This is a genomic window from Streptomyces sp. NPDC001903 (assembly GCF_042891345.1).
Lineage (GTDB): Bacteria > Actinomycetota > Actinomycetes > Streptomycetales > Streptomycetaceae > Streptomyces.
Window position 1 is genome coordinate 230687 of record NZ_JBIASZ010000012.1, and the last position, 53688, is coordinate 284374.

A 53688-nucleotide genomic window follows, 5' to 3' on the forward strand; every position below is an offset into this window, starting at 1 on the left:
CGAGATAGGCGGCTGGTTCCAGTTCGCAGTCGATGCGGCGCAGCAGGGAGGTGAGGGTCAGGCCCCGCAGCCGGGGATCGCCCATGGTCCTGGCGAGCTCCACGGCCTGGCGTGCCACGGTCACGGCGCGGGGGTCGGTGTCGTCGAGTGCGTCGGCGAGCTGGTCGAGGAGCAGGCACCGCTGCCGGTCGTCCGGGTGGTGCTTCTCCAGCAGGTTCGTGAGCTCCTCGACGGCCTCGGGATCACTGGCCGCGTACGGGCGGACGCGCCAGGGCGTCGGTTCGGTCCATGTCGTGTAGGCGGCGGTCAGCAGGTCTGCCCGGCCCTCGGCACGGGCCACCCGCACGGCCTGCTGCTGGGCGTCGCGGGCCGGTACGACGGCCCCCATCCGGATCCGGCAGTCGACGAGCTGGCCCAGCAGCATCACGCGCAGCAGGGCCGCGTCCTGGTCCGCGAAGGCCGCCGGATGGTCGGCCAGGAGGCCGAGGGCCGTGTTCAGGAGGGCTTCGGCGTTCTGCGGGGCGTAGCGGCGCACGGCCTGCTCGCAGGCAAGCCGGGCGTGGTGGACCGCGGGGCCGGCGTCGGCGGTCACGACCGCGGCCGCCCGCAGGAGGTGGTGGGCGGTGGCGGCGACGTCGTCCGAGCCGAGGGCGATCAGGCTCCTGCCCAGTCGGGAATGCATCCGGGCCAACCGCAGGCGCGTGAGGTCCGCCTCCAGGGCGTCGCGTACGAGGGCGTGGCTGAAGCGGACCGTACCCGCCCGCGGCTCGGTGAGCAGCCCGGCGGTCACGCCAGCGTCCAGGGCGTCGAGGAGTTGCTCGGGATCTCCGTCCGCGGCCTCCACAAGGAGGGCGATCGGGGCCTCGCGTCCGGCGACGGCCGCGAGTCGCAGTCCGGCCGTGACGGTCGGTGCGAGCAGGGCGAGCCTGCGCCGCAGTACGTCCTGGACCCCTTGCGGGATCCGGGCCAGGGCCTGCTGCTCGCCCTCACCGGCGAGCAGGAGGGAACTCTCGCGGAGGTAGAAGGGGTTGCCCCCGGCACGTTCGGCCAGGGCCGCCGCGGCCTGCTCGCTGATGTGGGTCGCCGACCGCCGCAGCAGTTCCTTCGACTGGGCGTCCGTCAGGCCCGCGAGATTGATTCGTACGGGCGAGCAGGCGGCCAGGCGTGACAGTGCTCCGGTCAGGTCTCCCTCGCCGGTGCGGTACGAGCCGACCAGGAGCAGGGGGACGTCGCGCAGCTGCTCGGCGCAGAGCAGGAACAGCTCGACGCTCTCCTGGTCGCCCCGGTGCAGGTCGTCCAGCGCGATCGCCAGCGGCTGCCGCGCGGCCGTGTCGCGAAGCCAGCCGAGCAGCGCCCGGTGCAGCCGAAAGCGCCGGGCCGGGCTGCCGTCCGGCTGCGCGGAACCGCTCGACGTGCCCGGGGCCAGCAGAGGGGCCAGCTCGTCGCCGTACGGTCCTGGTGGCGCGTCTTCGGCGAGACCGGGGAGGAGGTCGAACCAGGCCCGGCCGGGCGGGGCGCCGTCGGTCTCCGGGCACTGTCCGGATCCGGCCAGCCAGCCCTGTGCGGGCAGTTGACGTAGTGCGGCCTGCAACAGGCTCGACTTGCCGATGCCTGCCTCGCCGGAGACCAGGACCACCTGCGCGCGGCCGCCGCGTGCCCGCTCCGCCGCATCGGCGATTGCTGCCAGCTCTTCGTCACGGCCCAGGAGGCTGTTCGCCGTGAGGACCGTCGGCACAGTCAGTGCAGTCGGTGCAGTCGGCGTTCTCTGTCCGGCCGCCGCGCCGGGGCTGCGGAGCGCCGTGGCGGCGGTGGGCGCCCCGGTTCGCGCGGTGGGCGCGGTGGGCGTTCCGGTGTCTCGGTGGAGGACGTCCAGACGCTGGTGCAGCAGGGCCTGCTCCAGCTCCAGCAGGGCCGGACCGGGTTCGACGCCGAGTTCTTCTGCGAGGACGTGCCTGGCCTGCCTCAGTGCCGCCAGGGCGTCCCCCTGGCGGTCGCGGGCCCACAGCGCCAGCGCCAGCAACCGCCATCCCTCCTCGTGCAACGGCTGCTCCCGGGTGAGCGCGCCCGCGTCGGTGAGGGCCTGCGCAGCCTGCCCGTGGCTCAGCCGCGTGGCGACGAGCCGTTCGCGGGCAGCCCGGTGCAGTTCCTCCAGGCGGGTGCGTTCACCGGCCGTCCACGGCTCGTCCGCGAACTCCGCGTACGGCTGCCCGCCCCACGAGCCGAGCGCTTCGGCCAAGCCCTCGGCCGCGGCGTGGGCGGGCAGACCGGCAACCGAGCAGGCCGCGACCCGGTCCTCGAACACCCAGGCGTCCACCGCGTCCCGCTCCAGTGCGAGGGCGTAGCCATAGGGCGCACTGAGCAGGAGCCGGGCGGCGGTCCTCGGCGCTCGTTCCGGTTCGAGAAGGCGCCGCAGGCGCGCGATGTAGGCGTGCAGCGAGGCCTGCGCGCTCGACGGGACCCGTGTGGGCCACAACCTCTCGATGATCCGCTCCGTGGAGACGACCTCTCCGCGGGCGAGCAGGAGTTGGACCAGAACCATCCGGGCGAGCCGACCCGGTGCGGCAACCGGGCGGCCGTCGACCTCGACCCGGAACGCGCCGAGCACCTTCATTGTGACCATGACAACCACATCGTAAACGGCGCGGCACCGTGGACGATCTCCGGCGACCGTGCCGAGAACCCGGAGAACCTCGCCCGCTCCCCCTTCCTCGCCGCGTCATCAGTGCGCGTGGCCCGAACGAGCCGGAGCGGTGATCAGTGGTGCGGGGACTTCATCACGGCCGGATACTCCTCACGCACGGAGCAGCAGTTCAGCACGGGTCGGCTCCGCCCCTGGTGCGACGGCGCCGCCAGGGAACTGAACTGGTCCCACTGCACTTTCGGGCGGGGCAGACCGCGCCGCGCGAGATAGCGGTCGGTCGACCGCTTGGTCTGGCGCAGGACCCGCACGGCATCGCCGACTCGGCCCGAGCCCATGGGTTCGATCACGCTGGACGGCACCAGGAGCCAGCCCGAATCGGTCCGCCTCAGGTCTCCGCGTACGAGCGCGTTGTACATGTGGTTCAGCAGTTCGTCGTGCCGGTGCACCAGCAGGCTGGCAGGCCCTGGCTCGACACGGAAGTCCGGTGGCACCTCGACCAGGTAGCCCGCCGGTGTCGGCTGCGGGCGGGTACGGGCGAGCAGCGGTGCCCCCGAGGCGTCCCGGCCGGCCAGCACCGCCGTGGGCGTACGAGCGAGTTGGACGGCCCCGGGCAGCGCCTGCGCCCCGGCCGCGGGAGCAGGCCCCTCGAGCCGCGGCAGCTCCTCCAGGCTCGGCCGCATGCTCACCCGTTCGGGTTCGACGGTGATGAGGAGGCGCAGGTAGTACCAGGACATCAGCGGCCTCATGGGGCGTTTGAGGTAGGCGCGACTGTGCGGCTGGCGTTCGAAGAGCCTGCGCCAGTACTCCTCGGCTCCTTCCGGGCCCGTCATGATCGTGTCGGGGCAGTGGGCGCGGCCGCTGACGAACACTTGCGGAGCCCGGTCCAGCCCGCTGCCCGTGGGGTCGGAGAAGAGCAGGGCGACCCGGCCGTCGCGGCGTACGTTCAGCGCCTTCTGTGCGAAGGCGAGGGACGTGGTCAGCAGGAGGGTTCCGTCTTCGCGCCGAGCCACGGCCGTCGGCCAGGCCGACGGGGTTCCGTTCTTGCCGAGGGTGACGAACTCGCAGGTGCGGTAGGCGTCCAGGACTTCATGGGGAGCGCAGTCGAGTACCGTCATCGCGCCACTCCGCGGACGAGTACGGCCGGCATCCGCTGCGCGGTGCGGCCGCGGAGCGATGGCCGGATGGACTCGTCCTCGACGAGGCGGTGGCGGTGCAGCCCGTATTCGGTGAGGCGGTGGGCGACCGCGGCGGCCAGGCCCGTTGCACCGTGCGGGACTGCGGGGAGCAGCGGGGACAGTGGTGTCCGCTCGCGGCGGAAGACGCGGTGGGCCACGATCGTCTCGCAGGGGCGGGGCTGTTCGTAGGTACTGCTGGGCGACACGCTCGGATACTCCAGGATCGAATGCCGACGGCGGACAACACCACGGTGCCCACCGGGCCTTGGCGTGGACTTGGTGCCGACTTGCCGTTCTCCTGGATATCGCCGGCATACGAGGTCCCGACGGGCTCCGGCCTGCGCAATGCACCGGTTCTGCCTGGCCGTTGACGCGTCCTCCGGCATGTGCACCAGTACGCACGCGACGGCGGCGTCGGGCGCGGGATCAGCCCTGCCTCTTGGCGTCGATCTCTGCGATCAGGCCCTCGACGAGGCCCTTGATCTCGTCGCGGATGGGGCGTACGGCCTCGACTCCCTGGCCTGCCGGGTCCTCCAGCTGCCAGTCGAGGTAGGTCTTGCCGGGGAAGTACGGGCAGGCGTCGCCGCAGCCCATGGTGATGATGTAGTCGGACGCCTCGGCGGCCTCGGGAGTGAGGACCTTCGGCTTCTGGTCGGAGATGTCGATGCCCAGCTCGGCCATGGCCGCGACGGCGGACGGGTTGATCTTGTCACCGGGCACGGAGCCGGCGGAGCGGACCTCGACGCGGTCTCCGGCGAGGTGACGGAGGAACCCGGCTGCCATCTGGGAGCGGCCCGCGTTGTGGATGCAGACGAACAGGACGGAGGCGGCAGGAGCGGAGGACATCTGTTCTTCCTTGGGGTGGGATCGACTGCGGTGGAGGCGGGGCGAGGAAGGCGGCGGCAGGGCGATCCCACCCAAAGGACCAGTGAGGTCAGCACGGGCTGGTGTCAGCTCTGGCTGATGTGACAGTATCAGCCCATGATGACGTCAGTCGACACTGATCTGATGCGGGTCCTGGCCGACCCTCTCAGGCTCCGGATCGTGACCCTGCTCGCCCGCGAGACGCTCTGCACCACCCACCTCGTGGAGGAGACGGGTGCCAGGCAGACGAACCTGTCCAACCACATGAAGGTGCTGCGGGAGGCCGGAGTCGTGGACACGGAGCCGTGCGGGAGGTTCATCTACTACCGCCTGCGCCCGGAAGTCATCGAAGCCCTCGCCGGCCAGTTCGCCGACCTCGCCCGGACCGCGCGGGCCACCACGGAAGCGAACCTCAAGCGGTCCTGTCCATAGCCACTCGACTACTCGGGTATTCGGCTATTCGGCTATTCGACTACTCGGTTGTTCAGCTATTCGCGTTGTGCCTCACTCCCCGAGGAGAACCAGCCTTGACCGCCACCCAGCCCGTCGGCATCCCGACCCCGATACCTGCCGGCGGGCCCCGGCCCGCACCCGGCGCGACCCCGCCCCGCACCCCGCTGATCGCCCGCGCCGCCGCCGAGCTGGTCGGCACCGCAGCCCTCGTCGCGGTCGTCGTAGGTTCCGGCATCCAGGCCGCGACGCTCACCCAGGACGTGGCCCTGCAGCTGCTGGCCAACTCCACCGCCACGGTGTTCGGGCTCGGCGTCCTCATCGCACTCCTCGGCCCGGTGTCCGGCGCGCACTTCAACCCGGCCGTGACGCTGGCCGAATGGTGGACGGCCCGCCGCGGCGGCGCCGGCGTCACCGCCCGCGAGCTCGCCGTCTACGTGCCTTCGCAGATCGCCGGTGCGATCGCCGGCGCGGTCCTGGCGGACGCGATGTTCGGCGAACCGCTGGTCAAGTGGTCCACGCACGACCGCTCCGCCGGGAACCTCCTCCTCGGCGAGCTCGTGGCCACCGCCGGCCTGATCCTGCTGATCTTCGGCCTCGCCCGCACCGACCGCCTCCGCTTCGCCCCCGTCGCGGTCGCCTCGTACATCGGCGCCGCGTACTGGTTCACCTCCTCCACCTCCTTCGCCAACCCGGCGGTCACGATCGGCCGCGCCTTCACGGACACCTTCGCGGGCATCGCCCCGGCCTCGGTCCCGGCGTTCGTCGGTGTGCAGTTGGTGGGCGCGGTGGTGGGCCTGGCGCTGGTGGCGGTCATCTTCATGCGCGGCAAGACGGAGGACAGCGGGACGCCTTCGGCATGACGAAGCGCACGGACGCCGGCTTCCGCCCCGCTCGGGCCTCACGCGTGTCGGCGATCCCGGGGTCCGGCTGACCGTGCGGCGTCGCTAGCATCACGCGCATGCCCATCCGTTCGGACCGGCGCCCTCAGCCGGCACTCACCGCCTTCTTGGCCGGTGTGCTGCTGCTGTGCGCGTACCTGATGGCAGGGCCCGGCCATGCGGACACGATGCGCATGCCCTCCTCGATGGCAATGGCCGCCTCGATGCGCAGGCCCTCCTCGATGCAGAGGCCCGCCTCGACGGGCATGGCGGTCACCGATTCGAGCATGCCCGCGGTGGCGAACGACTCGGACCCTTCGCACGGGCCCGTCACCGCGAGACCGGGTGGGGACAGCTGCCCGGCGACGGCCATGGAGTGCCCGCTGGCCTCCGCCCAGACCCCGGCCCCGGTGATCTTCGCCGCCCCGGGCCCCGCGGTCGTATCGGAGGAGGCCCCTGTCGCCGCCACGCGGTCGGCGCGGCCCCCGGGAGCCTCCTGCGCCTGGCCACGGGCTCCGGATCCCGTCTCCCTCCTCTGCGTAAGCCGGACCTGAGCAGCCCCGGCACCCCGCCCCCATGCCCGCGTCACGGGTCCTTGGGCCGGCGGTGTCCTGCCATGTCCTCACTCCGGCTTCCGCTTCCCTTCCTCAGAGGAGAGCTCTTCCTCCATGGCCTCCACCAGCACCCTCTTTCTCACCGGTGTCACCACCGGCCTCTTCGCGGGCGGCGCCTCCTGCGCAGCCGTCCAGGGCGGCCTGCTCGCCGGCGCCGTCGGCCGCCGCGCCACCGCGTGGCCGGCCGAAGCATGGGAGCGTAGCGGGCTGTTCGCGCCCGTGGCCGCGTTCCTCGGCGCCAAGCTCGCCTCCCACGCCCTGCTCGGTGCCGTACTCGGACTCCTCGGCGCCGCCGTCCAGCCCGGTCCGCGGGCCCGCGCGATCCTTCTCGTCGCCGGCGCCGTCCTGATGGTCGTGTTCGCACTCGACATGCTCGGCGTCCGGGCCGTACGGCGCCTGGTGCCTCGGCTGCCCGCCTCGTGGGGCCGACGGGTGCGCCGCTCGGCGAAGTCCACGGCCGTCACCACCCCGGCGGTCCTCGGCTTCCTGACGGTCCTGATCCCCTGCGGGGTGACCTTGAGCGTGGAGCTGATCGCCATCACCTCCGGCTCCCCGTACTCGGGGGCGGCGGTCATGGCCGGCTTCGTCCTGGGCACCGGACCGCTCTTCGCCGTCCTCGGCTTCTTCCTGCGCTCGGCCGCCAAGCTGTGGCAGGGCCGCCTCACCCGGGTGACCGGCGTCGTCGTCCTGCTCGTCGCGGTGTGGGCCTTCGGATCCGGACTGCGCCTGGGCGGCTGGTGGCCCACCGCCACCCCCCGGGCGGTCGCCGCGAGCGTTCCCGCGGAGACCGTACGGACGGCTGCCGACGGCACGCAGACGATCACCGTCCAGGCCCGCACCAACTCCTACGCGCCCACGGCCGTCACCGCTCGCGCCGGGGCGCCCACCAGGCTCGTCGTCGCCACCCACGGCACGAACGGCTGCGTACGGTCCTTCGTCGTCCCCGACCGCGGCATCCAGGAAGTGCTGCCCGTCACCGGCGAGAGGGTCATCGACCTCGGCACCCCCAAGGCCGGGACCCTGTCCTTCACCTGCGGCATGGGCATGTACGGCGGCCAGATCACCTTCCACGACCCGAACCCCGACCAGGCCCCGGAGGCCGCCAAGTGAGCAGCACCCGCATGACCTTGACCTTCGCCGTCGCCGGAATGCACTGCACCAGCTGCGGCCTGCTCATCGACGACGAAGTCGAAGAACTCCCCGGCGTCACCACCAGCACCACCGACGTACAGACCGAACGCACCGTGGTGGAGTGCGCGGCGCCCGTGGACGCGGAGCGGATCATCGCCGCCATCGCCGGAGCCGGGTACCGGGGCCGCCACCTCGGCTGAACCTTCCACGACCTCGTCCGGGCGCAGCGGCGCCCGGACGAGGCCACGCCGACGCCGTCGAGAACGGCGGCGTGGTCGACCACGACCCGGCCGGACGGCCCCTGTCACCGACCGCAGGGTGAGGCCGGCACCCTCCGACCGCTCTCACCTCACGTTGGGGCTGCGGCGCTCCAGCAGTACGACGTCGCGCCAGACGCCGCGATGGCGGCCGATGCGCTCGCGGGTGCCGATGATCCGGAATCCGGCCCTCTGGTGGAGGGCCAGGCTCGCGCGGTTCTCCGGGAAGATGCCGGACTGGATCGTCCAGATGCCCGCGGCCTCCGTCGAGCCGATCAGTGCGGTGAGGAGCCGCATGGCGACCCCTTGCCCGCGGGCGGCGGGGTGGACGTAGACGGAGTGCTCGATCACGCCCGCGTACGCGCACCGGTCCGAGACCGCGCTCGCCGCGACCCAGCCCAGTACCTTGCCGTCCTCGCCGACGGCGGCGAACCGGTGCTCGGGCAGCTTGGCCGCCTCGAACGCCTCCCACGTCGGGGCGGTGGTCTCGAAGGTGGCGTTGCCCTCGTCGATCCCCGCCCGGTAGATCGCCAGGACCTCATCCGCGTGCGCTTCGGTCAGCGGCACGATGGAGATGCTCATGCCGAGGCCGCGCGGGTCAGGAGTCGTCCCATGGCGGCGAGCACCGCGGGCTCGACCCGGTAGTACACCCAGGTGCCGCGCCGCTCGGAGGACAGCAGGCCCACCTCCCGCAGCTTCTTCAGGTGATGGGAGACCGTCGGCTGGGAGACCCCCACGTCGGAGATGTCGCACACGCACGCCTCGCCGCCCTCGTGCGAGGCGACCAGCGAGAACAGGCGCAGGCGGACGGGGTCGCCCAGGGCCTTGAACATGACGGCGGTCCGCTCGGCCTCCTCGGCGGTCAGCGGCCGCTCCGACAGGGGCGGGCAGCAGGCCGCCGCGGCTTCCGGCTCCAGCAGCGGCAAGGGCAGCGGCAACGCCTTCGAAGTCATGCCTCCATCATCCGAGATATTTCGATGAATGTCTATGTTGACGAACGTCGAACCAGGGGCCACCCTGAAGACGACAAGGCATCGATAGATGTCGAATCAACTGGGGAGCCCGCCATGCACGCATCCACCGAAGCCCTGCCCGTCGTCGTGATCGGCGCCGGCCCGATCGGACTCGCGGCGGCTGCCCGCCTCATCGAGCGGGACATCGAGCCCCTGGTCCTGGAAGCCGGCCCGGGCGCCGCGTCCGCCGTGCGCGACTGGTCGCACGTACGCCTCTTCTCCACCTGGTCCGAGGTCATCGACCCGGCCGCCGAGAAGCTCCTCGCCCCCACCGGATGGGTCAGGCCCGACGGCGCCACGTACCCGTCCGGCGGCGACTGGGCCGCCCGCTACCTCCAGCCGCTGGCCGACGTCCTCGGCAACCGCGTCCGCTACGACGCGACCGTCACCGGCGTCTCACGGGCCGGTCGCGACCGCATCGTCGACGCCGACCGCGAGAGCCGGCCCTTCGCCATCCACCTCACCGGCCCCGGCGGCGAAGAGCGGATCCTCGCCCGCGCCGTCATCGACGCCTCCGGGACCTGGTCCACCCCCGGCCCGGCCGGCGGCAGCGGACTCGCCGCCCTCGGCGAGAAGGCCGCCGCCGACCGGATCACGTACCGGGTCCCGGACTTCAAGGACCCCTCCGTCCGCAGCCGGTTCGCGGGCAAGCGGATCGCGGTCATCGGCTCCGGCGCCTCCGCGTTCACCGCCCTCGCCCATCTCGCCGATCTCGCCAAGTCCGGGGACGGCAAGGGCACGCACGCCACGTGGATCCTGCGTCGCGGGATCTCCGGCTCCACCTTCGGCGGCGGGGAGGCCGATCAGCTCCCCGCCCGCGGCGCCCTCGGCCTCGCCGCCAAGGCAGCCGTCGACGGCGGGTTCGCGGACGCGGTCACGGGCTTCCGCACCGAGGCCGTCGAACGCGACGTCGACGGCCGCGGCCGCGGCCACGGCCACGGCCGCGTCACCCTCGTGGGTGAGGACGGCCGCCGCCTGGAGCCGGTCGACGAGGTCATCGTCCTCACCGGGCTCCGCCCCGACCTGACCTTCCTCGGCGAGCTCCGCCTCGCCCTCGACGAGCGCCTGCAGGCCCCCATCGCGCTCGCCCCGCTGATCGACCCCAACCAGCACTCCTGCGGCACCGTCCACCCGCACGGGGTGAAGGAGCTCTCCCACCCGGAGAAGGACGTCTACCTCGTCGGCATGAAGTCCTACGGCCGCGCCCCGACCTTCCTCGCCATGACCGGCTACGAACAGGTCCGCTCCATCGCCGCCGCCCTCGCCGGTGACCGCGAGGCCGCCGAGCGCGTCGAACTCACCCTCCCGGAAACAGGCGTGTGCGGCGGCGCGGGCCTCTTCGACGAACCGGAAGCCGCCGAGCAGGGCGGTGGCGGCTGCTGCGCCCCGACCATCGTCACCATCGGCGCCGGGCCCGCCTCCTCCGGAGGCTGCTGAAAGGGTCGCCCAGCGGGCGCGGGCACCGCGTTGCGGGCCCGGCGCGTCGGTGGGAGGCGTCCGCTCGGCGGATCCGACGCACCCATACGGGTCGGCACCCGTGTCCACGCAGCCCGCCGACCCGTTGGGGAGGAAAAGCACGCCTCGTCGTGGGCCCGTCTCTCGGGTCCAGGGCCGACGGCCGCTTTCGCTCACCGCTCAGACTCGAATTCTTGCAGGAGATCCAGTGAAGAAGACCACGGCCGTCATCACCGCCACCGGCGCCATCCTCCTCGCCGGCGCGGGCATCGCCTCCGCCGACGCCGGCGCCAACGGCGCGGCCATCGGCTCCCCCGGCGTCGCCTCCGGCAACGCCGTCCAGGTGCCGGTCCACATCCCCGTCAACGTCTGCGGCAACAGCGTCAACATCGTCGGACTGCTCAACCCGGCCTTCGGCAACACCTGCGTCAACGCCTGACCCGCATCCCGGGAACACCGCACGGGAGCCCTTCCGGCTCCCGTGCGGCACGTGGGCGCGGCCCCGGATTCCTCCCCGGCGCCGCGCCCACTGCCGTGCCCACGCCGTCGGCATTCGTAAGACCCGCGAGCCTGAACGGGATGCCCCGTGGTCCCCGGCCCTGAAGATGGGGCGAAGATCATCGACAGCCGGTGGCGCGGCCGCAGGCCGCCGCGGGACCAGCGGGCTTCGGAGCGCCATCGCTGAGAAATGGGCCGGACCCCGGTTGGGGATACTGCGCGTGGGTAGAGCCCACGGGCCGCAGCGACCACACGAATTGCGGTGGCGGAGGCCTGTGAGGACGTGTGACGGTTCGGCCCATGGGCAACTCCACGGCGTATCCCGTCTTCCGGACCACCGACGCAACCCTGGCATACACGCAGGCCAAGCACCTGAGTACGTTGATGGCCGAGTGCGAGGGCACAGTGGGGCTCTACTCCGAGCTGCGAACGGTCGAAGACGCACGGCGGATGGTCGTGGTCCTGCCGGGAGCGAACTTCGACTACTTGGACATGCGTACCGGTCCTGCGGGTGAGGACCTCTGGTTCGACCTCGACGTGACGACTGCGGGCGACGCCGCCCTGGAGGCGCACCTGCCGCTGGATGTCACGGCAGACGTTCCGATGGGGACTGTCGAGGAGCGCTTCGTGGCGGCTCTTGGCCAGGGCACCGCCGCCATCTGCTGGCGTGGCTTGTGGCCGGATCGCCCGGAGGCGGACCAACGCGCGAGCGCGAACTTCGACGGAGTCCAGATCGTGTTTCACGGCGCGGAAGCCCAGCTGAACGGGTGGACCGAGCATCACACCGTCTTCGTCCACGGCGGCAGCGGCCGCGGGGCCCTGACGAGAGCCGAAGAGCTCGCCGCGCTCATCGATGGCGGGCGCCTGGGCGTGCCGCAGCTCGGATGGTGACATGACGGCACGGCGAGACCACCGGTGACGTCGATTCCGCGGCAGGCAGCAGGCCGGTCCTGCCGGGACTGCCCACGCCTGGGGGTCGGACCCGTATCGCCGCATCGAGCTTCGTCGCGCCGTCGCAGAGGCTTGCAGCGCCCATTCCCACTCCGAGATGTCGGTGGCGGCCGAGGCGCCTACCGTGACCTACTCGAAGCGACTGCGCGAAGCCCTACCGGACTCGGGAGACCGGCAAGCCGAATCTCAGGCGGGGCATGGAAGCAGCGATGAGTTTTCCCGGCCCGGCAAGTCTCACCACCGTTGTCGACAACACAGGAGGAACACGTGGCTCAGTTGCTGAGAGTCCAGAACTTCAACGTATCGAGTGACGGAATCGGCGCCGGTGAGGACCAGACCCTCGAGAGGCCGTTCGGTCACGTCGACCCTGCGAGGCTGTTCGCCTGGGCCGGCGCCACGGCCAGCTGGCCCATGCGCACCGCCCCCGGGGGAAGCCGGGGCCTGGACGACTACTTCACACGGGACTATGCCCGCAACATCGGCGCCGAGATCATGGGCCGCAACAAGTTCGGGCCCCAGCGCGGGCCCTGGCAGGACCACGAGTGGCAGGGCTGGTGGGGTGACGAACCCCCTTTCCACACGCCGGTGTTCGTCATGACCCATCACGGACGTCCTTCGTTCACACTCTCCGACACCACGTTCCACTTCGTCGACGGTGCCCCTGCCGCAGTCCTTGAGCAGGCCCGGGAGGCGGCGCAGGGCAAGGACGTCCGCCTCGGCGGCGGGGCCACCACCATCCGGCAGTTTCTCGACGCCGACCTCGTCGACACCCTGCACGTGGTGGTCTCGCCAGTGAAGCTCGGATCCGGAGTGCGACTCTGGGAGTCCCCTGATGAGCTGCTCGACCGATTCAACCTGGAGGTCGTTCCCAGCCCGAGCGGGGTGGCTCACCACCTGTTCTGGAGAAAGTGACCGTCCTCAGGGCAGCCCCGGAAGGCCGAATGGCCGACCGCCGTTCGGCCGTCCGGGGCCGCCCTGGGACGGGCCGTCGAACGAAGCCCCGGGCTTGTCAGCCGGCCTTGGCGATCCCCCGCCGCAGTCGGTCTACCAGCGGCTTCACCCTGGGCAAGCCAACCTGCGGGACGGCTTGCCCGGCTCGCCGCCCCGAGACGCCACGGCCTTGGGGCCACCCCTCCACAGCGGCACGAAGATGTCCGATCCCGGGCGTGGCCTCAGAATGGACGTTATGCCCTGCCTATTCCGGATCGGAAATGAGCATGACGGACCTCAAGTTTGAACAGAAGCGCTCACTGTCGCGTTTTGAAGCGGCCGACCAGCTGACGGCACTCGCAGCCATGTTGAGGGAAGGCGGGGATGCCGAACTGGAAGTCGGCCCCGGGACGCTGAGCCTGCGGATCCCCGACGACCTTCGCAGCGAGATCGAGGTCGAGGTCGGCGACGGGCAGATCGAACTGGAGATCGAGTTCAAGTGGCCGACCACGCCGAGCCGGGTAGCTCCGTCGCGCACGGTCGCAGGTAGAGAAAAGACCCCGAGGCGGAATACCGCGACCACCGCCAAGGCCGACCGGACCAGCACGAGCACGAGCAGAAGCACCGGCAGAAGCAAGCCCACCAAGCGATCCGCCACGAAAACGCCGTAGCGCGTCGGAACCTGGTCGTGCGGGGCGGGCACGCGGGGGGGGTGGCGGAGACCGCGGCCTCCGCCGCCGAAGTCAGCCTGCCAGCCGGGCGAGGGCCAGTTCGTGTGCGCGGGTGAGGGCGTCAGCCGCAGCGCACGGAATGTCCGGCTGCACGCCGATGCCCTCCCAGTTCGTACCGGAGACGGGGTTGACGGCGCGGCCGACGGGGACCGTGACTTCCAGGTGGGGGTGCACCGTCCAGCCCTTGCACGGGTGTGCGCCGCCGAGGGTGCGCTCGCCGACGACTACGGCGCGGCCGAGCTGCTGGAGGTCGTACGCCAGCTCTTCGGCGGCAGAGAAGGTGCTGTCGCTGGACAGCACGTACAACGGCTTGCTGCCGCCGAAGCGTGCGCCGGGGACGTGCGGCAGGCTCCAGGACTGCTCGATGCGCGCGCCGCCTCGCCAGTGCATGGTGTTGAGGTGGGTGCGCTCGTCGAGCAGGTAGCTGCAGACGAAGGCGACCGTGTCCGGGTCGCCGCCCCGGTTGGCGCGAAGGTCGATGATCAGCGCCTGGGCTCGGGAGGCCAGGGTGAGCGCGGCGCCCAGCGGCTCGGCGGCCCACTCCAGCGGAAACAGCATCGGCGACAGCTCCAGCACGGCGACTCCCCCGTCGAGCAACTGCACCCGGGGCGCACCGCCCAGCGAGGTCTCGAAGTCCCGGCGCATGGCGTCCAGGGTGGCCGACCCCTGTTCCGGGGACACCGGGTCGGCGTGGTGTTTCAGCCTCAGGTGTCGGTCGCCGTTGACGGACTGCAGGTCCGCGGTGACCAGCCGGGCGAGCTCCTCGGCTCCGTCGACGTCGTAGGCGCCCTCGGCGAGCCGTCGTTGCAGCAGGCCGGCGAGCTGCTCGGCTATCTCGGGGAAGACGTAGTGATCACTCAGGAGCCGGGCCGTCTCGTCGACAACAGGGGGCGGCGAAAGCTTCGTTGAAGTCGTCATGACAGGGATTAGAGCACTGCCCTTGCCAAAGCGTCAAAGAGTTTAGACACTTTCGGTATGCGTGATCAGCCTCCCCATCTGCCGCCCCCTGAGGATGTTCTGGAGATCCGTGCGCCTGAGCAGTTCGCGGCGCTCGCCCACCCGTTGCGTCAGCGGTTGCTCTTCGCCCTGGGCCACCGGCCTGCCACGACCAGCCAGCTTGCGGCGCAGCTCGACGCGAAGAAGGGCAACGTGGCCCACCACCTCAAAGTGCTCCGCGAGGCCGGGCTGATCCACGTCGCCGAGACCCGCCAGGTCCGCGGCGGCACAGAGCAGTACTACCAGCGCACGGCCCGCCACATGCTCGTCGCCGAACCCCAAGCGGCGGGCACCGCGGCGATGCTCGCCGCGTTCGCCCAGGAGCTGGACCTCTCCCCCGCCGAGACCCACCTGACACTGCGCCACCTGCGTCTCAGCCCCGCGAAGGCAAGAGAACTCGGCGAGACCCTCGCCAACTTGGTCGACGAGGCCGAGGAAGGTGCAGAAGACCAGCCCCTTCACGGTGTCTTGGTTGCCCTCTATCAGCAGGCCCCGCCGGCCGGCACCACCGGTTCCTCTTCATGAGCTCCTGCATGGTTGGCAGGGGAACGGGTTTCGTGCAGAGATTGCAGCCCCACGATCACCCGGCCGATCGGTGAGGCACAGCTCCTGCTCGCAACGCACGAGGCAACAACCGTGCGGGTCAATACGTCTGGGTCCGCCGCATACGCCGGGCCTGGCGGGTCAGGCGCGTTCGGCGCCTCATCCTCGGCGGCCGGGGCTCGATGGAGCGACGCACGCCCTCCGCTGGCCGGCGGTGCCAGGGGCCGTCGGGCGACAGCGCCGGCGCCTGCCGTTCGGTCTGCGCCCGGACCTCCTGGTAAGCCTCGTGAGAGGTCACGCGGTACGCCTCCTCCCAGGAGGCCAACGCCGCTCCGATGGCGGCGCCGGCACTCCCGCGGGCCCGCACGCGCCGCGCCAGCGCGGCCAAGCCGAGCACGACCGCGCCCAGCCCACCGAAGACCGCCAGGAGCGGCAGCAGGTCGTCCATGCCACGACCCTACGCAACCCCCTGCCCGTCGACGATCGTGGCGGTCAGTGCCCGCGCCCGGTTCCGCCTCGCGGGCGGCGTGGCGCCGGATTCTCTCAGGGCCGCACAAGCGCCCCGGCAAGACCCGCGCCCCCATCCCCTTCGACCCCCGTGCGTGACGCCCGGTGACCCTACGCTTGCGGACGGCCGGAGGTGGGCGGGCGCGGGCTTGCCGGGGTGGGCGGGTGCCGACGCGCGGGTGGCGGGTGGGGGGGACCATGGACGGGTGCGAGACCTTGCAGGCCGCGACCAAGGCCAGGGGGCCGAGCCGCCCGAGCCCGCCGAGGCCGTCGACCCCGCCGCGGCGGCCGATCAGCGGGCACTCGGCGAGGCCCTGGTCCGGGCCTGCGCGGCCGCGGGGGCGTCCATCGGCATGCTCTACCTGCCCGACCCCGCCCGGCGGGTCCTGCACCTGGCGATGACCCTCGGCCTGTCCCGTGAGTTCGCGCTGCCCTGGTCCCGGGTCGTCGTGGACGATTCCATCCCGGTGGCCGACGCGGTGCGCGACGGGCGGTTCGTCTGGCTGGGCGGCCAGGAGGAGACGGCCCGGCGCTACCCGCGCCTCGGCCTCGTCCTGCCGTACGACTTCGCCCTCGCCGCCGCCCCGCTCGTCCCCGACCCGGCGCCCGAGGCGGCGGAGCCCACCGGAGCCGGTCTCGTCCTCCTGTGGCCCGGCTCCCACGCGCCCCACCTGACCGACCGGGAACGCGACGCCGTGGACTCGGCCTGCGGCCGTCTCGCGAACCACCTGCGCCGCGCCGCCGACGCCGGACACCCCGTCCGTCCGCCGGCACACCCGGTCATGCTGCGGCCGCCTCCCCCTCCCACCCCCGGCCCGGCCGAGGCGGCCGCCGCCATGGCCTTCGTCCGCCGGCTGCCCGGTGGCAACTGCGCACTCGACCTGAACGGCACGATCACCTTCATCACCGCCGAGGCGGCCGAGCTGCTGGGCGCACCCGTGTCCCGCCTCCGTGGCGCCCTGCCCTGGGAAGCGCTGCCCTGGATGGACACCCCCGCCATCGAGGACCACTACCGGGCCGCGGCGATCAGCCGACTGCCGCGCAGCTTCACCGCCGCTCCCCCGATCGGCCGCTACCTGCGCTTCGACCTCTATCCGGACGACACCGGGATCAGCGTCCGCATCACCCCGGTCGCCGCCGACGAGCCCGTCCCGCCGCCCGCCCCGCCGACGGCCGTCCCCGCGGAACCCTCACCCAGCCGGGCCACCTCCCTCTACCAGCTCATGCATCTGGCGGCCGCCCTCACGGAGGCGGTCCACGCCCGCGACGTCGTCGACCACGCCGCCGACCTGCTCGTCCCCGCGCTCGGCGCCCAGGCCCTGGCCCTGCTGGTGGCCGAGGAGCAGCGCCTGCGCATCGTGGGCTTCCGCGGCTACACGGCCGAGCTCATGGCCCGCTACGACGGCATCCCGCTCGGCATCCACACGGCCAGCACCCATGGCCTGCGCACGGGCGAGCCGCTGTTCTTCGCCGACGCGGGCGAGCTCGCGGCCGCCTTCCCGGCCGTCGTGATCGGGGACGACATGGCGGCGTGGGCCTTCCTGCCCCTCATTGCGTCCGGCCGGCCCATCGGCACCCTCATCCTGGCCTACGCGCGTCCCCATGCGTTCGTCCCCGGTGAACGGGCGATCCTGACCTCCCTCGCCGGACTCATCGCCCAGGCCCTGGATCGCGCCCGCCTCTACGACTCCACCCACCAGCTCGCCCACAGCCTGCAGACCGGCCTGCTGCCGCACGCCCTACCGGACGTCCCGCACCTCGACGTGGCCGCCAGATACCTGCCTGCCGCGCACGGATTCGACATCGGAGGCGACTTCTACGACCTCATCCGGATCGACGACACGACCATCGCGGCCGCGGTCGGCGACGTCCAGGGCCACAACGTGAACGCCGCCGCCCTCATGGGCCAGGTCCGCACCGCCGTCCACGCCTCCGCCGGTGAGCCCCCCGCACAAGTCCTCGCCCGCACCAACCGGCTCCTGACCGATCTCGAACCCGGACTCTTCACCAGCTGCGTGTACGCCCACATCGACCTCTCCGCCCGCACCGCCCACCTGGCCACGGCCGGCCACCCGCACCCGCTGCTGCGCCACGCCGGCGGCCCTGCGAAGATGCTCCGCCTGCCGCCCGGGCTGCTCCTCGGCATCGACCGGGACGCCTCGTACACGGCCGTCGAGGTCCCGTTCGAGCCGGGCACCCTGCTCACCCTGTACACCGACGGGCTGGTCGAGGTCCCCGGCGAGGACCTGGAGGACGGCATCGCGGCCGTCGCCGCCCGCATCACCGCAACCCACGAACGCCACCCGGTGGGCACGCTGGCAGACGACCTCATCGTCCAAGCCCGCGGCGGAGCCCCCCGTACCGACGACATCGCCCTGCTCCTGCTGCGCTTCGCCCAGGAGGAGCGGCACACATGACGGGGCCAGGAGGACACGCATGAGCATGCGTCCCCGCCCCCGAACCTCGTAGGCGGCCCTCGGCAGCCGGCGGCCACACCGCTCCCGCAGGAAGCCGCCGGCAATCGATGAGCTTTCCCGGGCCCGGCCGGGCCTCGGCCGGGCGGGCGGGCGGGCAGGCAGGCAGATCAGCGCAGGCCGGCGAAGAGATCGTTCTCGGGTACAGGAGCGCCGGTGGCGTCCTTGACACGTACGAAGGTCTCCATGCCCATCAACTCGGCGAACCTCTCCTTGCCCATCTTGAGGAAGAAGATGTTCTCGCCCTGACTGGCGTGCGCGGCCAGCGCATCGAACTTCTGACCGCTGAATACGGTGGTGTCCACCCACGTGGTGATCTCATCGTCGGGGAGGCCGATCTCGGCCAACGCGGCGGTCTCGGCAGGATCCGGCTCCGGCATGTCCTCGTGGAACTCGCGCATGATCTCCCCGAAGCGCTGCATCATCGAGCGCGGCATCGTCGTCCAGTACACCTTCGGTGTCAGCTCGGTCATCTCCAGCGCAGCCATCGTGATGCGGTGCGCCTGGATGTGGTCGGGGTGGCCGTAGAAACCGTTCTCGTCATAAGTGACGACCACATCGGGCCGGTAGTGCCGCATGAGTTCCGCGAGCCGGGCGGCGCCTTCCTCCACCGGGGTCTGCCAGAAGGACCCGGGAGCGTCGTTGCTCGGCCAGCCCATCATCCCGGAGTCGGCGTAGTCCAGCATCTCCAGATCACTGATCTTCAGGACGTCACGGCTCGCTTCGAGTTCTTGACGGCGCATCAGGGCGACGGTCGCCGGATCGTGGCCGGGGTCACCCGGCTTGACACCCCCCGGGCCGTCACCGCAACGGCCGTCGGTACACGTCACGAGAACCGTGCGAATGCCCTCCGCCGCGTACCGCGCCAGGACCCCTCCGGTGCCGGTGGCCTCGTCATCGGGGTGCGCGTGCACTGCCATGAGCGTCAAGGGTCGGTCGGTCATGAAACGGTCCTCCTGCAGAAATGCTTCTCAGGTCGAGTGCGCGGCGGATGTACCACGCTCGTGGAGGCCGGATCCTGGTGGGGCGGACGACCTTGCGGTCCCCGTGTTCCCGCCCGTGCGGCGCCGGTCCCTCGTTCGGTGCAACCGCGCCGACCGGCTCGGCTGTTCCCCGTGTGGCCTCTTGGCTTCCAGATCTTCCCTCGGTCGCCTTCCGCGGGTCCTCATCCTCGGCGTGGGGGCGGAGCAGGAGGCTCTGAAGCACTCCATCGAGGCCGCGCGGCGCTGGACTGGGCGGCCCGGGCGGAAAAGGGTCGGTTCATGGACGCGACGACGGCGCTCGTCAGCGTGCTCCAGCGGGCACACGTGGTCCGAGCCGGCCCGGTGGCCGGGTCCGGGGCGGAGGGGGAGATCCGGGTGGATCTCACCGATCCGGCGGAGTCGGCGCAGCTCAGGACTGCCATGGCGGTGGATTCCCTGCCCGGGCTCCACTGCATGTGCCTCGGCGACGTGTGCTTCGAGTTGTTCGACCAAGACGGTGCGCGGCTCGCAGTCGTCGTCCTGCACCACGGGCGGACGTTGAGGTGGGGGCAGTGGGAGGGTGACGCGGTCCTCGCTGAAGGCCGCCTGCTGCTGGAATGGCTCGAGGGGCGCGGAATGCCGGGCCCGCTGCAGCAGTTCGACACCGACAGACGACACAGGCAGGAGCGAGCCGCCGAGCAGCGGACCTGGCTGGCCGCGATACCCGTCGGGCTCGAGGGAGCCACCGACCGGATCCTCGATCTCTCCCGGACCGGCAGTACGGCCTCCCCCGCACTGCTCGCGGAACTCACCGACCGACTGCAGCTGACGCTCCCCGACCCGGTGGAGCGGGTGCTGGCCCTGCTCAACCGGTATGGCTCCGGCAGCGGGCGCTGCTCCGGTTACCCCCTCCACGAGGGCGTCCCTGGCCGGCTCCTCGGCCGGGTATCGATCGCCGACCTGATCACCGGGCTCTCCGACTCGCGGGCCGAGGAGCGGCACGACGCCGGTGCCGTTCGGCACCTGGTGGGTTGGAGGACTCGCCCGCGCCGGAAGCGCGACGTCGCCCGCCTGCCCGAAGCCCTGCGCGCCCGCCTGCTCGCGCAGGCCAATCGCTCCGGGACTCCGACAAGCAGGCCCGCGCAGAACGGTGGTTGCCTCCCCCGCAGGCCTCAGAGTCCGAGGTAAACCATCCGTACTCGCCTGGCTGGTCCCCTCGCAGGGGTCGGCGACATGACGCCTTGAGGCGGCTCGTCAGCCGCTGGCAGGAGACGTCGATCGCGCCGACTTCGCGGTGGTGCGGGAGGCGGTTGAGGATCGCCGCGACGTGGCGCTCGTCAGGCCAACTGGGTAGCAGCAGCTGCATACTTGAGATGGCGTCGAATGCTTGGCACTCCTCCCCCGCGATACGAATACCATCCGCCGACCAGGGCAGATGCTCGCATACGGCAAACATCACGGGTCCGCCCCGAGTAGCATCCGGCAGCGACACACATCCCCCATAAGGAGCGTGGACTGCCATGGCCAACGAAACGGTCAACACCCCCATCCAGACCAAGTACACGCAACAACTGGCCGCCGACCTCGCAACCAACCAGGCCGAGCAGGCCACTCTCACTGCACGTCTGAACCAGCTCCAGGCAGAGGAGAAGTGGCTCGTCACAACGCTGGAATCCCTGCCGACAACCGCCGGATCCGAGCCGGCCTCACCGCAGGAAGCCGCTTCGCCCGCGAGCAGTGCCGTGCCGGTCGGCGGAGCTGTGACCGAGGTGGCCGTGCCGAGGCCCAGGGCACAGAAGAAGGCAGGCGGTGCGACTTCGGTGAAGAAGGCCACCGTCAAGAAGGCGACCGTCAAGAAGGCCGCCGCCAAGACGGCCCAGGCCAAGGAAACCCCCGCAGCCCCGGCCAAGAGGCCCACGGTCGGCAAGAAGACCGCGGTGAGCGCGGCCAAGGAGACCTCGAAGGCCGCGGAGCCCACGCTCGGCCTGCTCCTTACGGAGATCCTCTCCAAGCAGCCCGGTGAGCCCAAGAAGGTCAGCGAGATCCGCACCGAACTCGAGGCGGCCCACCCCCAGCGCACCACGTCGGACCCGGTCATCCGCGCCACACTGGAGAAGCTCGTGGCCAAGGGAGTGCTCGAGAAGGACAACCGGCAGCGCATGGTGCTCTACACCTGGCCGGCACCCGAGCGGGCCTCTGCTTCGGCACCGCAGTCGAAGACCGACGAGCCCGCCACCGAGCCCGCCGAGGCAGCCGAGGCAGCCCCTGTCGGCGCCTGAGCACACCGGACCGCCAGTCTCGATGGCGTACGTACGGCACCGGCCCCGGCCGCGGGGCATCTTGTCGGGGGGCCGCGGCCGGTTGCGGGGGGGTGTGCGGGGGCAGGTGCGATCAGCTGAGCGCTGCGCAGGCTTCTCCGAAGGAGCCTAGGCCGTCTCTTTCGGATCTTGCCGAGTGGCATCGGGGACGGAGAGGGCTCCCGCGCCGGCTGTGGATGTGGTCGGCCGCCGGGCTGTCCGGCTGAGGGTGAAGGAGCCGAAGGTGCCCTTCGCCGCGAAGAACAGCCCGCCGTCGCCGGCGGCGGCCAGCGCGTCCAGGCGTCGGCCCGGCAGGGAACACCCTTCCGTGGTCCGGCCGTCGAGCCCCAACCGCCGGATGCCGCCGTTGGCATCCCCCACCAGGACGCCGTCGGCGTACGGCAGAGGGTCGACCACAATCCGCCGATCCGCCTCGACCGACCACGTTGACGTCCCGTCGGAGGGATCCACTGCGAGGAACCCCCCGCCCGACCGCAGCATCCAGACCGACCCGTGGATGTACCCAACCGCCCCGAACGGATCGTAGGATCCGAGCCGGGTGGGCTCGTCGGCGTCGATCCCGAAGGTCACCAGTGACGAGGCCCCGCAGACCGCCACCACCCGCTCCGCATCCACCGGGACGAAGGCCCTCACGTCGGGTCCCGCAAGCCGGTCCGGCAGCCGCCACCGAGCCAGGTCGCTCCCGTCGGCCGGATCGAGGAGAACCGCCTCGCAGCCGCTGCCGGTCAGTACCCCACCGGCCCACGCGAGGGTCCGTACGGACGTCACCGTCGACGGTGTCGTCCACCGGACGCCCCCGTCGGCGAGGTCCAAGCCACACATCGGGGTGTAGCCGCGCCAACCGCCCATCACCACGGTGTCCGAGTGGACCGCGAGGTTCCCCGTCCACCTCGGTGTCGGGGCGCTCCACAGAGACGCACCCGTCCGCAGATCGATGCAGGACAGCAGGTTCGGTGCTTGCGGCAACACCAGCACGCGGTCCCCCGCGAGGACGATCCCGCGCGGCCAGCTACCGAGCGGGACGTCCCAACGCACCGCGCCATTGGCACGCTCCAGGCAGACCAGCCGGGTGTGCCGCTCGTGCAGGACGACACAGTCCGGCCCCACGACGAAGACGGAACCGCCGCCCCGCTGGTGCAGTTCGCGCTCCCAGAGCACTGTGGCGATCATCGGACCATCCCACCACAGGCGGCCGGCCCCCGACGACGGTGCCCAGGCCCGGGGCGGCCGTCCGGGGTCTCTGCGTCGGATCACCTCGCCGACCGGATGAAGGCGGCGGCGAGGTGGATCTTCGTGGTCAGCCCGCCGCGGGAGCGGCCGAGGGCGTGGTCTGAAGGAAACGGCCTAGGTCGATCAGGGCGGATCAGGGAGCGGGGTCTGGTGCCGTGGATCGCAAGGCGGACGAGGGAGGCGACACGGAGTGTCGGCGACCGAGGACAACGCGGCGAGGCGCGGCACCAGACCCCGCGAGCCCGGCCTGATCGGCAAGACACCCCCTAGGGGGCCTCGGGGGCCACTCCGGGGCGTTCGCGCCAGAAGGCTCCGGACGCGGCGCGGCGCAGCAGCATCAGCACCACTCCGGCTCCGGCCAGGAAGAGCGCGATCACCAGCGGGGCGCCCAAGCCGAACCAGGCGGTCGAACTGGAGGCGTTGTGCGGGTCGGCCATGTCGGCGACGGACTCGACCAGCAGCCAGATCAGCAGGGCCGAGCCGAGCAGTGGGCCCGCGCCGAGCAGCAGGAAGGGGCCCGGCCCGCGCATCAGTCGGCGCCGGTACCAGACGGCGCAGGCGATGCCGGTGAGGGCGTAGTAGAAGGCGATGAGCAACGACAGGGCGGTGAGGGAGTCCGCGAGGGCGTTCTCGCTGATCCGGTGGATGACGACGTACCAGACGGTCGCGGTGCCGGTGACCCACCAGGTGCTGGTGGTCGGTGTGCCCCGGCGGGCGTCTATGTGGGCGAACCCGGCGGGCAGCGCCCGGCGGCGGGCCATGGACAGTGCGGTACGGGAGGCCGGGATGATGGTCGTCTGCGTCGAGGCGAGGGCGGAGGTTGCGACCGCGAGGAGCAGGATCCAGTCCCAGCCGCCGAGCACCTCACGGGCGAGCGCGGCGAAGACGTCCTCCTCCGCGTCGGCCTGTCCGGCGAGGTACGCGGTGCCGGCGTAGGCGACGACCGCGAAGGCCACGGCCAGGTAGGTCGCCAGCAGGACCACCGTCGACCAGATGCCGGCCCGGCCGGGGGCGTTGGCGGGGTCCTTGGTCTCCTCGGTCAGGTTGAGGGCGGATTCCCAGCCCCAGTACGCGAAGACGCCGAGGAGCAGGCCGCCGGTGAGTGCGGGGCCGCCGGCGCCGAAGGGGTCGAGCCAGTCGGCGGCCGGGCGGACGGCGTCCAGGGATCCCGTGCCGGCGTACACGCGGTACACGGCGACGGCCGCGAACACGACGAGGCAGAGGACCTGGAGCAGCACGAGCACGTTCTGGAAGCGGGCCGAGACCTCGGTGCCGCGAACGCACAGCCAGGACATGAGGAGGATCAGCACGACGGTGAGGGCCTCGCGGACCAGGGTGTTGTCGGCCAGACCGTCGGCCCCGACGGCGAGCAGGCCGAAGCCGACGGCGACGTCGGCGAGCGAGCCGACGACGAGCACCCCGGTCATCGCGATGGCCCAGCCGCCCAGCCATCCGGTGGTGGGGCCGAGGGCGCGGGTGACCCAGGAGAAGGTCGTGCCGCAGTCGGGATCGGCCCGGTTGAGGAAGTGGAAGGCGGAGGCGATCAGCAGCATGGGGACGAAGGACGCGAGCATCACTCCGGGGGCGTGTACGCCGACCAGGGCGACGAGGGGTCCGATGACCGCGGCCAGCGAATAGGCGGGCGAGGTGGCGTTGAGGCCGATGGCGAGGGCGTCGAGGAAGCCGATCGCGTCCGGCTTGAGGGCGCCGGCCGGCGCGGGCGCCGTCGGTGTGCCGGCCGGGGCGGGCGCGGTACCGGCCGGGGCGGGCGCCGTCGGTGTGCCGTTTCCGCTCGGGGCCCCCGTGCCCGCCATGACCGCTGCGACGCTCGTGCCGGCCTGCCCGGCCGCGACGGTCGTGCCGCCCGGTGCCGCGGGCGCGGAGGTGGCCGTGGCGGCTCGGGGGGTGGTTTCCGGCGGGGTGTCTGCGGCCATCGTCCCTCGCTGTACTGGGTGCGGTGTGCGGGCCGCGCCGTGGCGGGCGCGGTGTGAACAGGGCGTGAACTGCGAAGAGGAAACCCGCAGGGGCGGGAATGGGTCAATGGTGTTGGCATAAGGGACCCGCGCGGGCCCCGGGGCCCCGAGGGGGGCGGAGTCCGGCCGGGTCAGCCGGCCCGCAGGGCCTGCAGCCGGGCCTCCGCGCTCGCGAGCAGCATGTCCAGGGCGACCGGGTAGGCGCTGTGGTTCATGCGGGCGGCGAGCAGTCGCCTGGTGGCGGCGATGTGCGGGTACTCGTCGGCCGGCAGCCGGGCGTACGTGGACTCCCACTGCCCCTCGTCGGAGGTCCGGGCGGGCTCGGCCAGGGCGAGGGCGCCGGCGTCGAGGGCCGCGAAGGCCAGGCTCTGGTCGATGAAGGCGTGGTAGATCAGGACTGCCTCCGGGTCGGGGAAGCCCGCGGTGCGCAGGATGCCGAGGACGGCCTCGTCGGCGGCGATCTCGCGGGGCCGGCCGGTCACGCGGCCGGCGGTCAGTACGGCCGCCTGGGGGTGCGAGAGGTAGGCGCCGTGGATGCGCAGCCCGAGTTCGCGCAGGTCGGCACGCCACTGGCCGGTGACGGTCCAGCCGTCGAGGGCCCGGCCGATGAGTTCCTCGCCGATGGCGAGGGTGAGGCCGTCCATGCCGTCGAAGTACCGGTAGAGGGTGCTGGGGTCGGCGCCGAGGGCTGCGCCGAGCCGGCGGACGGACAGGCCGGCGCTGCCGTGTTCGCGCAGCATGCGCAGGGCGGTGTCGACGATCAGCCGCTCCGACAGGACGACGCCCTGCCGGGTGGGGCGTCGCCGCCTGCGGGCTTCCTCGGGGACCACGGGCTTCGCCATCGGGTGCCTTCCTCCTTATGCCAACACCATTGACCTTATCTCGCGGCCCCGGCTTTCATCCCTCCCATGAGGCGCGGATCTCCGCGGACCTCACCGAGAGAGGGTTTCGTCATGCGTGTTCTGCTTGTGGGCGCCGGTGGCGTCGGTACCGCGATCACCCGGATCGCGGCCCGCCGGGACTTCTTCGACCACTTCGTGGTCGCCGACTACGACCTGGCCCGCGCCGAGGCGGCCGTGGCCGCGCTCGGCGAGGCCGGCGGCCGGTTCCACGCGCGCCGCGTCGACGCCTCCGACCGGGCGGCGGTGGCCGCGCTCCTCACCGAGGAGCGGTGCGACGTACTGCTGAACGCCACGGATCCGCGGTTCGTGATGCCGCTGTTCGAGGCGGCGCTCGCGGCGGAAAGCCACTACGTGGACATGGCGATGTCCCTGTCCCGGCCGCACCCCGGCCGGCCCTACGCGGAGTGCGGGGTCAAGCTCGGCGACGAGCAGTTCGCGCGGGCCGAGGAATGGGAGAAGTCGGGGCGGCTGGCCCTGGTCGGCATGGGCGTGGAGCCCGGCCTGTCGGACGTCTTCGCCCGGTACGCGGCCGATGAACTCTTCGACGGGATCGAGGAGATCGGCATCCGCGACGGGGCGAACCTGACGGTCGAGGGCCACGAGTTCGCCCCGTCCTTCAACATCTGGACGACGATCGAGGAGTGCCTGAACCCGCCGGTGGTCTACGAGCGGGACCGCGGATGGTTCACCACCGAGCCGTTCAGCGAGCCGGAGGTGTTCGACTTCCCGGAGGGCATCGGCCCGGTCGAGTGCGTCAACGTCGAGCACGAGGAGGTGCTGCTGGTCCCGCGCTGGGTGGATGCCCGACGGGTCACCTTCAAGTACGGCCTGGGCGAGGACTTCATCGGCAAGCTGAAGACCCTCCACGCGCTGGGCCTGGACTCGACCGAACCGGTCACGGTGCGCGGCGCGGACGGTACCCCGGTGCAGGTCTCCCCGCGCGACGTGGTCGCGGCGTGCCTGCCCGACCCGGCCACGCTGGGCGAGCGGATGTCGGGCAAGACCTGCGCGGGGACCTGGGTGAAGGGCACCAAGGACGGCCGGCCGCGCGAGGTGTACCTGTACCACGTGGTGGACAACCAGTGGTCGATGAGCGAGTACGGTTCGCAGGCCGTGGTGTGGCAGACCGCGGTCAACCCGGTGGTGGCGCTGGAGCTCATGGCCGGCGGGGTCTGGGCGGAGTCGGGCGTACTCGGCCCGGAGGCCCTGCCGCCGCGCCCGTTCCTGGACCTGCTGACCGCGTACGGCTCCCCGTGGGGCATTCGCGAAGAGGGCTGATCGGAGCCTCCCTCCGCCGTCGCGAACCAGGGCGGTGCGGGGCGAGCCGCGCCGGTGCGGGGTGAGCCGCGCCGGGCCCGACCGGGCATGATGCGATCGTGGACGAGTCCCCGGAGCCGCCGCCTCAGGTGTTCCGGCCCGGGACCACCAGCCCGGTCTCGTACGCCGTCACCACCGCCTGGGCCCGGCTCTCCAGGCCCAGCTTCGCCATCGTCCGGCTGAGGTGGCTCTTCACCGTGCCCTCGGTGATGAACAGCCGCCAGGCGATCTCGGCGTTGGCCAGGCCCTGCCCGACCAGTTCCAGCACCTCGATCTCCCGGCCCGTCAACACGTCCAGCCCGGCGGCCCCGGCCCTGGCGGGGTCGCCGGCCCCTTCGCAGCCCGCGCGGGTGGCGAAGGCCTCCACGAGCCGCCGGGTCACCGTCGGCGCGAAGAGAGCGTCCCCGCTGCCCACGGCGGTGATGGCGGCCAGGAGCCGCTGGGGGCCCGAGTCCTTCAGCAGGAAGCCGGAGGCCCCGGCCTTCAGCGCCCCGTACACGTACTCGTCCAGGTCGAAGGTGGTCAGGATCAGCACGCGGGGCGCCGGGGGCGGGGTCCGCGCGAGGATCTCCTCCGTGGCGGCGATGCCGTCCATGCGCGGCATCCGGATGTCCATCAGGATCACGTCGGGGCGGGTACGGGCGGCGATCTCGACCGCCTCGGCGCCGTCCACGGCCTCGCCGACGACCTCGAAGCCCTCCGCCACCTCCAGCAGGCCCACGAGCCCCGCCCGGATGAGGAACTGGTCGTCGGCCACGAGCACCCTTAAGGGTCCGGTTGCCGTCATGCCGGGTGGCCGTCCCCGCGCGGCGTTGAGGTCCGGGCCGAGGTTGGCAGGGTGAGGCACACGGCGCAACCCCCTTCGCTGCGCGGCCCCGTGCTGATGGTTCCTCCGTAGAGCTTGGCCCGCTGGCGCATGCCGATCAACCCGTTCCCACTCCCCTGTGCCAACTTGGCCTGAACGGGGTCCCCGCCCGCTCCGTCGTCGGTCACGGTGACCGAGAGGTGCGCGGGCCGGTAGTCGAGGGCCACGGTCACGTGGGCCCCCGGGGCGTGCTTGATGACGTTGGTGAGCGCCTCCTGCACCACCCGGTACGCACACAGCTCCACGCCGGGGGCCAGCGCTCGCGCATCGCCCGTGATGCGCAGATCCACCGGAACGCCGGCGGCCCGGACCCTCTCGGCCATCTCCGTCAGCCGTGACAGGCTCGGCATCGGAGCGTCCCGGCCCGGCGCCTCCGGACTGGCCCCGTCGTCTTCCTCCGGTGGCTCCCGGTCGGTGTCCCGCAACAGGCTGAGCATGCGGCGGAGTTCGTCCAGCCCCTCGGCGCTGATGTCCTCGATGGTGGACAGGGCCGCCCGGGCCGTGTGGGGCGCCGAGTCGAACACGTACCCGGCCAGGCCCGCCTGGACCGAGATCACGGCCATGTGGTGGGCCACGATGTCGTGCAGTTCCCGTGCGATGCGCGCGCGTTCCTCGGCGACCTGGCGGCGGGCCCGTTCGTCGCGCTCGCGCCGCAACTGGCGGGCCAGTGCGGCCGATCGGCGCGCCACCAGCCCGAACCGCCACAGCACGGCCGGGAAGACCACGGCCTGCGCGAGTACGGTCGCCATGGAACCGCCGGGTCCGTTGCCGAGCGCTCCCGCGTAGACCCAGACCGCCCCCATCAGGGCGGCGCAGGCCGCCGAGGTGCGGACCGGGCAGAGCGCGGACACCGTGTACACCGCGAGCATGGGACCGAAGCAGGTGACCACCGGCCAGTACCCGGCGGTGATGTACACGACCCACATGAGCTGGGTGAACAGGCAGACCGCGACGGGTGCCTCGGTCCGCACGGCCACCGGCACGGTCACCAAACCGACGAGCAGGTACGCGGCCAGGTCCAGGGGAGGCCAGCCCTGGGTGACCGCCTCCCGGCCCAGCAGCACGGCCACACCCGTCTGTGCGAGGGCTGTCAGCGCGTCCATGGAGGAGGGGCGGATCCGCATCGGCGCAGCCTAGCCCGGACGGCGCGCACCGACCTCGTACTCCCGTACTCAACCCTGAGTTGAGCAAGGAGCGGGCCTGCGCCCGAGGTTGACCCGGAGATCCATCCAGCACGGGACGACGGGCCCGGGCGCCGGCCCGTAGCTTCATGCCTCGGCAGAACGGGACCGGCCGACCACCGGTCCCGCACACCAGGACTGCGGGCCACTCGGGGACACCTACGGGGGACGGCCCGCGCCGACCGAAGGACGGAACACCATGCTCGTCAGCAAGCGTCTCGCTCTCCTCGTCGCCTCCACTGCCCTGTGCACCGGTGTCGCCCTGGCCCCGTCGGCCGTGGCGGCCACGAACTCCGGTACGTCGGTGACCGGTTCGCGCGGCTGCAACTACACCGACGCCCAGCCCACCATCAGCAGGGGCTCCAAGGGCGCCGCGGTCAAGCAGGCCCAGTGTCTGCTCAAGACCTGGAACGTGAACATCGGCTCCTCCGGTGTCGACGGCGACTTCGGTCCCGACACCGACCGCGCGGTCCGCGAGTTCCAGCGCCGGGTGAAGGACATGTGCCACATGCCCGTCGACGGCATCGTCGGTCCCAAGACCTGGAGCGCCCTGAAGAACCCGGTCTGCTGACCCTGGGACACGCTTGGCGGGGCTCGGGCCCCGGGTAGCCGGACCGGGGCCCGGTCCGCGCGGTCGTCATACGGCGCGCGCGGATCGGGCCCCGGCCGCGTCCGTACCCGCGGCCGTAACCGGCAGCCGGGCAAGGCCGCGACTGGCTCAGGCGGATGGAGGCATCTCCGCGCCGGCTGCCGGTGAGGACGCCGGAACGAAGTCTCGGTGCGGCCCGGAGCCGCCGCTCGCGGCGGAGGACGGCCCGGCGGGGCTGACCAGTTGCCGCCTGACGGCCGGGACGCCCAACAGGCCGAAGCCGACTGCCGCCGCTGTCAGATGGCCGATTGTCGTGAAGTCCGGCAGCGGACCGGTCCAGTCGGCACCGCCGAGGGGCCATGCGAGTACGAAGGCGGCCCACGGGAGGCGGCCACGGCGCGGCAGGGCGAGTGTGCCGATCGCCAGCACGGTCTGGGCCCCGTAACTGACCCCGTAGTCCAAGGCCTGCCGCACGGCAGTCGGGTACCAGCCGTGCTGCAGCGCGACGCCGATGACGATGGCGGTGAGCAGGGTGGCCACGACGTGTCCGCCGAGGAACACGGCTACGGCGCGCGACGTTCCCCACCGGTGCTCCACCCAGGCCAGAGAACAGCAGACACCGAGGCCGAAGGTGATCAAGGTACCCACGAAGTCGACCGAGGTGACGTCCGTGAGCGTTCCGTCGAAGAACAGCACACTGCCGAGGAGCGCGGTCAGCGGGTGGTCCTTCAGGTTGTCCAGGTTGGTGCTGAGGTAGCCCAACACGGTGGCCGCCCGGTCGGCGGACAGCCCGTGGTTGACCCACACATGGCCGACGAGGAGCAGGCAGACGTAGGCGAGGGTCAGTGGCGCACGGCGCGGGTACTCGCGCACGGCACGGAGCGGTCCGCCCAGAGGACCCCACAGTGACTGAGAGTTCATACCGTGGCATTCTCCAGGTCCATGCGGGGGCTCGGATCGGCGGGTGGGAACAGCCCTTCCGACCGGGACGGGGTGCCACGTTCCGGCTGCTCGACGCCGACCGGCCATGGCTGTCGGTCCAGTCAGTTGTCGGCTTGTCAGATCCCGCGCCTAGGGTGGCGTTGAGATCGATCGAGGAGCAGGCCAGTGCGAGTAGAGCGTCACCAGGTGGGCGGACCCGTCGTGTCAGCGGCGCGCGAGGACTTCGCGAACCGCATCGGGGGTCAGGTGCGGTCCATGTCGAGGGGCGGCCGGATGGCCACTTACGAATGGCAGGCGATCTCCGACGAGTTCCTCGACTACCTGGGCGCCCTCTCGGTCGCGACACCCGACCTCGACACCCCGGAGGCGAAGGCCGCCCTCAAGGACGCCTCCGAGGCGGCGGCCGGCGCCGTCGCCTACGCCGCGTACCACCCGCACTGCAGCTTCCAGGTGTTCCTGGAGTACGTGAACTTCGGCATGAGCTACGACCCGGGTGAGGACGCCCCCGAGGAGAGCGTCACGGCCGGGGAGTGGATCGACGCGCTCTGCCTGGCCGTCCTCAGGGACAAGGCCAAGTGGCATGGCGAAGCCTTCCACTTCGCCCGGCAGAAGTTCGCCGAGCAGGCGCAGGGCACGCCCGCCGGCGAACTCGTCACCGGATTGACGGCCGTGGTCCTGGACGACACCGGCGACGACGAGGAGTACCCGCCGAGCGCGCAGGCCAAGCTCGCCGCCCTCGATGCGGCCCTGGAGCGTATCGGTACCCGCGCCGCGGAGACCGGCGAGCCCCTCCTGGACCGGCCGGACGGTACCGCCCTCCACGCGTTGCGGGCCCTGGTCGTCGAGGACCGGGAGGCTTTCGATGCCTCGCTCGCCGCCCTCCTGGTCGGTCACGCCGCCGTGCAGGGCCCTGCGGCTCCTCCGAGCACTCTGCTCCCGCTCGTGCCCCTCGCTCTCGCCTCGCTCGCGTACCGGACGCTCGGCTGGGCGCCGGCCGTCCGCACCGACTACCTCCCGCACGCGCTGGTCACGGGTTTCGAGACTTCGGGCCCGCGGGTCGCGGGGTTCGGCCGCAACCGCCGGCCGGACGCGGTCGACGCACTGGCCGCGGGCCCGCTGGTGGTGGACCGGCCGGACTGCGAGCGGGATGACCTTGCGCGGATCGAGGCCACGTACGAGGAGCGATTGCGAGAGGCCCTCACCCCCGTCGACGGAGAGCCCCTTGCCGTCTGGCGCCTCGGCAGCGCCCTGGCCGATCAGGAGCGCCTCTTCAAGTGGCGGGCGGGGAACCCCGGCGACGTCACGGACGCCCGGCTCGCCACCCTTCGGCTGGCCTCTCGCATCGGGGCCGCCCTGTTCCGCATCGCACTGGCAGAGCCGGGCGCAGACATCGAGGTGACCGTCGGTGGCTGCGCGCACCGCTACACGGCCGAACGGAGCGACAAGGCCGGCCCCGGGAACTGGCAGAAGGCAACCGCCTTCGCCCTGATCACCGGCGTACGCGAGGACCTGGCCCCGCTGGTCCTCACCGGCCCCGCCTTCGCCCGCCCGGACGGCTCCGCCTTCACCACGTACCGGGAAGCCCTGCACGCCTACCTGAAGGGCACCGAGCCCGAAGCGGCCGCGCAGCGGGCGTTGGAGGCGGCCGAGAAGGCCAAGGACTGGGGCTTCGCGATGCCGCCGGCCGTGCTGCTCTCGCAGCTCGTGCACGGCGACGAGGAGAGCTTCAACCTCGCCCTGGCCGACGCCCTGGAAGCCCATCGCGCCTATTACCAGGTCGCCGACCGCGACGATGGTCCGGATGTCTCCGTCAACCTCGATGTCCTCGCGCTGGCCTGCCACGCCCGTCGCCGCGGCTGGGCCATCCGCGTGGAGTCCCCCTACCTGCCCCACGATGTCCTGCGGGCCGCCGAACCCTTCTGACGGGGCCGGTGCGGGACCGGGGGCTGGCGTCGGGCACGTGCCTTCTCGGCCCGGTGGAACCAGGACGCCGGGACTACGGCACGAGGACGATCTTGCCCTGGACCCGGCCGGTCTCACTGAGCTCATGCGCCTTCGCGGCCTCGGTGAGCGGCAAGGTCGCCGAGATCGTGGGACGTACCCCGTGGGTGTCGACGAGTTCGGCGAAGGCGGTCAGCACGGCGGGGGTCGGTTCCAGGAAGAACTCCACGAACCGTACGCCGAGTTCGGCGGCTCGGGCCTTCACCTCGGTGCGGTCCACGCCGACGCCGACGACGTCGACCAGGATGCCGCCCCGCTTGAGCGTGGGCAGGGAACGCGGGCCGTAGTCGTTGCTCACGGTGTCCAGCACCGCGTCGATGCCGCGCAGGGTCGAGAAGTCCTCCACCGTGTAGTCGATCAGCTCGTCGACCCCGAGTCCGCGCAGGTGGTCGTGTTTGGCGGCGCGGGCCGTGCCGATGACGTACGCGCCCCGGGCCTTGGCGATCTGCACGGCGAGGTGGCCGACGCCGCCGGCCGCGCCGTGGATCAGTACCCGCTGGCCGGGCCGTACGTCGGAAAGGGTGACCAGGGCCTGGTAGGCGGTGAAGCCGGAGATCGGCAGCGCGGCGGAGCCCACGTGGTCGAGGGTGCGCGGCTTGGGCGCGATCCGGTCCTCGGTCACCACCACGTGCTCGGCGTGGCTGCCCCGCGGCGGTACGGTCCAGCCGTAGACCTCCTCGCCCGGCACGAAGCGGGCCACGCCCTCGCCGATGCCCTCCACCGTGCCGCTGAACTCGTGGCCGAGCACGAACGGCGGCGGGCCGAAGAAGTCCACCTTGCCGATGCGGACCTTCCAGTCGGCAGGGTTCATGCCGGTGGCCCGTACGCGTACCAGGACCTCGCCGGGACCTGGCGCGGGAAGGGGTATCTCGGCGAGTTCCAGCACTTCGGAGCCGCCGATGGCCTGCTGTGTGATCACCCGTGTCGTCGTCATGCGGAACATTCTGCGCCTGATGATCATGAGAGAGAAGCGATTTCGCCTCCGGCGTTGGGCCGCTCGCCGGCGCTCGCGCGGGTGACGGAGCGGGGTGAACCGTACGGCCGGTCCCGGTTCCGTCCCGCGCTTCAGTGGTCTCGGTGGTCCGGCGCCGGCGCGGTGAAGCGGACCTTGGTGAGCTCTTCGGAGAGGTCCCACAGGCGGGCGGCCCGCGAGTCGTCCTGGGCGTGTGGGCTGCGCTGGGCGGGGCCGGGGTAGCCGCGCAGTTCGCCGCGGCCGTCGGGGCCGGTGTAGCTGTTGCCCGGCAGCGGCTGGGTGACGGCGTAGAGCGTGGGCAGGGCGCCCATGGCGTCGGACTGGGCCAGCAGGCGGTTGGTGACGGCCATCATCAGGCGCTGGGCGGTGCCGGCGGAGCGCCCCTGGAGGTTCGTCGCGGCGTAGCCGGGGTGGACGGCGTGCGCCGTGACCGGTGAGCCGGCCTCGCTCAGGCGCCGCTGGAGCTCACGGGTGAAGAGCAGGTTGGCCAGCTTCGACTGCTGGTAGGCGCGCCAGGGGCGGTACGCGCGCTCGGAGTTGATGTCGTCGAAGTCGATGTCCACGCCCGGTCTGCGGTGGGCGTTCGAGGCGACGGTGACGACGCGGTCGGTCAGGTGCGGGAGCAGCAGGTTCGTCAGGGCGAAGGGCCCGAGGTGGTTGGTGCCGAGCTGCATCTCGAAGCCGTCGACCGTGCGGGCCTCGGGGATCGCCATGACGCCCGCGTTGTTGACGAGGACGTCGAGGGGGCGGTCCCAGCCTGCGGCGAAGGCCCGGACGGAGGACAGGTCGGCCAGGTCGAGGGCGCGGACCTCGGTGCTGCCGGTCAGGGTGTCCGCGAGGCGTTCCCCGCGGGCCGTGTCGCGGACGGCGAGGACCACATGTGCCCCGACCCGCGCGAGCTCCCTGGCGGTGACGGCGCCGAGGCCGCTGGTGGCCCCGGTGACCACGACGGTCCGGCCGGTCAGGGAGGGGAGGTCGGCGGCGGTCCAGTGGGTGCTGTGGGGTGCGCTCATGAATCCAGGCTGACACCGGTATCGGATGTTGTCAATGGACACATAGTTTCCAGTGGAAACATGCGGGTACCATGGCATCCATGCAGGAGCGCGGCTACCACCACGGCAATCTGAGGACGGCTCTCCTTGAGGAGGCGGAGCGCTCCGTACTGGAGAACGGCGCCGCCGCCCTGTCCTTGCGCGAGCTCTCCCGGGGGCTCGGAGTCAGCCACACGGCACCACGGCGACACTTCCCCGACCGGGCGGCCCTGCTGGACGCCCTGGCCCAGCGCGGGTTCGACACCCTCGCGCTGCGCCTGACCGAGGCGATCTCGGCGGCCGGCCCCTCGTTCGAGGACCGACTCCGGGCGATCGCCCACACCTACGTCACCTACGCGCAGGGACGGATGCCGCTCGTGGAGCTGATGTACGCGAGCAAGCACGGGGCCGAGACCCTGGCGGCACCAGCTGCCGCTCGCGCCGCGTACGCGGTCCCGTTCGCGGTGATCGAGGAGGCCCACCGCAACGGCGAGCTGGACTGCGGCCTGGGCGCGCAGGAGGCGGCCCGTCTCGTCTTCGCGACGGTCCACGGGCTCGCCGTTCTGCTCAACACCGGCATGATCCCGGCCGATGACGCGTCGAAGACCGTGGACACCTCGATCGACGGCCTCCTGCGGGGCCTCGGCTCACGCTCCGCGCACGAAGGCTGACCAGCCGCCAACGACCCCGGGGGCATCACCGGCCGAGCGGCACCCTCACGCGCCCCGGGTCCACGCGCCACGGAACGGCTCACTGCTTCAGGCGGCATGGGCCCCTGCCGGGGGTTCCGCAGGGGCCCACGGTGCGAAGAACTGCCGAGGGCCGGGACCCGTCCTCGATGAGGGGTTCGCCGGCCGACGTCAGCTACCGTCTGCTGCCGGTCCTACGGTCCGGCCTCACTTGAGGTGCCGGGTGAAGAACTGGTTCGCGGCGTCCCCCGCGAACTGCGGAACGCCGGTGTGCCCGCCGAGATGGGCGTGCAGCGACTTCTCCTTGGAACCGAAGGCGTCGAACAGGTCCAGGGCTGCCTGCCGGTCGTTCCCCTCGTCGTCCCACTGCAACAGGACGTGCAGCGGAATGGTGACCTGTCGGGCCTCCTCGAACATGGCGCGAGGCACGAAACTCCCCGCGAACAGAACGGCGGCCGAGATGCGAGGCTCGACCGCCGCCAGACGGACGCCGATGGAGATCACTCCCCCCGAGTACCCGACCGGGCCGTCGATTTCGGGCAGCGCGAGGAAGGCGTCCAGGGCGGCCTGCCATTCCGGTACCGCCTTGTCGACCAACGGAAGGACAAGGGCGTCGACGATCTCGTCGCCGACCGGCTCGCCGGCCTCCATCGCCCGGCGCAGGTCGGCACGGGCTTGGTCGACGGCGGGCCAGCGGGGCCGGTCGCCGCTTCCGGGGAGCTCGATGGTGGCCGTGGCGAAGCCCTCCGCCGCGGAGTGCCGGGCCCGGGCCACCAGTCGGGGATGCATCCTTCGCAGCCCGAGCGGAGGGTGGCCGAGCAGGATCAGCGGCGCCGGTGCGGATGCGGATGCCGATGCGGGCGTCCACAGGATGCCGGGGATGTCGCCGAGGGTGAATTCGCGTTCGAGGACGCCGTCGTCGAGGCGTTGCTCGGAAGTGAAATGCATGGTCGTGCCTTTCGGGAGTGCACTGGAACGGCGCTCCCGGACGACCTGCCTATCGCCCGACCGTGACCCCGGAGGGGAGCACCCATGTCGATACTGCGTTCACGGGTACCACCTCCTTGTTCTCTCGCACGGCCTCCAGGAAAGTAGCAGCGGTCACGGCGGTCCGCCAAACGAATTCCGCCGCAGGAGTGCACGCCCCCTCAGGGGGCTTGCAGGCGCCCCACGAGCTCCTCGACGAACACCTCCAGGTGGGGCGGGAGTTCGCCGGTCCGAGTGGCGCAGAACCAGGTGCGGGTCAGCGGCCTCGCGCCGATCTGCACCAAGGCAAGGCCGTGCGAGGCCACGTACGGGGCGGCCACCCAGTTGGGCAGAACCGTCACGCCTTGCCCTCCCGCCACCATCTCCACGACCAGGTCGGTCACCACGGGCATCGTGGTGATCCGGCCGGGCCGGGCTCCGGCGGGGATCGGCAGCGGCAACGACGGGATGCGCTTCTGGTCGTAGAAGTCGTAGAGGACCAGGTCGGCGCCGTCGAAATCGCGGGCGGTCAGGTGCTTGCGGCCGGCCCAGGCGTGCCCGGCAGGCACCACGGCCAGCATCTCGTCGTCGAAGAGCCGGGTCAGCGACACCCGGTCCATCTGCACGTCGGGTTTGGTGACGAGCGCGACGTCGACCAGGTCGGCGAGAAGCGCCGGGACCGGCGCGTCGTCGGCGACGGTCTCGATGCGTACGTCGATGCCCGGCTCCCGCTCGCGGAAGGCGCGCAACACCGGGGGCAGCCACGGGAACGTGGTGCTGCACTGCGCGGTGAAGCGGACCCGCCGGTCGCGGCCCTCGCGGATTTCCCGCAGGTCGCGGGTGGCCGACTCCAGCTCGGTCAGGACGTGCCGGGCGGCTACGAGCATCCGGCGACCGGCGGCGTTCGGCACCAGCCGGCGGCCCTCGCGGTCGAACAGGGACATGCCGAGGCGGGCCTCCAGCCGGGTCAGCCGCTGGCTGAGGGCCGGCTGGCTGACGTAGAGCCGCTCGGCGGCGGCGGTCAGCGAGCCGGCTTCGGCGGTGGCGTCGAGGAGCTCCAGGTCACGCAGGTCCATGTCCATAACGCTGGATTATCACATGCTCCAAATTCTGTCGTGGTGTTATGAGTTGAGGGCCCATAGGTTCGAGGTGTCGACCGGACGAACCGATCCGGCGATCCACCCCCGAAAGGCACTCACCATGACCACTGCTCTCATCACCGGATCCTCCAGCGGCATCGGCCTGGACATCGCGCGGGCCTTCCTGGAGAGCGGCGCGAACGTCGTCCTGAACGGCCGGGACCCCGACCGCCTCGCCAAGGCCGCCGCCCGCCTCGGCCACCCGGAGCGGACCGCGTGGGCCGTCGGCAGCATCGCCGACCGGGAGACGGGCGAGGCCCTCGTCCGTACGGCGCTGGAGCGCTTCGGCCGCATCGACGTGCTGGTCAACAACGCGGGGACCTTCGCTTCCAAGCCCTTCACCGAGGTCACGGAGGCCGAACTCGACGGCTTCCTGACGGGCAACCTCAAGGGCACCTACCTCACCACCCAGGCCGTGGTGCGGGCCTTGCGCGCACAGGGCGAGGGCGGCAGCATCGTCAACATCGGCACCGTCCTGGTGGACCACGGGCTGGCCGGCTTCCCGGCCAGCGCACCGGTCGTCAGCAAGGCCGGGGTGCACGGGCTGACCACGAGCCTGGCCGCGGAACTGGCGGCCGACGGCATCCGCGTCAACCTCGTGGCACCCGGCATCATCCGCACCCCTCTGCACGAGGGCTCCGACGTGGACTCCTTCGGCGGGCTCGCCCTCCTCGACCGGGTCGGCGAGGCCTCGGAGATCGCCGAGGCCGTGCTCTACCTGGCGGGCGCGGGCTTCGTCACGGGCCACGCCTTGCGCGTGGACGGCGGCCACGTCACAGGCCGGGCCGTCTGAGCCGCGGCCGGCATCGTCGTACGCCCACGTCGAGAGCACCCGTCAAGGCGCCACCGCGGCCCGGAAGGCCGAGGTCATACGGCTGCGCGGAGACGGCCGGCCGCCGCCTCGGCCTCCCGCACCACGCGGCTCGTGTCGATGTCGACGAGTCGGCCGCCGAGTTTCAGCGGACGTCCGTCCACGAACACGGAGTCGATGTTCTCGGGCCGCCCGTTGAAGACGATCTGGCCGACCCACTCGAAGCGCGGCGCGAAGTTCAGGGCCGCCGGGTCGATGACGACCACGTCGGCCCGCTTGCCGGGGGTCAGGGAGCCCACGCGGTCGGCGATGCCGATGGCCTCGGCGCCGCCCAGCGTGGCCATCCGCAGGACGTCCTGCACCTGTGGGAAGACCCCGGCGTCCATGGCGTGGGAGCGTTGCAGGCCGATGGCCGTCTTCATCAACGCCTGGAAGTCAGAGGTGTCATTGGTGCCGCCGTCCAGCCCCAGACCGACCTTGACGCCCCGCCGTCTGAACTCCGAGAGCCTCATGACGCCGGACCCCAGGCGCATGTTGCTCAGCGGGCAGTGGACGGCACGCGCGTCGTGGTCCGCGAGAGCGGCGATCTCCTCGTCGGTCAGGTGGATCGCGTGGTTGATCAGGAGCCGCGGCCCCAGTGCTCCGATGTCGGCGAGGACCCCGATGGGGTCGTCCGCACGCTGCTCGGGGCGTTCCAGGACATGGGAGTTGAGCATGACTCCCATGTCCTGGGCGGCCTCCCAGTGCGCGTGGTTGAGGTGCTGGGCCGACCGTGCCGCGTGCGTGGCGACCTGGAAGGAGCCGAGCGGTACCGGGTCGACGAGGTCCTTCTTCACCTTCGTGAGCAGCGCCGCATCGGGCTTGGGCGGGAACATCGCGTAGGTGAACCGCACCCCGCTGCCGGCCAGGGCCCGTACGTAGCTCTCGATGAGGTCGTAGGCGAAGATGTCCACCCAGTCCACGAGAGTGGTCACGCCCGACTGGACGGCGTCGAGGGCTGCGAGGCGCACGAAGCTGTGGAGCGCCGCGGGAGTCAGCCGGCCGCGCGCGGGGTCGGTGCAGCGCTCGAACCAGCCGAACAGGTCGCCGTCGGTACAGCCTCCGCGGATCGCCGCCTGCCAGAGGTGGGTGTGGGTGTCGACGAAGCCCGGCATGACCAGCTTGCCCGAGGCGTCCACCACCGAGGCTCCGGGCGGGGCCTGGAGGGCCGTGCCGACTGAGGCGATGGCTCCGTTCCGCATCAAGACGTCGGCGTTCTCCACCAGGCCGAGGGGGCCGCTGCCCAAGGCAGGGTCCATGGTGAGCACGAGGGCGGCGCCCCGGAGCAGCACCGTACGGCCGAACGGAACGGGCCGGTCGGCTTGGCTGTTGCTGCCGGGGGCCGAGCGGGCGGTGACACCGAGGAGGAGCGGGGCGGCAGCGGCCGCACCGAGGCCGGTGAGGAGATCGCGGCGGCTGCGGGCCGGCTGCGGAGTGGGGTTCGACTGCATGGCGTGGTACCTCCCGAGAGCGCAGAACGGAAGGCCCGCCCGGACGACGCGGTGACGGAGCGTCGAGCAGAGGCGGGAGGTTACCCGGAGCATTCCCCGTCAACGGGCCTTCCATGGGCGTCCGCGGAAAACATTTTCCACTGCGGACATGTGCCGTTCCTGCGCTCGCGGCGCCGCCCCGTCAGTCGGCGGCCCGGCGCCTGCCCCGCCGGCGGCGCGCGTACGGCAGGAGCCGCGGCGAGCGTTTGGCCGCCAGGTCCTCGACCCAGCCGAAGACCAACAGCAGCAGGCCGAGGAGCGGGATCGCCACCAGCAGCGTGAACCACTGGCTGGCCAGCAGCCACCGGAGGTTCGTGTAGAAGAAGTGGACGCTCCAGAGGGGGTCGATCAGCGGGACGGCGGCCACCAGCGCGGTCTCGTGCCAGAGGTAGACGCTGACAGCGCGTGCGTTGAGCAGGCTGACCAGGCCGTTCCAGCGTTCCAGCGGCCTGGGCCAACGCTCCCAGGTCGGGCTGACGTGGAGCAGGATGGCAACGAAGCCGAGGGACCACAGGGCCTGGGCGATCGGCCAGGACTCGATGTCGGTCGGTTCGGTGGGGTCGACCGGCCGGGTCCGCAGGTACCAGAGGCCGGCCACCATGATCAGCGGAGCGATGGACGGCAGAACGTATTGCGGGATCTTCTTGAGCAGCCCTTCCCCGTGTGCCATGCCGAGGATCCAGCAGGACCCGAACATCATGAAGTCGTTGGCGGTCTCCCAGACCCGGCTGTAGACGAACTCCTGGTCGGCGAAGAACGTGTTCATGACGATCGACAGCGCCAGCGGAGTGAACAGCGTCACCACCGGAAAGCGTCGCAGCGCCCGGAGCATCAGGGGCGAGAGCAGGACGTACCACAAGTAGGCCCGGAGGTACCAGAGCGGGACGATGATCTGCGCGGCCCAGGTGTGCTCCACGAGATGGTGGAAACCGGGCAGCTCGTCCGCGTAAGGCGGAGTGCTCAGCGGCAGGATCCAGAGCGCCAGCTTGGCCCACCACCAGATGGGATGGCCCTCGGAGTGGGGGCCCCAGCCGTCGCGGATCTGGAGGGCGATCATGAGGGCGCCGAACAACCACATCGGCGGCAGCAGCCGGCGCAGTCGGCCGCGGATCACGCCGAGAGCGGGACGGCTGAGCGAGCGCGCCATCAGCGACCCGGCCAGCGCGAACATCACGCCCATCGACGGGAAGAGGAGGGGCAGCCAGAACCAGCCGAAATTGTGGTAAAACACCACGCGAACCAGCGCCAGCGCGCGCAGAAGGTCGAAATACCGGTCCCGCCCGCCCTTGCGTCGAGGGGATGCCTCCGACGCCGGCTTCGGATCCGGCTGCGGCTCCGGCTCCGGAGGCACCGTCCCCTGTCGCCAAGCGGCGGGGACTCTCAACGGGACGGTGTCCTGGGTACGCCCGAGGTCAATGGGTGCCGTCACGTCGCGCCTCCACCGGTACGGCGACCTCACCGGTGCGCCGGAGCTTCTGCCAGCGCAGCCGGCCGCCGGTCACCGCCGTGATCGCGGACTGCAACAGGACGATGTACATCAGCTGCCGGTAGACCAGCTGCTGGATCGGCAGGCTGATCAGGTGCCAGGGCTTCTCGCGGTCGAGCCGGAAGGCGTACCAGGACAGTGCGGCCTGGAGCAGGATGAAGCCGCCCCAGCTGGTGAGGGTGATCGGGGCGTCCCCGAACAGCACGCCGTACAGCAGGAACAGGTCGACCAGCGGCGCCAGCAGCGGGGCGACCACACCGAACAGCACGACGAGCGGAAGCCCGAGTCGGCCGAAGCGTCCGGCCGGGCCGCGGGAGGTCACCGCGCCGCGGTGCTTCCACATCGCCTGCATGCTGCCGTAGCTCCAGCGGTACCGCTGGGACCAGAGCTGCTGGAGGCTGCCGGGAGCCTCGGTCCAGGCGCGGGCGTACTCGGCGTAGACGATCCGCCAGCCGTCGCAGAGCACCGCGATGGTGATGTCGGTGTCCTCGGCGAGGGTGTCGTCGCTCATCCCGCCCACCCGCTCCAGAGCCTCCTTGCGGAAGGCGCCGACCGCGCCGGGGATGGTCGGGATGACGCCCAGCATGTCGTACATCCGACGGTCCAGATTATGGCCGAGGACGTACTCGATGTGCTGCCAGGCGCCGATCAGGCTTTCGCGGTTGCCGACCTTCGCGTTGCCCGCGACCGCGCCGATCGCCGGGTCTCCGAAGGGCTGCACCAGCTCGCGCACGGTGGACGGCTCGAAGACGGTGTCCCCGTCCATCATCACGATGATGTCGTGCGAGGCGGCCGCGATGCCGGTGTTGAGCGCGCTGGACTTGCCGCCGTTGGCCTGGCGGATCAGCCGGACGAACGGCAGGTCCATCTCCTCGACGATGTCCGCGGTGCCGTCCGTGGAGCCGTCGTCGATGACGATCACCTCGATCGGATGGTCGCCGGCGGCCAGGGAGTCGAGGGTGTTGGCCATGCACTCGCGCTCGTTGTAGGCCGGGACCAGTACGGTGACCGGCTCGGTCACGGGCGCTCCCCAGGCGTCCCGCCGCTTGGAGCGACGGGCGTGGATCGGCGCGAGGACGAGCATCAGCGCGAACCGCCCGAAGTTGAGGAAGCCGACGACGGCCAGCAGCCCGACCAGCGCTGGAAGGGTGAGCACGGCGACGCGGGTGGCCCAGATGTACCCCTTGCCGGCCCACAGCTGGAATCCGTGCACGGGCACGGTGGCACTGGAGGAGCCGAGCGCCTCCGAGATGGTGGTGAAGCGGTAGCCCTGGGCCTGCAGCCTGTCGATGATCTGCACGAGCGCCGCGATGGTCTGGGTGCGGTCGCCACCCGCGTCGTGGAGGAGGATCAGCTCACCCGCACCGGGCCTGGACGGCATCGCCGCCTTCACGATCTCCGCGACTCCGGGACGCTTCCAGTCGTCGGTGTCGCGGTCGATGAACGCCGTGAGGTAGCCGCGCGCCCCCACGTACTTGATCACCGGGTAGTTCCAGTCGTCCAGCGCCGAGGCGTCGGAGGAGTACGGCGGCCGGAACAGCGCACTGTGGATGCCCGCGACGCCGGCCAGCGCCAGCTGCGTCTGCGCCAGCTCCCAGCTGATCCGGGCGTGGGACTGGTACACGAGATCGGGGTGGGTGAAGGTGTGTACGCCGAGTTCGTGGCCGCCCGCGACCATCTGCCGGATCAGCTCCGGGTTGCGCGTCGTCATCGCGCCGGTCACGAAGAAGTCCGCCCGGATGTTGCGGGCCGCGAGCACCTCCAGGATCTTCGGAGTCCACTCCGGGGAGGGACCGTCGTCGAAGCTCAGGACCACCGTGTGGTCCGGGATGTGATAGCTCACGGGGTGCTCGTTCTTGGCGCCCCGCGCGTCGATGATCGGTCCGCCCTTGAGCAGGCTGTCCGGCACGGTCGTCTTGTCGACCGAGATGGCGATCCGGGAGTCGTGGAACGCCTCGTTCGTGGCGAGGCCGCGCAGGACGAGGAGCACGAGCAGGCAAGCCAGCAGGGACAGCGGCATGAAGAAGCGCAGCGGCGGCGCGGCCAGTCGGCGCGGCCGCAGCAGGGACTGTCGGCGGCGCTGGTGGCGGGACAATGGCGCTCCTGAAGAGGGGTGGTACGGGCGATCAGGGGTGCTTGGCCGGTCGTCCCGAAGGCTTGGCACCCTGCGGCGCGGTGGTCGAGTCCTTCGGCCTGGCGGCCGAGGGTTTCGATGTGGGGGCCGAGGCCTTCGTCCGGGGTGTGGCAGGTGTGGTGGACGGCCTGGCCGTCCGAAGTGAGGACGACACGGACGACCCGGATGACGCGGTGGGCGACGGCGACCGGACGGGTGAGGGCGACGGGGCGGGCGACCGCGATGGTTGCGCGGGGATCCCCATCGCCGGGGCGTCCGCCTGCACGCCGATCAGGCTGCTTCCCATGGCGACCGCAAGGATCGCGCCGACCACGGAGACCGGCCAGCAGAAGCCCCGCAGTAGACGGCCGCGCACGCCCGACTGGTCGACGAACACCGGTGCGGGAGCGGGCTCCTCGAAGCTCGACTCGGGCATGGCGGATTGCGTCCGGCGCGCCGATCCGCGTTCGATGGGAATGCCGACTGGGCGCACCTTGCCAGGCCTTTCATTGCAGGGTACGTAGACCGCGGGATTGCAGTGCGAACGCTAGTGCACCGGCCTGAGTCGACTTGGGTTCGATATGACCATTTGGCACGATCCATTCAGGTGCCGTGACCGGATCGAAACGGAATTAGTGATACCGGTTAGTAGGCCTGCCGTTTCACAGGAACCACGGTGGTCGGGGCCGCCAAGGCCGCCCCCGCGTCCACCCCGCGGCCACCTCTTCGGCGATCTCTGCGGCCATCTCGGCAGCCGTCTCGAACCTAGGATGACCCCCGCATGTGATCAGCCATTGATCTCTTCGCATAAAGGGCGCGTCCAGGTACCGCCTCTACGCCCCAAGGAGCCCGTGTGAGCCAGCCCCGCCACACCCCTCGTCGCCGCGCGTGGACCGCGCTCACGCTGCCCGCCCTCCTGTGCGTACTCGCCGCATGTTCCGGCGGCCCCGGTGACGATGCCGCCGGGCCCGCCCCCAGCGCCTCGCCGACCCCGTCCGGTCCGCCGGGCACCCTGTTCGACGACTTCCACTACAGCGGCCCCGACGACCCCTCGCTCTCCGCCCACGGCTGGGAGGTCCGTACCGGTGGGGGCGGCCCGGGGATCAAGGACAGCTGGTCCGCCGCCCGCGCCGGCTTCCCCGCCGACACGACCGCCCAGGGCGGCAGGGTCATGCAGCTGCAGTCCTCCACCGACGGAACGAGGCAGGGCACCGCGCAGGTCGAGGTGCAGAGCACCGGCACCCCCCTCTTCACGGGGACCTACGCCGCCAGGGTCCACTTCGGCGACAAGCCCACAACCGGTCGCAACGGCGACCACGTCGTCCAGACTTTCTTTCCGATTTCCGCCTCGGACTCCTCGCCGAACTACAGCGAACTCGACTACGAGTACATGGCGAACGGCGGCTGGGGCTCGGTGGGTCCGCAACTCGACACCACGAGCTGGTACAAGGCCGATCCGCCGGACCGGGTCACCCACGCTCTCAAGCAGCACATCGAGGGCTGGCACATCATGATGATCACCGCCGTGAACGGAAAGGTCACCTATTCCCTGGACGGCAAGGAGCTGTTCACCAGTTCCGGCAAGTACGTAGCGCGCGAGAAAATGGACGTCCATTTCAGCAACTGGTTCATCGACCTTCCCTTCACCGGTGGTCCGCGCACATGGGACATGAAGGTCAACTGGTTCTACTACAAGGCCGATGAGGCTGTCTCTCTCGCGGATGTCCGGAAAACGGTGGATGGCTTCTACAGCGCAGGTACCGACTACGTCAACACCGTGCCCAAGTCCTGACTGACCGACGCGAGCTCGCCGAGCAGCCTCGGGATGTGTCCTCGCTCCGGGCATGAACGGCGGGCGAGGCCTCAGTCCGTGAACGGATCTTCCACCGTCGGAATGTACGGAGACAGCAGCGCCTCCGTGTGCTGCGTGACCCTGCCTCGAACGAGTCTCAACACGCGTACCTCGTTCTCGCGATCCGGATCCTCGTCGTCGTGAACGTGGAGAAGCCCGTAGGAGCCAGGGGCGGCCACGGCCACATGCTCGAAGAACTCGACGACGTCAGGCGATGATCGGTGATTGGCGAAGCCGCCGAGGTGGATGAACGGCTCGCCGTTCATCCACCTGAGGTCGAGCAAGTACGGGCTGTCCATCTGGGCGATGTGACGGCCAAGCTCATCGACGATCTGCCGCAACCGGGGCCCATGGTCGTCATCGGCCGCGGTCTCCCTCACCGTGATCCACCCGTGGTACTCGAACATCCCACGATCGTAGCGAGATGACCCGGCGGGCTGAGCCCCTGGCCAATGGTGCGAGGATGCGGGGATGCGCGAGGACCGTGAACTGATCGACGTCGACGATCCAGCCTGGCCGCTGCTCCTTCAGGAGCTGTCCGGCACCGACGTAGCAGTTGAGGTGCTGCCCGGCGGTGTCGGCAGAGGTGCAGCCTGTCTGCGGCAACTACAGGTCTCCGCCCGGTCGAATCTGGGCGGCATCGTACTGAACTGCGGCGGCTTGCTCGTCGACGGCGGCTGGCTGCGGATCTTCGGAAGCCCGATCGACGGTGGACTGCCCGGTCTGGCCGAGGTCAATGCGATGCCCTCGACCTTCGATCCCTCTTGGCAGCCTGGTGCTGGTCTCGTGATTGCGCGCGACGTACTGGGCGGGGTATTCGCCATCAACGGGGGCAGCCCTCGTGAGGCTGGTCGTCCCGGCGAGCCGGGCGAGATCGTCTACTTCGCCCCCGATGCGCTCGAGTGGGAGGCCTTGGGCGCCGGCCACTCGGCGTGGCTGTCCTGGATCTTCTCCGGAGGACTCCAGGAGTTCTATGAAAGCCTGCGGTGGGAAGGCTGGCGCAGTGAGGTCGCCGTCCTGGACGGCCGGCAGGGACTCTCGTTCTTCCCGCCGTTGTGGTCGGCCGAGGCCCGTCAGGATCTGTCGGCGACCAGCCGTCGGGCCGTGCCCATGGCGGAACTCCTGGGCCTGAATCGCGACTCGTGCCTTCAGCTCGACGGCACCGACCCGGGCTTCCTCGGAGTCGCTTGAACCGGCTCACCCCTGCGGACGCTGATGGCGTAGGGAGGTCGTTGTGGTGTGCAACGCTCCCCGATACGGTCGTTGAGACAAAACGACCTGTTTCTATGGGAGGTTACCGAATGTTGCCGGAAGCGCTGACGACACTGGCTGCTGCAGGTGGCACCGCGGTGGTCCAGGCTGCGATGTCGGATGCGTGGTCCGAGGTGCGGTGTCGCGTGGCCGGCTTCTTCGGCCGAGGCGACAGCACGCGGGAGCAGGCAGAGCTTGAGCGCCTGGACCAGACGGCTGATGTCCTGGCCGGCGCGAACCAGCATGCGGTGGAACAGGTGAGGATGCGCCAGGGGATCTCGTGGCAGACCCGCTTCGAGATGTTCCTCGAGTCCCTGCCGGTAGACCAGCGGGAGACTGCCGAGATACAGCTGCGGGAGCTCATCCAGGCAGTTCCCGCTTCGAGCGGCCAGACCACGATCCACAACGAGATCAGTGGCGGTACGCAGTACGGCCCGGTCTTGCAGGGCCGTGATTTCCACGGACAGACATTCACCACCACGGCACCCCGGCCCGCGGCACCCGGCCCTCACCGACCGTAGGCCGCGAGGAGGCATCCACCACAGAGCGATGACCGGGCACCGGGAAACCCGTGACACCTGACGATGTCACCGAATCTGGAGGTTTCCAGTGCGTCGTCGTCGACTTCAATGTGGAAGCCGACGCCCGTCACCTCCGGCCGTGCCCCCAGCCGGGATACGGGGCCGGCGGCCGGCGGAGCAGCGGTTGCCGGGGAACGGGACCGGTGGTCACGCGTAGCTGAGGATCACCAGCAGCGCCGTGCACTCCGCGAGAAGCTGGGCGGCGAGCGCCACCTGCCGTACGCGCCTGACGGGTGTGGCCAGGGCGGCGATGCACGCGACTACACCGACGCCGGCACTCCAAACGAACAGCGCCCCGGGCAGTGCCGGGTGGCATCCCTCTCCATACGTCAGGCAGCGCCCCGCGCGTTCCGAGGACAAGACCACCACAACGGCCGCCAGGAATGCCGGGATGAACAGACCGGCGCACAGCGCGGACCAGAGGCGGGAGCGGTCCCTTCCTGCGGGCGCGTCGGCCGGAGGCGTCGAGGTGGTGACGGTTGCGTTCATGTCTCCATCCAATACGGCCGTAGAACCCTGCACAGGGGTACGGGTACTCAGTCAAGGGTGAGTACCCACGCCCCAGGCCGCCATCGCGCCTGCCGGCGCCGCTCGCCTTGTCGGAGGCCGGCCATAGGGTTCACCGGGTGAGTGACATGTATGAGTTGAGGATCGCCGTCGACCTGCGGGACGAGATTTCCGAGAACGAGCTCGCCGAGCTGAGCTGGCATCTGGGGCTCGGGCCACAACCGGAGTCCCTGTCCATCGTCACCGGCTTCCCCCTCGTCGTGGTGGACGACTCGGGGATCCCCGTGATCGAGGACGACCCCTATCCACTACTGGCCGGGCGCGGCGCCGCCTCACGGGTGGGTGGCGAGCTCTGCTCGGCACTGGCCGGTCACGCGGACCTGCCCGGGAAGGGCTGGTCGCTGACGTCACGCCAGGAGATGCACCCGGACGAGTTCGAGAAGGTCGGCGAGCTGCTCTGCTGGCTGGCCACAAGAGCCCACCAAACGCACCCGTCCGGGAAGGACGCAGTCGGGATCGGATCCCTCAGATTCCATGAAGCCGAGGTTCCGGATGCGCTTCAGGTCGAGAACGGACGGGTCAACTGGCCAACCTGAAAGCGTCGCGGATGACGTGGTGAGTAGCATTCCTCCAAGCCGTCGCGCGCCCGACCGCGATGCCGAACCACCAGCGTGGTTGGCTCAGCAGGCAGTCTCCCTCGTACCACTACCAAGGACACACCCATGGCACGGCTCACCACACAGGAAGCTCTGGCCGAGCTCTACGACCACGACATGGACGCCCATTTCGACACCAGCCAGCTGCGCGTTGGCCTGGCCGGCATCCTCTCCCCGGCCGAAATCAACAGGATCATCACTGCGATCGAAGCGACGGGAGACCGGACCGTGAGCTACGAGACGGTCATCTCCCTCCTTGAAGAGGCTTGAACCACATCGCTCACTCCGCACCCCGCCTCCGATGCGGAATCACAGGCCTGCCAGGGCAAGGATCCGGTGCATGTCCGCGGATGGCAGATTGGGGTTTCCGGCTGCGGCGGTCGCGACGGACTCGGACGAATCGGCCAGCAGCCGCGTCAGATCCTGCGCCGGAAGCCGGGAATGGGTCGCTGCCAGGCGGCGCACTGCGTAATCGGCGTCGGCCGCAAGACGACGTACGGATTCCACCGGCAAGTCGGGGTCACGCGTGGCCAGCTGCCTCATCCTCGGGTCGGGATCGGTCGCCAGACGTCGAAGAACGTCCGCCGGGAGGGGTAAGTCGTCGGCCGGGCGCCACAGGACCCTCTTGTCCGGGCGGTAGCCGCGGTCGATGCGCTCGGCGATCGTGGGATCGATCTGGTCGCGCGCGTGCAGGGCCATCGTCGTGCGGACGCTGCTCTCCTCGTCGTCGAGTAGCCGGCCCACGGCCGGTGCGGGGAGGTGGTCGGACATCGCGGCCGATGCACGGAAGCAGGCGTACGGCGAGTCGACGTGGGGCAGGGGGTCAGCGGTCACCCACGGCAGGCGCAGTCCTCGAAGTTCCGCACGCGCCATCTCGCCCATGAATTCGCGTTCGACGGCGTCGTCGTCCAGGTCTTGGTGGTTCAGGAGCCAGTCCCGCGCAGGTACGTCCGCCAGGATCTGTGTATGGATCGCGGCGCGGGTCGCCGCCGGGGTGTCCTGCTGGGCGAAGACACGGAGGGTGACCCTCGGATCGGGATCTCCGGCGAGCTTGTCGCGCAACGCCGCCGGGAGGTGGGGATGCTCCGCGAGTTCCCTGCGTACCTCGTCGTCGGGATCGTCGGCCAGCCATCGGGCGGTATCGGTGCCCAGCGTGCAGTGGCGTACCGCCCCGGCTCGCGTGACCGGGTCGGCCAGCAGCGCCGGGACCAGGTCGGCCGGCGGTACCGGGTGCGGAATCCGGCGAAAGTAGGTCGCACAGGCACCTGCGCGTACCGAGGCGTCGGGATCCGTCAGCAGGAGCCGGCGCACCGGTTCGGGTGCCTGCGTCCACCATTGGGCAAGCGTCGCCCTGACCTTCGGCTCCGGATCAACCGCCAGCCGGGCGCGCAGATCCGCCGACAGGTGATCGCTGTGCGCCAGCTGTTCGCGTACCTTCGGGTCGGCGTCGTCGAGCAACCGCTCGAACAGCTCTCGTGGCGCATCGCCCGCGGCAACAGCAACAGCCGTGCGTATGCAGGGATCCGGGTGCTCGGCGAGTCTCATCCGGAAGGCATGCGGGAGGCTGCGGTTGAGGGCGAGCGAGTGGGTGAGCCAGTGAGCACCCGTGGCAATGATCTCGGCGATCATGTCGTCGCTCAGGTCCGGCCGCTTGGCCACCCTGCCCAGCCCTTTGCGGTAGGCGAAGAGGCGACGCACGAGCCCAGGCGGCAGAGCGGGGTTCCCCGCAAGTGCCTCCACGACCTTGTCGAGATGGACCGGCGGCGATGTGGCGTCCGACATGGCAAGCGACCCCCTGTGCCTCGATGGCCTGACCACCGAGTCTCCCACGCACGATCGTTGGAGATCGGGCGAAGCCGCTGCGGCTGTCGGCGACGACAGGGGGCTGGATGTACTCGTGGCCGAGAAGTACCGGCAACCATTCCGGTGCGGCGCAGGTCCTCCATACCAGGCCCCGTACCGGGGGCACGCGAGGGCGGAGGGGTGCCATGGGGATCCGCAAGGCAGCGAAAGGCGTAAGCGAATTCCTGATCGAGACGGTCGGAGAAGTCGTGGGCGAGGCGATCCTCAGCCTGCTCGCCTGCGCCCTGCTCGCCGGACTGGCCGCGGTCGCCTACCTGAGCTGGACCTTCAGCCCACGACTGACGATCGCGGCGGCCGGACTGGCAAGCCTCTTCCTTGCCCACGGCGCTTGGCGGAGCTACCGCGCCCCCGCGAAGGGGCGCGGCCGGGGCCTCGCGGCCGTGACCACGGCCGGCTTCACCCTCGTCGCGGGGACGGCCCTCTTCCTGCTCGTCTACGGCACAGGCTGCGACTGCCTGTGAAGAGGCGGCGTGACGGCGTCGAAGGTCACGCAGAACCCTCGGCGGTTCCACCCGGCGCTCGGCCTCGAGGCACCCCGACCGACGACAAAAGGGGGTTCACCGGCTCCACCCGGTCTGTGCATGATTCCCACCGTGCATGTCGACAAAGAGCATCACCGGCAGGGACGGTACTCGCTGACGGACACGGGCAGCGGCCATGTCTGGGGCGTCTGCGACGAGGCGGAGGGATTGTTCCGGGAATCCCTGCGCGGAACGTACGAACTGTTCGGCTGGGTTCCGGACGGAGCCGAGGTGCGCGGCTGGGTGGGCAGTCGGGTGTGGCTGGTGCCCGAGGACAGGACGCTCGGTCCCTGGCTACTGGAGGACGCGGAGAGCCTCGGACGGTACCGGGTCCTGCTCACCGGTCTGGACGACCGCCAAGGACCGCCCGAGGGATACCGGGCTCCCGTCCGGCTGCACGACGGGTACCGGTGGCTGGGCTCCTGCGGGGAGTTCGCCCGCGTCCTGCCGCCCGAGCAGGCAGAGCCTCCGCTCGTCCTGCGGGGGCTCGCGCCGGGTGATCGGCTGCGGCGGGCACTGGCGAGGGGCACCCGCCGCGCGCTGGACCTGGAGGAGGCCTGGCTGGAGATACGGGACGACCGGGGCGAGCCGCTCACCGACCGGCTGCTGCGGCCGAAAGTCCGTACGTGGCGCACTTCCTCCCGCAGGCCCGACCTGATCGATCTGGAGCTCGACACCGACCTCGCCCCCGTACCGGGATACGCCCGGCCCGTCTGGGAGCGCTGGCTCGCCGGCCCGCCGGGCGGCCCCGGCGCCTGGACCGGCCTCGAGACTCGCCGGCGCGGGGCCTGGCTCGATCTCGTCCGGGAACGGGGCTGTCGCCTCGAACGCCAGGACCGGGAGGCCGGCCACCCGTACGAGCTGGACGGTCGGCACATCACCGACGAACCCGGCTTCTACCTGGCACTCGGCGAGGCCGTCAACGGGCCAGGCGGCGGCTGCCTGGACGCCCTCGTGGACTGCCTGCGCGGCAACTTCGGCTGCACCGCCCCCGCAACCCTGGTCTGGCAGGACGCTGCGATCGCGCGCCAGCATCTGTCGCAGGTGCTGACGCCGGCGGGCGAGAGGTACGACCTGGTCGCCCTGGTGCTCGAAGTCCTGGTCGAGGGCGGGATGCAGGTGACCTTCGCGTGAGTTGGCCACTCTGCCGCGGGTGACTCGACGCTGCTGGAGCGAACCCGTCTGACGCTCCTCAACACCATTGCGCGGTGGCGTGGAGGGTTCCGAGGAGGGTGAGCGCCTGGGCGCTGGGGGTGGCGGGTTCGGCCTGGTAGACGACGAGTTGCTGGCCCGGTGCCTCACGTACGTCGAAGGCCTGGTAGGTGAGGGTCAGGGGGCCGACGTCGGGGTGGAGGAAGTCCTTGGCATCCGAGGTCTTGCCCCGCACGGCATGGGCGTTCCACAGGCGGGTGAAGTCCGCACTGTGCTCGGTGAGGTCGCGGACGAGGCTGCGCAGGCGCGGGCTGTCGGGCTCGAGGCCGGCCGCCTGGCGCAGGTGGGCCACGACGGTTTGCGCCGTGTAGCCCCACCGGGCGTGGAAATGCCGTCCCGCCGGGTCGAGGAAGACCATGCGGGCGAGGTTGTCCGCCGGCTCGAAGGGCGAGTACAGGGCCCGGGCGAGGGCGTTCGCCGCGAGGATGTCCAGCGCCCGGTTGATGACGAACGCCGGGGCGCCCGGGTAGCCGTCGAGCAGTTGGCGCAGGGCGGGGCTGATGTGGTCCGGGGCAGTGGGCGTGAGCGGGACGGGCGATGCGGTCCCGGCCAGTTGGTGCAGGTGCGCGCAGGCGTCGGGGTCCAGGCGCAGGGCGCGGCCGAGGGCGTCGAGCACCTGGGCCGAGGGGTGGCGTTCACGTCCCTGTTCCAGGCGCGTGTAGTAGTCCGCGTTCACACCGGCCAAGACCGCGACCTCCTCCCGGCGCAGTCCGGCGACCCTGCGCACGCCGTGGTCGGGCATGCCGACGTCTCTCGGGCGCACGCCCGCTCGGCGGGCGCGGAGGAATTCTCCCAGCTGGTTGTCGGGCATGCATTCAGGCTAGGCGATGGCGGCGAGGTGCTGCCTGGGTGCGGTGCACCCAGGCAGCACCCGCCCTGGCCGGTGTGCCGCGGCCTGCCCAGACTCGGCGGTGTGAGCGGGGCGAACTCTCCTGAGTCCGCCGACATTTACCCCCTGCTCCGCTGAGAGGAAAACAGGAATGACAGACGCAGCCAAGGTCGTGGCGATCACCGGAGCGAGCAGCGGCATCGGGGAGGCGACCGCCCGCCGGCTCGCCGCCGACGGGCACCAGGTGTTCCTCGGCGCGCGCCGAACCGGCCGCCTCGAAGCGCTGACCCGCGAGATCACCGCCGCCGGCGGTGCCGCAGACTTCCGCCGGCTGGACGTCACGGACGCCGCCGATGTGAGCGCCTTCGTCTCCGCGGCCCGCGAGCGCTACGGCCGCGTGGACGTGATGGTCAACAACGCGGGCGTGATGCCGCTCTCGCCGCTGGACGCGCTGCGGGTGGAGGAATGGGACCGGATGATCGACGTGAACGTGCGCGGTGTCTTGTACGGGATCGCCGCCGCCCTGCCCGTCATGCGCGCCCAGGGCGGCGGGCACTTCGTGAACATCGCCTCCGTCGGCGCGTACGAGGTCGTCCCGACGGCCGCCGTCTACTGCGCCGGCCAGTTCGCCGTCCGCGCGATCTCCGAGGGGCTCCGCCAGGAGTCCCGGGACGGCAGCATCCGCGTCACTCTCGTCTCCCCGGGCGTGACCGAGTCCGAGCTCGCCGACTCCATCGGCGACCCCGCCGCCAGGGAAGCCATGAAGGCCTACCGGGCGGAGGCGCTGCCCGCCTCCGCCGTCGCCGGGGCCATCTCGTACGCCGTCTCCCAGCCGGAGCGGGTCGACGTCAACGAGATCGTGGTCCGGCCCGCGGCGAGTGCCCAATGACCGATGCGCACGGACTCCGGGAGCTCGGCCGGCCGCCCTGGTGCCGTCGTCGCGGGCTTCATGGGGAACGCCCGACCACGCCCGGCGGAAGGCGAGGGGAAGGGGAAGGGGAAGGGGAGGGCGGAACGACTAGCCGATGCCGCCGAACAGTCGCACGACCCCGATTGCGCTTGCCTTCATCTCCTCCGTGATCGGGTCGCCGACTCCCGACCGGGCGAGCTGCTCGATGCCCGCCAGGCCGCCACCCGAGACGAAGAGATTGGTCGCGTCGACGAACTCGGCATCGGCACCACGGCTGATGGGCCCGTCCGACACCTGGGCGAAGTCAGTCATATTCTGCTGTTCCTTTCGTGCGCGCTGACGCGCGAATCGCGCCACCACCACTACCGGTTCCCGGGC

55 protein-coding genes (1 of these 55 running past the window's edge) are annotated in these 53688 nt (G+C 71.1%); 27 read left to right on the forward strand and 28 right to left on the reverse strand.

What is annotated here, in order from left to right; all coding sequences use genetic code 11:
* From ACFYZS_RS25875 to ACFYZS_RS25890, 4 genes are all read right to left on the reverse strand, one after another.
* Positions 1-2620, reverse strand: the 5' portion of a protein-coding gene (locus ACFYZS_RS25875) for a BTAD domain-containing putative transcriptional regulator (RefSeq protein ID WP_389017046.1). The gene continues 800 nt to the left of window position 1, outside the view; the window shows 2620 of its 3420 coding nt (coding positions 1-2620); its start codon is at positions 2618-2620; its stop codon lies off the left edge, out of view.
* A 134-nt stretch (positions 2621-2754) separates the two neighbouring features.
* Positions 2755-3756: a pyridoxamine 5'-phosphate oxidase family protein gene (locus ACFYZS_RS25880; RefSeq protein ID WP_389017049.1), complete on the reverse strand. Its 1002-nt coding sequence runs from the start codon at positions 3754-3756 to the stop codon at positions 2755-2757.
* Positions 3753-4022 carry a hypothetical protein gene (locus ACFYZS_RS25885; RefSeq protein ID WP_389017052.1) on the reverse strand — a complete coding sequence of 90 codons (270 nt, stop codon included), beginning with the start codon at positions 4020-4022 and terminating at the stop codon, positions 3753-3755. The genes ACFYZS_RS25880 and ACFYZS_RS25885 overlap by 4 nt, the downstream gene beginning before the upstream one ends.
* A gap of 220 nt (positions 4023-4242) precedes the next feature.
* Entirely contained in the window at positions 4243-4662 is a 420-nt protein-coding gene (locus ACFYZS_RS25890) for an arsenate reductase ArsC (RefSeq protein WP_389017055.1), read from the reverse strand.
* 135 nt (positions 4663-4797) lie between these two features.
* On the opposite strand from ACFYZS_RS25890, the gene ACFYZS_RS25895 reads away from it, so the two are divergent.
* Together ACFYZS_RS25895 and ACFYZS_RS25900 are read left to right on the forward strand one after the other, a co-directional pair.
* Entirely contained in the window at positions 4798-5112 is a 315-nt protein-coding gene (locus ACFYZS_RS25895) for an ArsR/SmtB family transcription factor (protein WP_389017058.1), read from the forward strand.
* Positions 5113-5207: 95 nt separating this feature from the next.
* The gene (locus ACFYZS_RS25900; protein ID WP_389017061.1) at positions 5208-5993 is read left to right on the forward strand and encodes an aquaporin; all 786 of its coding nucleotides are present in this window, start codon (positions 5208-5210) and stop codon (positions 5991-5993) included.
* Between the two features lie 124 nt (positions 5994-6117).
* Here the strand turns inward: ACFYZS_RS25900 and ACFYZS_RS25905 are convergent, their stop codons facing one another.
* Positions 6118-6480, reverse strand: a complete 363-nt coding sequence (locus tag ACFYZS_RS25905; RefSeq protein WP_389017064.1) for a hypothetical protein — start codon at positions 6478-6480, stop codon at positions 6118-6120.
* Positions 6481-6679: 199 nt separating this feature from the next.
* Between ACFYZS_RS25905 and ACFYZS_RS25910 the strand changes: the two genes are divergently transcribed.
* Both ACFYZS_RS25910 and ACFYZS_RS25915 read left to right on the forward strand, forming a co-directional pair.
* Positions 6680-7735: a sulfite exporter TauE/SafE family protein gene (locus tag ACFYZS_RS25910; RefSeq protein WP_389017067.1), complete on the forward strand. Its 1056-nt coding sequence runs from the start codon at positions 6680-6682 to the stop codon at positions 7733-7735.
* Positions 7732-7956: a heavy-metal-associated domain-containing protein gene (locus ACFYZS_RS25915; RefSeq protein WP_389017070.1), complete on the forward strand. Its 225-nt coding sequence runs from the start codon at positions 7732-7734 to the stop codon at positions 7954-7956. Before ACFYZS_RS25910 ends, ACFYZS_RS25915 begins: the two co-directional genes overlap by 4 nt.
* Before the next feature lie 144 nt (positions 7957-8100).
* Here ACFYZS_RS25915 and ACFYZS_RS25920 read toward each other — a convergent pair whose 3' ends face one another.
* Together ACFYZS_RS25920 and ACFYZS_RS25925 are read right to left on the reverse strand one after the other, a co-directional pair.
* On the reverse strand, positions 8101-8595 hold the full coding sequence (locus ACFYZS_RS25920; RefSeq protein ID WP_389017073.1) for a GNAT family N-acetyltransferase: 495 nt from the start codon (positions 8593-8595) through the stop codon (positions 8101-8103).
* On the reverse strand, positions 8592-8966 hold the full coding sequence (locus ACFYZS_RS25925; RefSeq protein WP_389017076.1) for an ArsR/SmtB family transcription factor: 375 nt from the start codon (positions 8964-8966) through the stop codon (positions 8592-8594). Before ACFYZS_RS25925 ends, ACFYZS_RS25920 begins: the two co-directional genes overlap by 4 nt.
* A 114-nt stretch (positions 8967-9080) precedes the next feature.
* On the opposite strand from ACFYZS_RS25925, the gene ACFYZS_RS25930 reads away from it, so the two are divergent.
* The 5 genes from ACFYZS_RS25930 (at position 9081) to ACFYZS_RS25950 (ending at position 13531) form a co-directional block, all read left to right on the forward strand.
* Positions 9081-10463, forward strand: coding sequence for an NAD(P)-binding domain-containing protein (locus tag ACFYZS_RS25930; RefSeq protein WP_389017079.1), 1383 nt, complete (start codon positions 9081-9083; stop codon positions 10461-10463).
* Positions 10464-10689: 226 nt separating this feature from the next.
* Positions 10690-10920, forward strand: coding sequence for a chaplin (locus ACFYZS_RS25935; protein ID WP_389017082.1), 231 nt, complete (start codon positions 10690-10692; stop codon positions 10918-10920).
* Between the two features lie 359 nt (positions 10921-11279).
* Positions 11280-11870 (forward strand): hypothetical protein, encoded by a 591-nt coding sequence (locus tag ACFYZS_RS25940; RefSeq protein ID WP_389017085.1) that lies wholly within the window; start codon positions 11280-11282, stop codon positions 11868-11870.
* A 327-nt stretch (positions 11871-12197) separates the two neighbouring features.
* Complete coding sequence (locus ACFYZS_RS25945) at positions 12198-12842, forward strand: dihydrofolate reductase family protein (RefSeq protein ID WP_389017088.1); 645 nt, start codon at positions 12198-12200, stop codon at positions 12840-12842.
* Positions 12843-13147: 305 nt separating this feature from the next.
* Positions 13148-13531 carry an amphi-Trp domain-containing protein gene (locus tag ACFYZS_RS25950; RefSeq protein WP_389017091.1) on the forward strand — a complete coding sequence of 128 codons (384 nt, stop codon included), beginning with the start codon at positions 13148-13150 and terminating at the stop codon, positions 13529-13531.
* Between the two features lie 72 nt (positions 13532-13603).
* Here the strand turns inward: ACFYZS_RS25950 and ACFYZS_RS25955 are convergent, their stop codons facing one another.
* Complete coding sequence (locus tag ACFYZS_RS25955; RefSeq protein ID WP_389017094.1) at positions 13604-14509, reverse strand: S41 family peptidase; 906 nt, start codon at positions 14507-14509, stop codon at positions 13604-13606.
* 57 nt (positions 14510-14566) lie between these two features.
* Between ACFYZS_RS25955 and ACFYZS_RS25960 the strand changes: the two genes are divergently transcribed.
* Positions 14567-15112 carry an ArsR/SmtB family transcription factor gene (locus tag ACFYZS_RS25960; RefSeq protein WP_389017096.1) on the forward strand — a complete coding sequence of 182 codons (546 nt, stop codon included), beginning with the start codon at positions 14567-14569 and terminating at the stop codon, positions 15110-15112.
* A gap of 118 nt (positions 15113-15230) precedes the next feature.
* Here the strand turns inward: ACFYZS_RS25960 and ACFYZS_RS25965 are convergent, their stop codons facing one another.
* Positions 15231-15578 (reverse strand): hypothetical protein, encoded by a 348-nt coding sequence (locus ACFYZS_RS25965; protein ID WP_389017099.1) that lies wholly within the window; start codon positions 15576-15578, stop codon positions 15231-15233.
* 265 nt (positions 15579-15843) lie between these two features.
* Here ACFYZS_RS25965 and ACFYZS_RS25970 point away from each other — a divergent pair, with 265 nt between their 5' ends.
* The gene (locus ACFYZS_RS25970) at positions 15844-18054 is read left to right on the forward strand and encodes a SpoIIE family protein phosphatase (RefSeq protein ID WP_389017102.1); all 2211 of its coding nucleotides are present in this window, start codon (positions 15844-15846) and stop codon (positions 18052-18054) included.
* 167 nt (positions 18055-18221) lie between these two features.
* Here ACFYZS_RS25970 and ACFYZS_RS25975 read toward each other — a convergent pair whose 3' ends face one another.
* Complete coding sequence (locus ACFYZS_RS25975; RefSeq protein WP_389017105.1) at positions 18222-19055, reverse strand: PIG-L family deacetylase; 834 nt, start codon at positions 19053-19055, stop codon at positions 18222-18224.
* A 318-nt stretch (positions 19056-19373) separates the two neighbouring features.
* Here ACFYZS_RS25975 and ACFYZS_RS25980 point away from each other — a divergent pair, with 318 nt between their 5' ends.
* Complete coding sequence (locus ACFYZS_RS25980; RefSeq protein WP_389017108.1) at positions 19374-20261, forward strand: hypothetical protein; 888 nt, start codon at positions 19374-19376, stop codon at positions 20259-20261.
* Between the two features lie 332 nt (positions 20262-20593).
* Complete coding sequence (locus tag ACFYZS_RS25985) at positions 20594-21352, forward strand: hypothetical protein (protein WP_389017111.1); 759 nt, start codon at positions 20594-20596, stop codon at positions 21350-21352.
* A 147-nt stretch (positions 21353-21499) separates the two neighbouring features.
* Here the strand turns inward: ACFYZS_RS25985 and ACFYZS_RS25990 are convergent, their stop codons facing one another.
* From ACFYZS_RS25990 to ACFYZS_RS26000, 3 genes are all read right to left on the reverse strand, one after another.
* Positions 21500-22561, reverse strand: coding sequence for a PQQ-binding-like beta-propeller repeat protein (locus tag ACFYZS_RS25990; RefSeq protein WP_389017114.1), 1062 nt, complete (start codon positions 22559-22561; stop codon positions 21500-21502).
* 326 nt (positions 22562-22887) lie between these two features.
* On the reverse strand, positions 22888-24555 hold the full coding sequence (locus ACFYZS_RS25995; RefSeq protein ID WP_389017117.1) for an APC family permease: 1668 nt from the start codon (positions 24553-24555) through the stop codon (positions 22888-22890).
* Positions 24556-24725: 170 nt separating this feature from the next.
* Positions 24726-25436 carry a TetR/AcrR family transcriptional regulator gene (locus ACFYZS_RS26000; protein WP_389017120.1) on the reverse strand — a complete coding sequence of 237 codons (711 nt, stop codon included), beginning with the start codon at positions 25434-25436 and terminating at the stop codon, positions 24726-24728.
* 111 nt (positions 25437-25547) lie between these two features.
* On the opposite strand from ACFYZS_RS26000, the gene ACFYZS_RS26005 reads away from it, so the two are divergent.
* On the forward strand, positions 25548-26774 hold the full coding sequence (locus ACFYZS_RS26005; protein ID WP_389017123.1) for a saccharopine dehydrogenase family protein: 1227 nt from the start codon (positions 25548-25550) through the stop codon (positions 26772-26774).
* Between the two features lie 124 nt (positions 26775-26898).
* Here ACFYZS_RS26005 and ACFYZS_RS26010 read toward each other — a convergent pair whose 3' ends face one another.
* A complete protein-coding gene (locus tag ACFYZS_RS26010; protein WP_389017126.1) occupies positions 26899-27600 on the reverse strand; it encodes a response regulator in 702 nt (233 codons plus the stop codon).
* Positions 27597-28802 (reverse strand): sensor histidine kinase, encoded by a 1206-nt coding sequence (locus tag ACFYZS_RS26015; protein ID WP_389017129.1) that lies wholly within the window; start codon positions 28800-28802, stop codon positions 27597-27599. The genes ACFYZS_RS26010 and ACFYZS_RS26015 overlap by 4 nt, the downstream gene beginning before the upstream one ends.
* A 256-nt stretch (positions 28803-29058) precedes the next feature.
* Between ACFYZS_RS26015 and ACFYZS_RS26020 the strand changes: the two genes are divergently transcribed.
* Positions 29059-29430 carry a peptidoglycan-binding protein gene (locus ACFYZS_RS26020; RefSeq protein WP_389017132.1) on the forward strand — a complete coding sequence of 124 codons (372 nt, stop codon included), beginning with the start codon at positions 29059-29061 and terminating at the stop codon, positions 29428-29430.
* A 147-nt stretch (positions 29431-29577) separates the two neighbouring features.
* Here the strand turns inward: ACFYZS_RS26020 and ACFYZS_RS26025 are convergent, their stop codons facing one another.
* Complete coding sequence (locus tag ACFYZS_RS26025; RefSeq protein WP_389017135.1) at positions 29578-30369, reverse strand: rhomboid-like protein; 792 nt, start codon at positions 30367-30369, stop codon at positions 29578-29580.
* A 207-nt stretch (positions 30370-30576) separates the two neighbouring features.
* Between ACFYZS_RS26025 and ACFYZS_RS26030 the strand changes: the two genes are divergently transcribed.
* A complete protein-coding gene (locus tag ACFYZS_RS26030; RefSeq protein ID WP_389017267.1) occupies positions 30577-32313 on the forward strand; it encodes an Imm49 family immunity protein in 1737 nt (578 codons plus the stop codon).
* Positions 32314-32386: 73 nt separating this feature from the next.
* On the opposite strand, the gene ACFYZS_RS26035 is transcribed toward ACFYZS_RS26030, so the two are convergent.
* Positions 32387-33325 carry an NADP-dependent oxidoreductase gene (locus ACFYZS_RS26035; protein WP_389017138.1) on the reverse strand — a complete coding sequence of 313 codons (939 nt, stop codon included), beginning with the start codon at positions 33323-33325 and terminating at the stop codon, positions 32387-32389.
* A 131-nt stretch (positions 33326-33456) separates the two neighbouring features.
* Positions 33457-34377 carry an oxidoreductase gene (locus ACFYZS_RS26040; RefSeq protein ID WP_389017141.1) on the reverse strand — a complete coding sequence of 307 codons (921 nt, stop codon included), beginning with the start codon at positions 34375-34377 and terminating at the stop codon, positions 33457-33459.
* A gap of 71 nt (positions 34378-34448) precedes the next feature.
* Here ACFYZS_RS26040 and ACFYZS_RS26045 point away from each other — a divergent pair, with 71 nt between their 5' ends.
* On the forward strand, positions 34449-35066 hold the full coding sequence (locus ACFYZS_RS26045) for a TetR/AcrR family transcriptional regulator (RefSeq protein WP_389017144.1): 618 nt from the start codon (positions 34449-34451) through the stop codon (positions 35064-35066).
* Between the two features lie 225 nt (positions 35067-35291).
* On the opposite strand, the gene ACFYZS_RS26050 is transcribed toward ACFYZS_RS26045, so the two are convergent.
* Both ACFYZS_RS26050 and ACFYZS_RS26055 read right to left on the reverse strand, forming a co-directional pair.
* Positions 35292-36032 (reverse strand): alpha/beta hydrolase, encoded by a 741-nt coding sequence (locus ACFYZS_RS26050; RefSeq protein ID WP_389017147.1) that lies wholly within the window; start codon positions 36030-36032, stop codon positions 35292-35294.
* Between the two features lie 200 nt (positions 36033-36232).
* Positions 36233-37126: a LysR family transcriptional regulator gene (locus ACFYZS_RS26055; protein ID WP_389017150.1), complete on the reverse strand. Its 894-nt coding sequence runs from the start codon at positions 37124-37126 to the stop codon at positions 36233-36235.
* Positions 37127-37250: 124 nt separating this feature from the next.
* Between ACFYZS_RS26055 and ACFYZS_RS26060 the strand changes: the two genes are divergently transcribed.
* Positions 37251-37982 carry an SDR family NAD(P)-dependent oxidoreductase gene (locus ACFYZS_RS26060; RefSeq protein ID WP_389017153.1) on the forward strand — a complete coding sequence of 244 codons (732 nt, stop codon included), beginning with the start codon at positions 37251-37253 and terminating at the stop codon, positions 37980-37982.
* A 74-nt stretch (positions 37983-38056) separates the two neighbouring features.
* Here the strand turns inward: ACFYZS_RS26060 and ACFYZS_RS26065 are convergent, their stop codons facing one another.
* From ACFYZS_RS26065 to ACFYZS_RS26075, 3 genes are all read right to left on the reverse strand, one after another.
* The gene (locus tag ACFYZS_RS26065; protein WP_389017156.1) at positions 38057-39490 is read right to left on the reverse strand and encodes an amidohydrolase family protein; all 1434 of its coding nucleotides are present in this window, start codon (positions 39488-39490) and stop codon (positions 38057-38059) included.
* Positions 39491-39671: 181 nt separating this feature from the next.
* Positions 39672-40988 (reverse strand): acyltransferase, encoded by a 1317-nt coding sequence (locus ACFYZS_RS26070; RefSeq protein ID WP_389017159.1) that lies wholly within the window; start codon positions 40986-40988, stop codon positions 39672-39674.
* Positions 40942-43047 (reverse strand): bifunctional polysaccharide deacetylase/glycosyltransferase family 2 protein, encoded by a 2106-nt coding sequence (locus tag ACFYZS_RS26075; RefSeq protein WP_389017270.1) that lies wholly within the window; start codon positions 43045-43047, stop codon positions 40942-40944. The genes ACFYZS_RS26070 and ACFYZS_RS26075 overlap by 47 nt, the downstream gene beginning before the upstream one ends.
* Positions 43048-43190: 143 nt before the next feature.
* Here ACFYZS_RS26075 and ACFYZS_RS26080 point away from each other — a divergent pair, with 143 nt between their 5' ends.
* Together ACFYZS_RS26080 and ACFYZS_RS26085 are read left to right on the forward strand one after the other, a co-directional pair.
* Positions 43191-43652: a hypothetical protein gene (locus ACFYZS_RS26080; protein WP_389017162.1), complete on the forward strand. Its 462-nt coding sequence runs from the start codon at positions 43191-43193 to the stop codon at positions 43650-43652.
* Positions 43653-43981: 329 nt separating this feature from the next.
* Positions 43982-44920 (forward strand): glycoside hydrolase family 16 protein, encoded by a 939-nt coding sequence (locus tag ACFYZS_RS26085; RefSeq protein ID WP_389017165.1) that lies wholly within the window; start codon positions 43982-43984, stop codon positions 44918-44920.
* A gap of 71 nt (positions 44921-44991) precedes the next feature.
* Here the strand turns inward: ACFYZS_RS26085 and ACFYZS_RS26090 are convergent, their stop codons facing one another.
* Complete coding sequence (locus ACFYZS_RS26090; RefSeq protein ID WP_389017168.1) at positions 44992-45387, reverse strand: Imm7 family immunity protein; 396 nt, start codon at positions 45385-45387, stop codon at positions 44992-44994.
* Positions 45388-45451: 64 nt separating this feature from the next.
* Here ACFYZS_RS26090 and ACFYZS_RS26095 point away from each other — a divergent pair, with 64 nt between their 5' ends.
* Both ACFYZS_RS26095 and ACFYZS_RS26100 read left to right on the forward strand, forming a co-directional pair.
* Positions 45452-46171, forward strand: a complete 720-nt coding sequence (locus ACFYZS_RS26095) for a DUF2625 family protein (RefSeq protein ID WP_389017171.1) — start codon at positions 45452-45454, stop codon at positions 46169-46171.
* Between the two features lie 110 nt (positions 46172-46281).
* On the forward strand, positions 46282-46752 hold the full coding sequence (locus tag ACFYZS_RS26100) for a hypothetical protein (RefSeq protein ID WP_389017174.1): 471 nt from the start codon (positions 46282-46284) through the stop codon (positions 46750-46752).
* Positions 46753-46959: 207 nt separating this feature from the next.
* Here the strand turns inward: ACFYZS_RS26100 and ACFYZS_RS26105 are convergent, their stop codons facing one another.
* On the reverse strand, positions 46960-47301 hold the full coding sequence (locus ACFYZS_RS26105; RefSeq protein ID WP_389017177.1) for a hypothetical protein: 342 nt from the start codon (positions 47299-47301) through the stop codon (positions 46960-46962).
* A gap of 146 nt (positions 47302-47447) precedes the next feature.
* On the opposite strand from ACFYZS_RS26105, the gene ACFYZS_RS26110 reads away from it, so the two are divergent.
* Together ACFYZS_RS26110 and ACFYZS_RS26115 are read left to right on the forward strand one after the other, a co-directional pair.
* Positions 47448-47915, forward strand: a complete 468-nt coding sequence (locus ACFYZS_RS26110; protein ID WP_389017273.1) for a hypothetical protein — start codon at positions 47448-47450, stop codon at positions 47913-47915.
* Between the two features lie 126 nt (positions 47916-48041).
* Positions 48042-48245 carry a hypothetical protein gene (locus ACFYZS_RS26115; RefSeq protein ID WP_389017180.1) on the forward strand — a complete coding sequence of 68 codons (204 nt, stop codon included), beginning with the start codon at positions 48042-48044 and terminating at the stop codon, positions 48243-48245.
* A gap of 39 nt (positions 48246-48284) precedes the next feature.
* Here ACFYZS_RS26115 and ACFYZS_RS26120 read toward each other — a convergent pair whose 3' ends face one another.
* On the reverse strand, positions 48285-49757 hold the full coding sequence (locus tag ACFYZS_RS26120) for a hypothetical protein (RefSeq protein WP_389017183.1): 1473 nt from the start codon (positions 49755-49757) through the stop codon (positions 48285-48287).
* A 206-nt stretch (positions 49758-49963) separates the two neighbouring features.
* Between ACFYZS_RS26120 and ACFYZS_RS26125 the strand changes: the two genes are divergently transcribed.
* Both ACFYZS_RS26125 and ACFYZS_RS26130 read left to right on the forward strand, forming a co-directional pair.
* On the forward strand, positions 49964-50299 hold the full coding sequence (locus ACFYZS_RS26125) for a lysine transporter LysE (protein WP_389017186.1): 336 nt from the start codon (positions 49964-49966) through the stop codon (positions 50297-50299).
* A gap of 120 nt (positions 50300-50419) precedes the next feature.
* Positions 50420-51493, forward strand: coding sequence for a barstar family protein (locus ACFYZS_RS26130; RefSeq protein ID WP_389017189.1), 1074 nt, complete (start codon positions 50420-50422; stop codon positions 51491-51493).
* A 58-nt stretch (positions 51494-51551) separates the two neighbouring features.
* Here ACFYZS_RS26130 and ACFYZS_RS26135 read toward each other — a convergent pair whose 3' ends face one another.
* Positions 51552-52382: a helix-turn-helix transcriptional regulator gene (locus tag ACFYZS_RS26135; RefSeq protein ID WP_389017192.1), complete on the reverse strand. Its 831-nt coding sequence runs from the start codon at positions 52380-52382 to the stop codon at positions 51552-51554.
* Between the two features lie 169 nt (positions 52383-52551).
* On the opposite strand from ACFYZS_RS26135, the gene ACFYZS_RS26140 reads away from it, so the two are divergent.
* Positions 52552-53289 (forward strand): SDR family oxidoreductase, encoded by a 738-nt coding sequence (locus ACFYZS_RS26140; RefSeq protein ID WP_389017195.1) that lies wholly within the window; start codon positions 52552-52554, stop codon positions 53287-53289.
* A gap of 129 nt (positions 53290-53418) precedes the next feature.
* On the opposite strand, the gene ACFYZS_RS26145 is transcribed toward ACFYZS_RS26140, so the two are convergent.
* Positions 53419-53622: a hypothetical protein gene (locus ACFYZS_RS26145; protein WP_389017198.1), complete on the reverse strand. Its 204-nt coding sequence runs from the start codon at positions 53620-53622 to the stop codon at positions 53419-53421.
* Positions 53623-53688: the final 66 nt, after the last annotated feature.

Excerpts from the sequence above, each read along its gene's own strand:
- ACFYZS_RS26040 (WP_389017141.1), bottom strand. The coding sequence starts at position 34,377 with ATGAGCGCACCCCACAGCACCCACTGGACCGCCGCCGACCTCCCCTCC.
- ACFYZS_RS26105 (WP_389017177.1), bottom strand. The coding sequence starts at position 47,301 with ATGAACGCAACCGTCACCACCTCGACGCCTCCGGCCGACGCGCCCGCA.
- ACFYZS_RS26140 (WP_389017195.1), top strand. The coding sequence starts at position 52,552 with ATGACAGACGCAGCCAAGGTCGTGGCGATCACCGGAGCGAGCAGCGGC.
- ACFYZS_RS25895 (WP_389017058.1), top strand. The coding sequence starts at position 4,798 with ATGATGACGTCAGTCGACACTGATCTGATGCGGGTCCTGGCCGACCCT.
- ACFYZS_RS26045 (WP_389017144.1), top strand. The coding sequence starts at position 34,449 with ATGGCATCCATGCAGGAGCGCGGCTACCACCACGGCAATCTGAGGACG.
- ACFYZS_RS26125 (WP_389017186.1), top strand. The coding sequence starts at position 49,964 with ATGGGGATCCGCAAGGCAGCGAAAGGCGTAAGCGAATTCCTGATCGAG.
- ACFYZS_RS26020 (WP_389017132.1), top strand. The coding sequence starts at position 29,059 with ATGCTCGTCAGCAAGCGTCTCGCTCTCCTCGTCGCCTCCACTGCCCTG.
- ACFYZS_RS25880 (WP_389017049.1), bottom strand. The coding sequence starts at position 3,756 with ATGACGGTACTCGACTGCGCTCCCCATGAAGTCCTGGACGCCTACCGC.
- ACFYZS_RS26110 (WP_389017273.1), top strand. The coding sequence starts at position 47,448 with ATGTATGAGTTGAGGATCGCCGTCGACCTGCGGGACGAGATTTCCGAG.
- ACFYZS_RS25985 (WP_389017111.1), top strand. The coding sequence starts at position 20,594 with ATGGCCAACGAAACGGTCAACACCCCCATCCAGACCAAGTACACGCAA.
- ACFYZS_RS26065 (WP_389017156.1), bottom strand. The coding sequence starts at position 39,490 with ATGCAGTCGAACCCCACTCCGCAGCCGGCCCGCAGCCGCCGCGATCTC.
- ACFYZS_RS25965 (WP_389017099.1), bottom strand. The coding sequence starts at position 15,578 with ATGGACGACCTGCTGCCGCTCCTGGCGGTCTTCGGTGGGCTGGGCGCG.
- ACFYZS_RS26055 (WP_389017150.1), bottom strand. The coding sequence starts at position 37,126 with ATGGACCTGCGTGACCTGGAGCTCCTCGACGCCACCGCCGAAGCCGGC.
- ACFYZS_RS25930 (WP_389017079.1), top strand. The coding sequence starts at position 9,081 with ATGCACGCATCCACCGAAGCCCTGCCCGTCGTCGTGATCGGCGCCGGC.
- ACFYZS_RS26120 (WP_389017183.1), bottom strand. The coding sequence starts at position 49,757 with ATGTCGGACGCCACATCGCCGCCGGTCCATCTCGACAAGGTCGTGGAG.
- ACFYZS_RS25975 (WP_389017105.1), bottom strand. The coding sequence starts at position 19,055 with ATGACCGACCGACCCTTGACGCTCATGGCAGTGCACGCGCACCCCGAT.
- ACFYZS_RS25990 (WP_389017114.1), bottom strand. The coding sequence starts at position 22,561 with ATGATCGCCACAGTGCTCTGGGAGCGCGAACTGCACCAGCGGGGCGGC.
- ACFYZS_RS26000 (WP_389017120.1), bottom strand. The coding sequence starts at position 25,436 with ATGGCGAAGCCCGTGGTCCCCGAGGAAGCCCGCAGGCGGCGACGCCCC.
- ACFYZS_RS25920 (WP_389017073.1), bottom strand. The coding sequence starts at position 8,595 with ATGAGCATCTCCATCGTGCCGCTGACCGAAGCGCACGCGGATGAGGTC.
- ACFYZS_RS26010 (WP_389017126.1), bottom strand. The coding sequence starts at position 27,600 with ATGACGGCAACCGGACCCTTAAGGGTGCTCGTGGCCGACGACCAGTTC.
- ACFYZS_RS26005 (WP_389017123.1), top strand. The coding sequence starts at position 25,548 with ATGCGTGTTCTGCTTGTGGGCGCCGGTGGCGTCGGTACCGCGATCACC.
- ACFYZS_RS26060 (WP_389017153.1), top strand. The coding sequence starts at position 37,251 with ATGACCACTGCTCTCATCACCGGATCCTCCAGCGGCATCGGCCTGGAC.
- ACFYZS_RS26035 (WP_389017138.1), bottom strand. The coding sequence starts at position 33,325 with ATGACGACGACACGGGTGATCACACAGCAGGCCATCGGCGGCTCCGAA.
- ACFYZS_RS25955 (WP_389017094.1), bottom strand. The coding sequence starts at position 14,509 with ATGACGACTTCAACGAAGCTTTCGCCGCCCCCTGTTGTCGACGAGACG.
- ACFYZS_RS26145 (WP_389017198.1), bottom strand. The coding sequence starts at position 53,622 with ATGACTGACTTCGCCCAGGTGTCGGACGGGCCCATCAGCCGTGGTGCC.
- ACFYZS_RS26115 (WP_389017180.1), top strand. The coding sequence starts at position 48,042 with ATGGCACGGCTCACCACACAGGAAGCTCTGGCCGAGCTCTACGACCAC.
- ACFYZS_RS26130 (WP_389017189.1), top strand. The coding sequence starts at position 50,420 with ATGATTCCCACCGTGCATGTCGACAAAGAGCATCACCGGCAGGGACGG.
- ACFYZS_RS25925 (WP_389017076.1), bottom strand. The coding sequence starts at position 8,966 with ATGACTTCGAAGGCGTTGCCGCTGCCCTTGCCGCTGCTGGAGCCGGAA.
- ACFYZS_RS25980 (WP_389017108.1), top strand. The coding sequence starts at position 19,374 with ATGGACGCGACGACGGCGCTCGTCAGCGTGCTCCAGCGGGCACACGTG.
- ACFYZS_RS26050 (WP_389017147.1), bottom strand. The coding sequence starts at position 36,032 with ATGCATTTCACTTCCGAGCAACGCCTCGACGACGGCGTCCTCGAACGC.
- ACFYZS_RS26095 (WP_389017171.1), top strand. The coding sequence starts at position 45,452 with ATGCGCGAGGACCGTGAACTGATCGACGTCGACGATCCAGCCTGGCCG.
- ACFYZS_RS25940 (WP_389017085.1), top strand. The coding sequence starts at position 11,280 with ATGGGCAACTCCACGGCGTATCCCGTCTTCCGGACCACCGACGCAACC.
- ACFYZS_RS26100 (WP_389017174.1), top strand. The coding sequence starts at position 46,282 with ATGTTGCCGGAAGCGCTGACGACACTGGCTGCTGCAGGTGGCACCGCG.
- ACFYZS_RS26090 (WP_389017168.1), bottom strand. The coding sequence starts at position 45,387 with ATGTTCGAGTACCACGGGTGGATCACGGTGAGGGAGACCGCGGCCGAT.
- ACFYZS_RS25950 (WP_389017091.1), top strand. The coding sequence starts at position 13,148 with ATGACGGACCTCAAGTTTGAACAGAAGCGCTCACTGTCGCGTTTTGAA.
- ACFYZS_RS25910 (WP_389017067.1), top strand. The coding sequence starts at position 6,680 with ATGGCCTCCACCAGCACCCTCTTTCTCACCGGTGTCACCACCGGCCTC.
- ACFYZS_RS26025 (WP_389017135.1), bottom strand. The coding sequence starts at position 30,369 with ATGAACTCTCAGTCACTGTGGGGTCCTCTGGGCGGACCGCTCCGTGCC.
- ACFYZS_RS25960 (WP_389017096.1), top strand. The coding sequence starts at position 14,567 with ATGCGTGATCAGCCTCCCCATCTGCCGCCCCCTGAGGATGTTCTGGAG.
- ACFYZS_RS26135 (WP_389017192.1), bottom strand. The coding sequence starts at position 52,382 with ATGCCCGACAACCAGCTGGGAGAATTCCTCCGCGCCCGCCGAGCGGGC.
- ACFYZS_RS25995 (WP_389017117.1), bottom strand. The coding sequence starts at position 24,555 with ATGGCCGCAGACACCCCGCCGGAAACCACCCCCCGAGCCGCCACGGCC.
- ACFYZS_RS26015 (WP_389017129.1), bottom strand. The coding sequence starts at position 28,802 with ATGCGGATCCGCCCCTCCTCCATGGACGCGCTGACAGCCCTCGCACAG.
- ACFYZS_RS25890 (WP_389017055.1), bottom strand. The coding sequence starts at position 4,662 with ATGTCCTCCGCTCCTGCCGCCTCCGTCCTGTTCGTCTGCATCCACAAC.